Annotated in this window: 50 protein-coding genes and 1 pseudogene; 32 read left to right on the top strand and 19 right to left on the bottom strand. The window is 69.5% G+C overall.

Annotation, left to right across the window (positions count from 1 at the left end; translation table 11 throughout):
- The first annotated feature begins 703 nt into the window (after positions 1 to 703).
- The 3 genes from ACF073_RS32325 (at position 704) to ACF073_RS32315 (ending at position 3,212) form a co-directional block, all read left to right on the top strand.
- Positions 704 to 1,300, top strand: coding sequence for a DUF5998 family protein (locus ACF073_RS32325; RefSeq protein WP_392074986.1), 597 nt, complete (start codon positions 704 to 706; stop codon positions 1,298 to 1,300).
- Positions 1,300 to 2,490, top strand: coding sequence for an alkaline phosphatase family protein (locus ACF073_RS32320; protein ID WP_392074985.1), 1,191 nt, complete (start codon positions 1,300 to 1,302; stop codon positions 2,488 to 2,490). The genes ACF073_RS32325 and ACF073_RS32320 overlap by 1 nt, the downstream gene beginning before the upstream one ends.
- A gap of 71 nt (positions 2,491 to 2,561) precedes the next feature.
- Positions 2,562 to 3,212 (top strand): thymidine kinase, encoded by a 651-nt coding sequence (locus ACF073_RS32315; RefSeq protein WP_392074984.1) that lies wholly within the window; start codon positions 2,562 to 2,564, stop codon positions 3,210 to 3,212.
- Positions 3,213 to 3,216: 4 nt separating this feature from the next.
- Here ACF073_RS32315 and ACF073_RS32310 read toward each other — a convergent pair whose 3' ends face one another.
- On the bottom strand, positions 3,217 to 4,008 hold the full coding sequence (locus ACF073_RS32310) for a VOC family protein (RefSeq protein WP_392074983.1): 792 nt from the start codon (positions 4,006 to 4,008) through the stop codon (positions 3,217 to 3,219).
- A gap of 318 nt (positions 4,009 to 4,326) precedes the next feature.
- Here ACF073_RS32310 and ACF073_RS32305 point away from each other — a divergent pair, with 318 nt between their 5' ends.
- Positions 4,327 to 5,178 carry a sulfurtransferase gene (locus ACF073_RS32305; RefSeq protein WP_392074982.1) on the top strand — a complete coding sequence of 284 codons (852 nt, stop codon included), beginning with the start codon at positions 4,327 to 4,329 and terminating at the stop codon, positions 5,176 to 5,178.
- 103 nt (positions 5,179 to 5,281) lie between these two features.
- On the opposite strand, the gene sepH is transcribed toward ACF073_RS32305, so the two are convergent.
- Complete coding sequence (gene sepH / locus ACF073_RS32300; protein WP_392074981.1) at positions 5,282 to 6,322, bottom strand: septation protein SepH; 1,041 nt, start codon at positions 6,320 to 6,322, stop codon at positions 5,282 to 5,284.
- 480 nt (positions 6,323 to 6,802) lie between these two features.
- On the opposite strand from sepH, the gene ACF073_RS32295 reads away from it, so the two are divergent.
- Positions 6,803 to 7,594, top strand: coding sequence for a hypothetical protein (locus ACF073_RS32295; protein WP_392074980.1), 792 nt, complete (start codon positions 6,803 to 6,805; stop codon positions 7,592 to 7,594).
- Here the strand turns inward: ACF073_RS32295 and ACF073_RS32290 are convergent.
- Together ACF073_RS32290 and ACF073_RS32285 are read right to left on the bottom strand one after the other, a co-directional pair.
- Complete coding sequence (locus ACF073_RS32290) at positions 7,518 to 8,837, bottom strand: D-arabinono-1,4-lactone oxidase (protein WP_392074979.1); 1,320 nt, start codon at positions 8,835 to 8,837, stop codon at positions 7,518 to 7,520. The genes ACF073_RS32295 and ACF073_RS32290 overlap by 77 nt on opposite strands.
- Positions 8,797 to 10,035, bottom strand: a complete 1,239-nt coding sequence (locus ACF073_RS32285; RefSeq protein WP_392074978.1) for an MFS transporter — start codon at positions 10,033 to 10,035, stop codon at positions 8,797 to 8,799. Before ACF073_RS32285 ends, ACF073_RS32290 begins: the two co-directional genes overlap by 41 nt.
- 194 nt (positions 10,036 to 10,229) lie before the next feature.
- On the opposite strand from ACF073_RS32285, the gene ACF073_RS32280 reads away from it, so the two are divergent.
- Both ACF073_RS32280 and ACF073_RS32275 read left to right on the top strand, forming a co-directional pair.
- Entirely contained in the window at positions 10,230 to 11,357 is a 1,128-nt protein-coding gene (locus ACF073_RS32280) for a ferrochelatase (RefSeq protein ID WP_392074977.1), read from the top strand.
- Positions 11,358 to 11,365: 8 nt separating this feature from the next.
- On the top strand, positions 11,366 to 12,181 hold the full coding sequence (locus ACF073_RS32275; protein ID WP_392074976.1) for an inositol monophosphatase family protein: 816 nt from the start codon (positions 11,366 to 11,368) through the stop codon (positions 12,179 to 12,181).
- Positions 12,182 to 12,266: 85 nt separating this feature from the next.
- Here the strand turns inward: ACF073_RS32275 and ACF073_RS32270 are convergent, their stop codons facing one another.
- The gene (locus ACF073_RS32270; RefSeq protein ID WP_173456694.1) at positions 12,267 to 12,440 is read right to left on the bottom strand and encodes a hypothetical protein; all 174 of its coding nucleotides are present in this window, start codon (positions 12,438 to 12,440) and stop codon (positions 12,267 to 12,269) included.
- Positions 12,441 to 12,852: 412 nt separating this feature from the next.
- Between ACF073_RS32270 and ACF073_RS32265 the strand changes: the two genes are divergently transcribed.
- The 4 genes from ACF073_RS32265 to ACF073_RS32250 all read left to right on the top strand — a co-directional run bounded on the left by ACF073_RS32265 (position 12,853) and on the right by ACF073_RS32250 (position 16,370).
- A complete protein-coding gene (locus tag ACF073_RS32265; protein ID WP_085566949.1) occupies positions 12,853 to 13,506 on the top strand; it encodes a response regulator transcription factor in 654 nt (217 codons plus the stop codon).
- Between the two features lie 6 nt (positions 13,507 to 13,512).
- Positions 13,513 to 14,760, top strand: coding sequence for a sensor histidine kinase (locus tag ACF073_RS32260; protein ID WP_392074975.1), 1,248 nt, complete (start codon positions 13,513 to 13,515; stop codon positions 14,758 to 14,760).
- A gap of 391 nt (positions 14,761 to 15,151) precedes the next feature.
- A complete protein-coding gene (locus ACF073_RS32255; RefSeq protein WP_003997302.1) occupies positions 15,152 to 15,448 on the top strand; it encodes a DUF4193 domain-containing protein in 297 nt (98 codons plus the stop codon).
- A gap of 13 nt (positions 15,449 to 15,461) precedes the next feature.
- The gene (locus ACF073_RS32250; RefSeq protein WP_392074974.1) at positions 15,462 to 16,370 is read left to right on the top strand and encodes a hypothetical protein; all 909 of its coding nucleotides are present in this window, start codon (positions 15,462 to 15,464) and stop codon (positions 16,368 to 16,370) included.
- 27 nt (positions 16,371 to 16,397) lie between these two features.
- On the opposite strand, the gene ACF073_RS32245 is transcribed toward ACF073_RS32250, so the two are convergent.
- A complete protein-coding gene (locus ACF073_RS32245) occupies positions 16,398 to 16,862 on the bottom strand; it encodes a DUF3093 domain-containing protein (RefSeq protein WP_392074973.1) in 465 nt (154 codons plus the stop codon).
- A 112-nt stretch (positions 16,863 to 16,974) separates the two neighbouring features.
- Here ACF073_RS32245 and ACF073_RS32240 point away from each other — a divergent pair, with 112 nt between their 5' ends.
- The 7 genes from ACF073_RS32240 (at position 16,975) to ACF073_RS32210 (ending at position 23,636) form a co-directional block, all read left to right on the top strand.
- Entirely contained in the window at positions 16,975 to 17,559 is a 585-nt protein-coding gene (locus ACF073_RS32240) for a PaaI family thioesterase (protein ID WP_392074972.1), read from the top strand.
- Positions 17,556 to 18,125 (top strand): dUTP diphosphatase, encoded by a 570-nt coding sequence (gene dut, locus ACF073_RS32235; RefSeq protein WP_392074971.1) that lies wholly within the window; start codon positions 17,556 to 17,558, stop codon positions 18,123 to 18,125. Before ACF073_RS32240 ends, dut begins: the two co-directional genes overlap by 4 nt.
- Position 18,126: 1 nt before the next feature.
- The gene (locus tag ACF073_RS32230; RefSeq protein ID WP_392074970.1) at positions 18,127 to 18,894 is read left to right on the top strand and encodes a DUF3710 domain-containing protein; all 768 of its coding nucleotides are present in this window, start codon (positions 18,127 to 18,129) and stop codon (positions 18,892 to 18,894) included.
- 235 nt (positions 18,895 to 19,129) lie between these two features.
- Complete coding sequence (locus tag ACF073_RS32225; RefSeq protein ID WP_392074969.1) at positions 19,130 to 21,712, top strand: ATP-binding protein; 2,583 nt, start codon at positions 19,130 to 19,132, stop codon at positions 21,710 to 21,712.
- Positions 21,709 to 22,395: a response regulator gene (locus ACF073_RS32220; protein ID WP_392074968.1), complete on the top strand. Its 687-nt coding sequence runs from the start codon at positions 21,709 to 21,711 to the stop codon at positions 22,393 to 22,395. Before ACF073_RS32225 ends, ACF073_RS32220 begins: the two co-directional genes overlap by 4 nt.
- Positions 22,396 to 22,448: 53 nt before the next feature.
- Positions 22,449 to 22,847 carry an OB-fold nucleic acid binding domain-containing protein gene (locus tag ACF073_RS32215; RefSeq protein ID WP_208034873.1) on the top strand — a complete coding sequence of 133 codons (399 nt, stop codon included), beginning with the start codon at positions 22,449 to 22,451 and terminating at the stop codon, positions 22,845 to 22,847.
- A 3-nt stretch (positions 22,848 to 22,850) separates the two neighbouring features.
- A complete protein-coding gene (locus ACF073_RS32210) occupies positions 22,851 to 23,636 on the top strand; it encodes a DUF3159 domain-containing protein (protein ID WP_392074967.1) in 786 nt (261 codons plus the stop codon).
- Between the two features lie 79 nt (positions 23,637 to 23,715).
- On the opposite strand, the gene ACF073_RS32205 is transcribed toward ACF073_RS32210, so the two are convergent.
- On the bottom strand, positions 23,716 to 24,387 hold the full coding sequence (locus tag ACF073_RS32205; RefSeq protein ID WP_392074966.1) for a potassium channel family protein: 672 nt from the start codon (positions 24,385 to 24,387) through the stop codon (positions 23,716 to 23,718).
- On the bottom strand, positions 24,387 to 25,058 hold the full coding sequence (locus ACF073_RS32200; RefSeq protein ID WP_392074965.1) for an NAD-binding protein: 672 nt from the start codon (positions 25,056 to 25,058) through the stop codon (positions 24,387 to 24,389). Before ACF073_RS32200 ends, ACF073_RS32205 begins: the two co-directional genes overlap by 1 nt.
- Before the next feature lie 374 nt (positions 25,059 to 25,432).
- On the opposite strand from ACF073_RS32200, the gene ACF073_RS32195 reads away from it, so the two are divergent.
- The 4 genes from ACF073_RS32195 (at position 25,433) to ACF073_RS32180 (ending at position 33,247) form a co-directional block, all read left to right on the top strand.
- A complete protein-coding gene (locus tag ACF073_RS32195; protein WP_392074964.1) occupies positions 25,433 to 27,484 on the top strand; it encodes an APC family permease in 2,052 nt (683 codons plus the stop codon).
- A gap of 121 nt (positions 27,485 to 27,605) precedes the next feature.
- Positions 27,606 to 28,934 (top strand): class I SAM-dependent RNA methyltransferase, encoded by a 1,329-nt coding sequence (locus ACF073_RS32190; RefSeq protein WP_392074963.1) that lies wholly within the window; start codon positions 27,606 to 27,608, stop codon positions 28,932 to 28,934.
- A 588-nt stretch (positions 28,935 to 29,522) separates the two neighbouring features.
- Positions 29,523 to 29,843 (top strand): hypothetical protein, encoded by a 321-nt coding sequence (locus tag ACF073_RS32185; protein ID WP_392075093.1) that lies wholly within the window; start codon positions 29,523 to 29,525, stop codon positions 29,841 to 29,843.
- Between the two features lie 95 nt (positions 29,844 to 29,938).
- On the top strand, positions 29,939 to 33,247 hold the full coding sequence (locus ACF073_RS32180; RefSeq protein ID WP_392074962.1) for a hypothetical protein: 3,309 nt from the start codon (positions 29,939 to 29,941) through the stop codon (positions 33,245 to 33,247).
- A gap of 478 nt (positions 33,248 to 33,725) precedes the next feature.
- Here the strand turns inward: ACF073_RS32180 and ACF073_RS32175 are convergent, their stop codons facing one another.
- From ACF073_RS32175 to ACF073_RS32160, 4 genes are read right to left on the bottom strand one after another with little or no spacing between them, the layout of a single operon-like run.
- Positions 33,726 to 34,040 carry a hypothetical protein gene (locus ACF073_RS32175; protein WP_166662079.1) on the bottom strand — a complete coding sequence of 105 codons (315 nt, stop codon included), beginning with the start codon at positions 34,038 to 34,040 and terminating at the stop codon, positions 33,726 to 33,728.
- Positions 34,037 to 34,468: a hypothetical protein gene (locus tag ACF073_RS32170; RefSeq protein ID WP_133890206.1), complete on the bottom strand. Its 432-nt coding sequence runs from the start codon at positions 34,466 to 34,468 to the stop codon at positions 34,037 to 34,039. The genes ACF073_RS32175 and ACF073_RS32170 overlap by 4 nt, the downstream gene beginning before the upstream one ends.
- A 38-nt stretch (positions 34,469 to 34,506) precedes the next feature.
- Positions 34,507 to 35,229 carry a hypothetical protein gene (locus ACF073_RS32165; protein ID WP_392074961.1) on the bottom strand — a complete coding sequence of 241 codons (723 nt, stop codon included), beginning with the start codon at positions 35,227 to 35,229 and terminating at the stop codon, positions 34,507 to 34,509.
- A gap of 6 nt (positions 35,230 to 35,235) precedes the next feature.
- Entirely contained in the window at positions 35,236 to 36,141 is a 906-nt protein-coding gene (locus tag ACF073_RS32160) for a hypothetical protein (RefSeq protein WP_392074960.1), read from the bottom strand.
- Positions 36,142 to 36,338: 197 nt separating this feature from the next.
- Here ACF073_RS32160 and ACF073_RS32155 point away from each other — a divergent pair, with 197 nt between their 5' ends.
- Positions 36,339 to 39,440 carry a Tn3 family transposase gene (locus ACF073_RS32155; protein ID WP_392074959.1) on the top strand — a complete coding sequence of 1,034 codons (3,102 nt, stop codon included), beginning with the start codon at positions 36,339 to 36,341 and terminating at the stop codon, positions 39,438 to 39,440.
- A 309-nt stretch (positions 39,441 to 39,749) separates the two neighbouring features.
- Here the strand turns inward: ACF073_RS32155 and ACF073_RS32150 are convergent, their stop codons facing one another.
- Genes ACF073_RS32150 through ACF073_RS32140 form a run of 3 tightly spaced genes read right to left on the bottom strand, consistent with a single transcriptional unit; the run spans position 39,750 to position 43,322 of the window.
- Positions 39,750 to 41,669, bottom strand: a complete 1,920-nt coding sequence (locus ACF073_RS32150; protein WP_392074958.1) for a hypothetical protein — start codon at positions 41,667 to 41,669, stop codon at positions 39,750 to 39,752.
- Positions 41,666 to 42,220: a hypothetical protein gene (locus ACF073_RS32145; RefSeq protein ID WP_392074957.1), complete on the bottom strand. Its 555-nt coding sequence runs from the start codon at positions 42,218 to 42,220 to the stop codon at positions 41,666 to 41,668. Before ACF073_RS32145 ends, ACF073_RS32150 begins: the two co-directional genes overlap by 4 nt.
- A 13-nt stretch (positions 42,221 to 42,233) precedes the next feature.
- Positions 42,234 to 43,322 (bottom strand): dsDNA nuclease domain-containing protein, encoded by a 1,089-nt coding sequence (locus ACF073_RS32140; RefSeq protein WP_392074956.1) that lies wholly within the window; start codon positions 43,320 to 43,322, stop codon positions 42,234 to 42,236.
- 607 nt (positions 43,323 to 43,929) lie between these two features.
- Between ACF073_RS32140 and ACF073_RS32135 the strand changes: the two genes are divergently transcribed.
- Both ACF073_RS32135 and ACF073_RS32130 read left to right on the top strand, forming a co-directional pair.
- Positions 43,930 to 44,826: a DUF5655 domain-containing protein gene (locus ACF073_RS32135; RefSeq protein ID WP_392075092.1), complete on the top strand. Its 897-nt coding sequence runs from the start codon at positions 43,930 to 43,932 to the stop codon at positions 44,824 to 44,826.
- Between the two features lie 787 nt (positions 44,827 to 45,613).
- Positions 45,614 to 46,786 carry a PP2C family protein-serine/threonine phosphatase gene (locus ACF073_RS32130; RefSeq protein WP_392074955.1) on the top strand — a complete coding sequence of 391 codons (1,173 nt, stop codon included), beginning with the start codon at positions 45,614 to 45,616 and terminating at the stop codon, positions 46,784 to 46,786.
- Between the two features lie 144 nt (positions 46,787 to 46,930).
- Here the strand turns inward: ACF073_RS32130 and ACF073_RS32125 are convergent, their stop codons facing one another.
- Positions 46,931 to 47,107: a CsbD family protein gene (locus tag ACF073_RS32125; protein WP_392075091.1), complete on the bottom strand. Its 177-nt coding sequence runs from the start codon at positions 47,105 to 47,107 to the stop codon at positions 46,931 to 46,933.
- A 184-nt stretch (positions 47,108 to 47,291) separates the two neighbouring features.
- Here ACF073_RS32125 and ACF073_RS32120 point away from each other — a divergent pair, with 184 nt between their 5' ends.
- Both ACF073_RS32120 and ACF073_RS32115 read left to right on the top strand, forming a co-directional pair.
- A complete protein-coding gene (locus ACF073_RS32120) occupies positions 47,292 to 47,459 on the top strand; it encodes a hydrophobic protein (RefSeq protein WP_392074954.1) in 168 nt (55 codons plus the stop codon).
- Between the two features lie 337 nt (positions 47,460 to 47,796).
- Complete coding sequence (locus tag ACF073_RS32115; protein WP_392074952.1) at positions 47,797 to 48,150, top strand: PRC-barrel domain-containing protein; 354 nt, start codon at positions 47,797 to 47,799, stop codon at positions 48,148 to 48,150.
- A 300-nt stretch (positions 48,151 to 48,450) separates the two neighbouring features.
- Here the strand turns inward: ACF073_RS32115 and ACF073_RS32110 are convergent, their stop codons facing one another.
- Positions 48,451 to 48,810 (bottom strand): ANTAR domain-containing protein, encoded by a 360-nt coding sequence (locus ACF073_RS32110; protein ID WP_392074951.1) that lies wholly within the window; start codon positions 48,808 to 48,810, stop codon positions 48,451 to 48,453.
- A gap of 643 nt (positions 48,811 to 49,453) precedes the next feature.
- Here ACF073_RS32110 and ACF073_RS32105 point away from each other — a divergent pair.
- The 3 genes from ACF073_RS32105 to ACF073_RS32095 all read left to right on the top strand — a co-directional run bounded on the left by ACF073_RS32105 (position 49,454) and on the right by ACF073_RS32095 (position 51,271).
- On the top strand, positions 49,454 to 49,657 hold the full coding sequence (locus ACF073_RS32105; RefSeq protein ID WP_392074950.1) for a hypothetical protein: 204 nt from the start codon (positions 49,454 to 49,456) through the stop codon (positions 49,655 to 49,657).
- Positions 49,658 to 49,776: 119 nt separating this feature from the next.
- Positions 49,777 to 50,283, top strand: coding sequence for a hypothetical protein (locus ACF073_RS32100; RefSeq protein WP_392074949.1), 507 nt, complete (start codon positions 49,777 to 49,779; stop codon positions 50,281 to 50,283).
- Positions 50,284 to 50,458: 175 nt separating this feature from the next.
- The gene (locus ACF073_RS32095) at positions 50,459 to 51,271 is read left to right on the top strand and encodes an SAM-dependent methyltransferase (RefSeq protein WP_392074948.1); all 813 of its coding nucleotides are present in this window, start codon (positions 50,459 to 50,461) and stop codon (positions 51,269 to 51,271) included.
- Positions 51,272 to 51,293: 22 nt separating this feature from the next.
- Here the strand turns inward: ACF073_RS32095 and ACF073_RS32090 are convergent, their stop codons facing one another.
- Together ACF073_RS32090 and ACF073_RS32085 are read right to left on the bottom strand one after the other, a co-directional pair.
- Positions 51,294 to 52,262, bottom strand: a complete 969-nt coding sequence (locus ACF073_RS32090) for a helix-turn-helix domain-containing protein (RefSeq protein WP_392074947.1) — start codon at positions 52,260 to 52,262, stop codon at positions 51,294 to 51,296.
- A gap of 80 nt (positions 52,263 to 52,342) precedes the next feature.
- On the bottom strand, positions 52,343 to 52,585 hold the full coding sequence (locus ACF073_RS32085) for a DUF397 domain-containing protein (RefSeq protein WP_392074946.1): 243 nt from the start codon (positions 52,583 to 52,585) through the stop codon (positions 52,343 to 52,345).
- Positions 52,586 to 53,351: 766 nt separating this feature from the next.
- Between ACF073_RS32085 and ACF073_RS32080 the strand changes: the two genes are divergently transcribed.
- Positions 53,352 to 54,197: an RNA polymerase sigma factor SigF gene (locus tag ACF073_RS32080; protein WP_392074945.1), complete on the top strand. Its 846-nt coding sequence runs from the start codon at positions 53,352 to 53,354 to the stop codon at positions 54,195 to 54,197.
- A gap of 402 nt (positions 54,198 to 54,599) precedes the next feature.
- A pseudogene (locus ACF073_RS32075) lies at positions 54,600 to 54,715 on the top strand (IS5/IS1182 family transposase); the annotation flags it as partial.

Below are 54,715 nucleotides of genomic sequence, written 5' to 3'. Positions count from 1 at the left end.
CGCCCCGCGCACGCCTCCCGGCTCCCGAGCCGTATCCCTCCGCGGTCCCGCGCATGCGTCCCGGCCTCCGAGCCGTATCCCTCCGCGGCCCCGCGCACGCCTCCCGGCCTCCGAGCCGAACCCCTCCGCGGCCCCGCGCACGCCTCCCGGCCTCCGAGCCGAACCCCTCCGCGGTCCCGCGCATGCGTCCCGGCCTCCGAGTCGAACCCCTCCGCGGTCCCGCGCATGCGTCCCGGCCTCCGAGCCGAACCTCACCGCGGTCCCGCGCACGCCTCCCGGGCCCCGAGCCGAACCTCACCGCGGTCCCGCGCACGCCTCCCGGGCCCCGAGTCGAACCCCTCCGCGGTCCCGCGCATGCGTCCCGGCTCCCGAGCCGAACCCCACCGCGGCCCCGCGCACGCCTCCCGGGCCCCGAGCCGAACCCCACCGCGGGCCCACGCACGCCTCCCGGCCCCCGAGCCGAACCCCGCCGCGGGCCGCCCTCCGCGGCCCTCCGCCGCCCTCCAGCGGGCGGCACTGCCGCCCTCCACCGCCCTCCTGCGGGCGGCACTGCCGCCCACCGACCGCCCTCCGCCGCCCGCCCGCTCCCGCCGCCCCGCCGGGGACGGCCTGCGGGCGGGTGTCCGGCCGCACCCTCGCGCACGTGCACGAGCCGTCTCGGGTCCCGGCGACTGGCCCGGACCCCCCTTGCCCACGGATTAGGATGGACGCCATGGCCAAGACCAGTACGACGACCCAGGGGCTGCGCGCGGCGATCGAGCGCAGCGGCTACTACCCGGCCCTCGTGGCCGAGGCGGTGGAGGCCGCTGTGGGCGGCGAGCCCATGCGGTCGTACCTGGTCCACCAGGAGACGACGTTCGACCAGAACGAGGTGCGCCGGCACGTCACCGTGCTGGTCCTCACCGACCACCGCTTCATCGTCAGCCACACCGACGAGCAGGCGGCCGACAGCACGTCCCCGACGCCGTACGCCACCACCTCCACCGAGTCCGTGAAGATCGGCCGGATCTCGTCGGTCGTGGTCAGCCGCGTGGTCGCGAACCCGGAGCAGTACACCCCGGGCACCCTGCCCCGCGAGGTGGTGCTGACCATCGGCTGGGGCGCGGTCAACCGCATCGACCTGGAGCCCGCCGCCTGCGGCGACCCGAACTGCGACGCCGACCACGGCTACACCGGCAGCTCCACGGCGGACGACCTCAGCCTGCGCGTCAGCGAGGCCGGGGACGGCCCGGAGACGGTGCGCCAGGCGCTCGCCTTCGCGCAGGCCATCTCCGAGGCGACCGCGGACCTCACGCGCTGATGTCCCAGCTCTCCGCCTGGGACCACCCGGAGCCACTCGCCCTCGACACCGCCCCGCTGCCCGAGTACGGCAGCGGCTCCCTCGCCGATCTGCTGCCCACCCTGGCCGCGGGCATGGGCGTGCCCGGCATGACCGCCGCGATCGGGGAACTGGCCCCCGCCGACCGGGTCTGCGTCTTCCTGGTCGACGGCCTCGGCTGGGAGCAGCTGAGGGCCCATCCGGACGAGGCCCCGTTCCTGACCTCCCTGCTCGGCAGCTCGCGCGGCGGCACCGGCCGCCCGCTGACCGCCGGGTACCCGGCGACCACCGCGACCTCCCTCGCCTCCGTCGGCACCGGTCTGCCGCCCGGCGCCCACGGCCTGCCCGGGTACGCCGTGCGCAACCCGGCCACCGGCGAGCTGATGAACCAGCTCCGCTGGCAGCCGTGGACCCCGCCGCAGCCCTGGCAGCCGTACCCCACCGTCTTCCAGCTGGCCCACGAGGCCGGGGTGCACGCCGCCCAGGTGTCCTCGCCCGCCTTCGAGCACACCCCGCTCACCAAGGTCGCGCTCAGCGGCGGCACCTTCCGCGGCCGGCTCAGCGGCGAGGAGCGCATGGACCTCGCCGCCGCGCAACTGGCCGCCGCCGACCGCGCGCTGGTGTACACGTACTACGCCGAGCTGGACGGCTCCGGGCATCGCTACGGCGTCGCCTCCGACACCTGGCGCGGCCAGCTCATGTACGTCGACCGGCTCGCCCAGCGGCTCGCGGAGCAGCTGCCGCCGCGCAGCGCCCTGTACGTCACCGCCGACCACGGCATGGTCGACGTGCCGTTCGACGAGCAGCACCGCATCGACTTCGACGAGGACTGGGAGCTGAGCGCCGGGGTCGCCCTGCTGGGCGGCGAGGGCCGGGCCCGGCACGTGTACGCGGTGCCCGGCGCCGGGAACGACGTCCTGACCTGCTGGCGCGAGGTGCTCGGCGAGCAGTTCTGGGTGGCCTCGCGGGACGAGGCGATCGCGGCCGGCTGGTTCGGACCGCAGGTGGACGAGCGGGTGTACGCGCGGATCGGGGACGTCGTCGCCGCCGCGCACGACGACGTCCTGCTGATCGCCTCCGAGCGGGAGCCGAAGGAGTCCGCGCTGGTCGGCAACCACGGCTCGATGACCCCCGCGGAACAGTTCGTGCCCCTCCTCGAAGTACGCTCCTGAGGCGCCCCCGGTCCCCGCGCGCCCCCCTCCGCACGTCTCCCTGCGATTCATCGAAAGGTGCTCAACTCCTCATGCCCGAGCTGGTGTTCTTCTCCGGAACGATGGACTGCGGGAAGTCGACGCTGGCTCTGCAGATCGAGCACAACCGCTCCGCACGCGGCCTGGCCGGCATGATCTTCACCCGGGACGACCGTGCGGGCGAGGGCAAGCTGTCCTCCCGGCTCGGCCTGGTCACCGACGCGGTCGAGGTCGAGGACGGCCAGGACCTGTACGCCTACCTGGTGGACCATCTCTCGCGGGGCGCCCGGGCCGACTACGTGATCGCGGACGAGGCGCAGTTCCTCGCGCCCGACCAGATCGACCAGCTCGCCCGTGTGGTGGACGACCTCGGCCTCGACGTGTTCGCCTTCGGTATCACCACCGACTTCCGCTCCAAGCTGTTCCCCGGCTCGCAGCGGCTGGTGGAACTGGCCGACCGGATCGAGGTGCTCCAGGTGGAGGCGCTGTGCTGGTGCGGCGCCCGCGCCACGCACAACGCCCGCACGATAGGCGGCGAGATGGTGGTCGAGGGCGCGCAGGTGGTCGTCGGCGACGTCAACCAGTCCGCGGGCGAGGTCGGCTACGAGGTGCTGTGCCGGCGCCACCACCGGCGCCGGATGACCGCCGCGTCGGCCCGCGCGGCGGCCCTGTCCCCGGACGTGCTGCCCGTCTCGGACTCCTGAGGGCTCAGCGCGGGTCCTGGACCACCGAGAACTCGGCGCCGTCCGGGTCCGCCACCCTCGCCACCCGCCCGTGGGGGCTGTCATGGGCCGGCCGCAGGATCCGGCCGCCCAGGTCGGTGACCTGCCGCAGTGTCAGACCGATGTCGCCGACCTCGAAGTACGTCTGCCAGTGCGGTCCGCGGTCCCTGGGCAGCCCGTGGCCCATGCCGTGCAGCCCGGCCACGGGACGGCCGGCCAGGCTCAGGGTCACATAGTCGAAGTCGGCGGAGACCACCGGCTCCTCCTCGTAGCCGAACACGCTCTTGTAGAACTTGGCGACGCTCTCCGTCTCGAAGGTGAGCAGTTCGTTCCAGACCGGTGCGCCCGGCACTCCGGTGACCGCCGTGCCCAGATGCGCGCCGCCCTGCCAGATCCCGAAGACCGCCCCCGCGGGGTCGGCGGCGATCGCCATCCGCCCGGCCTCGGCGGCGTCGAGCGGGCCCACGGCGACCGTGCCCCCGCACAGCCGCACCGTGTCGGCGGTCTGGTCCACATCGTCCGAGGCGAGGTACGGCGTCCAGGCGACCGGCAGCCGGTGGTCCGGCGACAGCTGGCCCATGCCCGCCACCTCCCGCCCGTCCAGCAGCGCCCGCACATACGGGCCGAGCTGCTGCGGCCCCGGCCGGAACTCCCAGCCGAACAGCTCACCGTAGAACTCCTCGGTGGCATCCAGCCCGTGCACCATCAGGCTCACCCAGCAGGGCGTGCCGGGCACGCGCCGCGCGTGCGGACCGGCCGAATCCCGTGCATCGGTCATCGATCACTCTCTCCTCGGCCCCTCGCGGTGGCCGTGTCGCTTCCGCTCCCCGGCAGGGGTGTCCGCGCCGCCGGCGCGACGCCCCTGCCGGTGCCCGCATCCTCCGCGGTGCCGCGGGGCCGTACCGCGCCGCTCGGCTCTGCCTCCGGGAGGATGCCCGATCTGCCGTCTTTCGCCGCTTCCTGACGATGGCCGGCGGATGTCCACCGGCTGTACACCACGTGCTCGATCCCGTACGCCCCGTGATCGAGCCTGTCCGGCCGAGCAGAGTAGCCGGACCTGGACGCCGCGGCCACCCCTGGCGTATGGATGGACTCCATGACAGCCATCATCACCGCAACCGAACTCGCAGAAGAGCTGACCGGCGGCAACCCGCCGGTGCTGCTGGACGTGCGCTGGCAGCTGAGCCTGGCGAAGGCCGCGGGTGCGCCGCCCTTCGACGGCGCGGCCGAGTACGCCGCCGGGCACATCCCCGGCGCGGCCTTCGTCGACCTGGACCGGGAACTGGCCTCCGCGCCCGGCGCGGCCGGCCGGCACCCGCTGCCCGACCTCGCCGAGTTCGGTGCCGCGATGCGCCGCGCGGGCGTGTCGGCGGGCCGTCCGGTCGTGGTCTACGACGGCGGACAGGGCTGGGCGGCGGCACGCGCGTGGTGGCTGCTGCGCCGGACGGGTCACCCGGACGTGCGGGTGCTCGACGGCGGGTTGCCGTCCTGGCGGGGCGCCCTGTCCAAGGAGGTGCGGGCCCCGGCCGAGGGCGACTTCGTGCCGGAGCCCGTGGCCGAGGGGCTGCTGGACGCGGACGGGGCCGCCGCGCTGGCCCGCACGGGCGTGCTGCTGGACGCGCGCGCGGGGGAGCGGTACCGCGGCGAGGTGGAGCCGGTCGACCGGGTCGGCGGCCACATCCCGGGCGCGGTGTCGGCGCCGACGACGGAGAACGTGGGCCCCGACGGCCTGTTCCTGCCCCCGGCGGAGCTGAGGGACCGCTTCAAGGCCCTGGGCGTGTCCCCGGACACCGAGGTGGGCGTCTACTGCGGTTCGGGTGTCTCCGGCGCCCACGAGGTCCTGGCGCTGGCGGTGGCGGGCATTCCGGCGGCCCTGTACGCCGGTTCCTGGTCCGAGTGGTCCGCGGATCCGTCCCGGCCGGTGGCGGTGGGAGCGGATCCGCAGTAGCGGGACAGCGGGAGGAGGGGTCACGCGCGCGTGACCCCTCCTCCCGTCAGTACGGAGACCGCTCGTACCGAGATTCCCGAGGGGGGACTCTCGGTACGGAGACCTACTCCTGCTTCTTGCGCCGCGTACCGAACACGATCTCGTCCCAGCTCGGCACGGCGGCACGGCGGCCCGGGCGGACGCCGTCGGCCTCGGCCTGACGGTCCGTCGCGCCGACGAGCCGGTCGCGGTGGCTGCCGACCGAGCGCGGCATGAGGACGTCCGCGTAGGCGGAGCCGGCCGACGCGGCGGGCGCGGGCGGTTCCTCGGCGGCGGGCTCGTCGTCGACGGGCTCGGCGGGATCCGCCGGGCGCTCCGGGACCACCAGGTCGCCCCGGAAACTCGGCACCGCCTCCAGCAGGCTGGTCAGCGAGTCGCGCTCGCTCGTGCTCTCCTCGTCGGGCTCGGACGGCTGCGCCGGCAGGCCGGGCCGCTCCCGGTCGAGCCGCTCGAGGGCGCGGTCCATCGAACGCTCGCGCGGCAGCCGGGCGATCCGCGGGACGAACGGGAAGCTGGGCTCCGGCACGGCGAGGTCGTCGGACTCGCCGATGAGCGAGCGCGCCTCGTCGTCGACGGCCTGGACCAGTCGGCGCGGCGGGTCGTACGTCCAGCTCGCCGAGTGCGGTTCGCCCGCGACCAGATAGACGAGGAGCACCTCCCAGGTGCCGTCGTCGCGGCGCCAGGAGTCCCACTGCACGGTGTCCTTGTCGGCGCCGCGCAGCAGCAGCCGCTCCTGCACGGCCTCGCCGAGCAGCGGGCCGGAGTTCTCGCCCGGACGGCGGACCGGGGTCTTGCGGGCCCGCTCGGCCATGAAGGCACGCTCCGCGAGCACGGGACCCTCGAAACGCCGGACCCGGTCGACGGGGATGCCCGCGAGCTGCGCGACCTCTTCCGCGGTGGCACCGGCACGTATCCGCGCCTGGATGTCTCGCGGGCGCAGATGGCTCTCGACCTCGATCTCGATCTGGCCGAGGCGGGGCCGGTCGCCGCGTACGGCGGCACGCAGCCGTTCGTCGATCGGAAGCGTGTACTCCGTAGAATCGGCAGCCTTGAGCACCAGCCGTGTGCCGTCATTCGAGACGGCCACGACACGCAGTTCGGGCATGGGGACCTCCCGGGTGGTGCCTGCCGACGTCACGTGCGTCGCTGCTTCCGCTAGTCGAGTGTGGCCTGCCCGGGTGCAGCCTGCCACAACCTTGCCGAGTTGCCCGGCGTGTCGGGCACGGGCCCGGGACCGCCGTTATGGCACGGTTACCTGTTCGCCACGCTAAGTGACCAAAGCAGTCACCCTGTGCAACTAGCCCCCTCCCGGCGGTCCTGCAAGGCCCCGGACACCCTGGTGGGAGGCCGGACCCAGGGCTCGCAACAGTACTCCATTTGGACCACGTGCGTGGATTGGCACGCCGCCCAACTTCTCGCAAGGACTCCGACTTGGCCGTCCGCAACCGGTTTTCCCGATCATGAACGTGGTGAACTTCACGCAATCACCAGAAACGGAACTAATGGTTTCGTTCGTACGTCCCTTTCTCGTGCAGTAGGTCGAGCAATGTCGATCAAGTACGGGAAAGGCAGGCAAGTTCCGGGTATGCGTGAGACGCCCGACGCGGGTCCCAGGCGGATCGATCTGAACGTCCCCCAGGTCGCGGGCAGTGCCCTCGCGGCGGTCGTGGCGGCCAAACTGGCCTCGTACTTCGGGGTGTACGGCACGATCCTCGGCGCCGGTGTGGTCAGCATCGTCGCCACCTGCGGAGGCTCGCTGTTCCAGCACTTCTTCAAGCGGACGGGGGAGCAGCTCAGGGAGAAGACCGGGGAGGCGGCCCGGCCCGGAGGGCAAGGGGCGCCGGGGCCGGGCGAGTTCACCGAGGGCACGGTCTACCGCGCGCGCGTGAAGAGCTGGCGCCGCCCGGTGGTCGCCGCCGCCCTGGTCTTCGGGGTCACCATGGCCGGCATCACCACGTACGAGCTGGTCTCGGGCAACAGCTTCAGCGGGGGCCGGGGCACGACCGTGAGCGACGCCGTCACCGGACACCGCTCGTCCTCCTCCCCGCCGGAGGACCCCTCGCCCTCGGACTCCGCGCCGCCCGGCTCCACGGCGCCCGACGCCCCGCCCGGCTCCTCGTCCCCCGGCGACCGCGACCCCTCGCCGGCGCCCTCGGCCACGCCCGGCGGCGGCACCCCGAGCGGCGACGGCGGTACGGGGCACGGCGCGACGCCCGAGCCGGGCGGCTCGGCGGGCACCGGGCCCGACGGCGGTTCGAGCGCGTCCCCGGCCCCCGCGCCGAGCGGCCCGGCCGGGACGGCTACGCCCCGAGAACCCTCCGCAAGTAGTCGTTCTGGAACAGCCGATCCGGGTCAAGGCGGTCCCGCAGCGCCGTGAACTCGCCGAAGCGCGGGTAGGCCGAGGCGAAGTACTCCGCGTCCCGCGTGTGCACCTTGCCCCAGTGCGGACGCCCCTCGTGCGCGGTGAGGATGCGCTCGGCCGCCGTGAAGTACCCCTGGTAGGGCGTGCCCCGGAACATGTGTACGGCGATGTAGGCGCTGTCCCGGCCGGAGGCGGTGGACAGGGTGATGTCGTCGGCCGGGGCGGTGCGCACCTCCACCGGGAAGCTGACCCGCAGGCCCGAGCGGTCGACCATGGTCCGCAGTTCGCGCAGCGTCTCCACGAGGGCCGCGCGCGGGACGGCGTACTCCATCTCCACGAACCGCACGCGGCGGGGCGAGGTGAAGACCTTGTACGGGATGTCCGTGTAGGTCCGCGCGGACAGGGCCTTGCTGGAGATCCGGGCGATGGCGGGGACCGAGGCGGGGGCGGTGCGGCCGGCCCACTGGATCGCCTGGAAGACCCCGTTGGAGAGGAACTCGTCCTCGAACCAGCCGGCCAGCCGTCCCACCGGCCGCTCGGGGCCGGCGCTGCGGTTGTTCCGCTTGGTGTTGGTGCTGCCGGTGTGCGGGAACCAGTAGAACTCGAAGTGTTCGTTCTCGGCCCACAGCTGATCGAACTCGGCGAGGACCCGGTCGAGGGGCATCGGTTCCTCGCGGGCGGTGAGCAGGAAGAGCGGTTCCACGGCGAACGTGATCGCGGTGACGACGCCCAGGGCGCCGAGGCCGATGCGGGCGGCCGCGAAGACCTCCGGGTTCTCCTTCGCGGAGCACGTGAGCACCGAGCCGTCGGCCGTGACGAGTTCGAGCCCCCGGATCTGGGCGGCGATGGAGCCGGACTCCCGGCCCGTGCCGTGGGTGCCGGTGCTGACGGCTCCGGAGACCGTCTGCTCCATGATGTCGCCCATGTTGGCGAGCGAGAGGCCCTCGCGCGCGAGAGCGGCGTTGAGCCGCTTGAGCGGGGTGCCCGCCTCCACCGTGACCGTCATGGATTCCCGGTCGACGCTGCGTATGCCGGTCAGGAGGTGAGGACGTATCAGGACGCCGTCCGTGGCGGCGATCGACGTGAAGGAGTGCCCGGTCCCGACCGGCTTCACCTTCAGGCCGTCCTCCCGGGCCCGGCGTATCGCGGCGGCCAGCTCCTCCACCGAGGCCGGTGCGACCTGCCGGGCGGGCCGGGCGCAGACGTTGCCGCCCCAGTTACGCCAGGTGCCGTTCTTCCCGCTCGCTGTGCTGCTCAACGGTGCCTCCCCGCCCCGCGGCCGGCCTGCGCAGCCGGCGGTACCCGAGGAAACCGACCGCGACCGCGACGGCCCCGGACACCACCGGGACCCCGTACCCGGCCCGTGCCCCGGCGGCGTCGATCACCCAGCCGGCCGCGGAGGAGCCGAGCGCGACGCCGACCGCGAGGCCGGTGCTCACCCAGGTCATGCCCTCGGTGAGCTGCGCGCGAGGTACGTGCTCTTCTATGAGGGACATCGTCGTGATCATCGTCGGTGCGATGGCCAGCCCCGCAACGAACAGCGCCACGGCCAGAAGCGGCAGGTTTCCGACCAGTAGGAGGGGGATCATACTCACGGCCATGGCCGCCACGCCCAGCAGCCAGCGGCGTTCCGGCGCACCGCTGAAGCGCAGCAGCCCGAAGACCACGCCCGCCGCACAGGAACCGGCCGCGTACAGCGCGAGGACCAGGCTCGCCGCGCCCTTGTGGCCGCGCTCGTCGGCGAAGGCGACGGTGACCACGTCCACGGCGCCGAAGATCGCGCCGGTCGCCACGAAGGTCGCCACCAGCACCTGGAGTCCCGCCGAGCGCAGGGCGCTGCCGCCGCCCTGCCGCGCGCGCGGGTGCGGTGCCGGCTCGGTGGCGTGCTGGGCGGTCAGCCAGAAGACGCCGGCCGCCAGGAAGCAGGCGGCCAGGAGCGGGCCCGCCTCCGGGAACCAGGCCGTGGACAGCCCGATGGAGATGATCGGCCCGAAGATGAAGCAGACCTCGTCGACGACCGACTCGAAGGAGTAGGCGGTGTGCAGCTTGGGCGTGCCCCGGTACAGGGCGGCCCAGCGGGCGCGGATCATCGCGCCCAGGCTCGGTACCGAGCCGATCCCGGCCGCGCAGACGAACAGCACCCAGTCCGGCCACCGGAAGTGGGCGGCGAGCAGCAGCCCGGCCGCCGCGGCCAGGGCCACCAGGGTCGCCGGGCGCAGCACCCGGCTCTGGCCGTGCCGGTCCACCAGCCGGGAGATCTGCGGCCCGATCGCGGCGGCGGACAGCGCGATGGCGGCGGAGAGGGCACCCGCGAGGCCGTACCGGCCGGTGAGCTGGGAGACCATCGTGACCACGCCGATGCCCATCATCGACAGCGGCATCCGGCCGAGGAATCCCGCGGCGGAGAAGCCCTTGGTGCCGGGCTCGGCGAACAGGGCGGTATAGGGGCTGGGCACGTGGTCTCCGGACGGATCAGTAAGGTGCCGGATCGGCAGGTACAGCTTACAAGTTAGGCATGCCTAACAAAACCCCGCATCGCGGCCGAATGAACCAGGTCGAACCGCCCGGAGAAACAGCACTAAAACAGTTGTAACCGGACTCTTCATCCGGCTGTTTCCCGGCTGTCGGTGCCGGGTGGCAGGATCGAGTCATGCCAGACGCGCTCGATGCCACCCCGTACGACGCCCTGCTCCTGCTCTCCTTCGGCGGCCCCGAAGGCCCGGACGACGTGGTTCCGTTCCTGGAGAACGTCACGCGCGGGCGCGGCATCCCCAAGGAACGCCTCAAGGAAGTCGGGCAGCACTACTTCCTGTTCGGCGGGGTCAGCCCCATCAACGACCAGAACCGCGCCCTGCTGGACGCCCTGCGCAAGGACTTCGCCGAGCACGGCCTCGACCTGCCGGTCTACTGGGGCAACCGCAACTGGGCGCCGTATCTCACGGACACCCTGCGCGAGATGGTCGCCGACGGCCGCCGCCGCATCCTGGTCCTGGCCACCAGCGCCTACGCCTCCTACTCGGGCTGCCGCCAGTACCGCGAGAACCTCGCCGACGCGCTGGCCGCCCTGGAGGCCGAGGGCCTGGAGCTGCCGAAGATCGACAAGCTGCGGCACTACTTCAACCACCCCGGCTTCGTCGAGCCCATGATCGACGGCGTGCTGCGCTCCCTCGCGGACCTCCCCGAGGACGTCCGCGCCGGCGCCCACATCGCCTTCACCACCCACTCCATCCCGACCTCCGCCGCCGACACCTCCGGTCCCGTCGAGGTCCACGGCGAGGGCGGCGCGTACGTCGAACAGCATCTGGACGTCGCCCAGCTGATCGCCGACGCCGTCCGCGAGCGCACCGGCGTCGACCACCCCTGGCGGCTCGTCTACCAGTCCCGCTCCGGCGCCCCGCACATCCCGTGGCTGGAGCCCGACATCTGCGACCACCTGGAGGAGCGGCACGCGGCCGGCATCCCGGCCGTGGTCATGGCCCCCATCGGCTTCGTCTCCGATCACATGGAGGTCCTCTACGACCTCGACACCGAGGCGAAGGCGAAGGCCGAGGAGCTGGGCCTGCCGGTGCGCCGCTCGGCCACCGTGGGCGCCGACCCCCGGTTCGCCGCGGCCGTCCGTGAGCTGATCCTGGAGCGGGCCGCCCTGGAGAGCGGCCGGGAGGCCACCCCCTGCGCCCTGGGCGCGCTCGGCCCCGGCCACCAGCTCTGCCCGGTCGGCTGCTGCCCGGCCCGCGCCCCCCGCCCGGCCGCCGCGGGCGCCGACAGCCCCTACGCGTGAGGAGCCCCGTGACCGACGCCCTGCACACGGACCTGCTCGCCCTCGCCCGGGAGGCCGCCCGCCGCGCCGGCGAGCTGCTGCGCGACGGCCGCCCCGCCGATCTGGCCGTGGCGAGGACCAAGTCGAGCCCCATCGATGTCGTCACCGAGATGGACATCGCGGCCGAGAAGCTGATCACCGATCTGATCTCCGGGCGGCGCCCCGACGACGGCTTCCTCGGCGAGGAGGGCGCCTCCGCCGAGGGCACCAGCGGCATCCGCTGGGTGATCGACCCGCTGGACGGCACCGTCAACTACCTGTACGGCCTGCCGACCTGGGCGGTGTCCATCGCGGCCGAGCAGGACGGCGAGACCGTCGCCGGGGTCGTCGCGGCGCCGATGCGCGGCGAGACGTACCACGCGGTGCGCGGCGGCGGGGCCTGGGCCACGGGCGCGTGGGAGGGCGAGCGGGCGCTGTCCTGCCGTCCCGCGCCCGAGCTGGACCAGGCGCTGGTCTCCACCGGTTTCAACTACGTCGCCGAGGTCCGCGCCCACCAGGCCGAGATCGCCGGGCGGCTGATCCCGCTGCTGCGCGACATCCGGCGCAGCGGCTCGGCGGCGGTCGACCTGTGCGACGTCGCCTGCGGCCGCCTCGACGGGTACTACGAGCGGGGGCTCCACGCCTGGGACGTCGCGGCCGGGGACCTGATCGCCCGGGAGGCGGGCGCGCTGACCGGCGGACGGCCCGGACAGCGGCCGTCGCGGGATCTGACCGTGGCGGGGACGCCGGGCGTCTTCGAGCCCCTCCAGCGGCTGCTGGAGGACTTCGGGGCCTGGCACGACTGACGGGCCGGCGACAGCGGGCCGTACAACGGCGGGACCCCCGGCGCTGGATTCGCCGGGGGTCCCACCGCGTGCGCTTACGGGCCGATCAGACGCGTGACGCGCCGACCTCCACACCGTGTTCGGCGGCGAGGCGTCGCAGGTCGTCGAGCTCTGCCTGCTCCACCTCGGCGAGGAAGTCGTCGCCTTCGTCACGAGCCCGCGACAGGTCGGACTCGGTCGCCTTTATGCGCTGCAGAAGTCCTGCGGTGAAAGCGTCCATGCTGCGCCCCCTCGTCCTGGGTCGTGGGTCGGTGGCACGGGGGTGTGCCGGAGGGAAGGGGCGATCACGTCTCTCGCAGGTGCCCAGCGCTGCCCTGCTGGGCGGCGGCGGTGCCGGACACCCGCGCCCGCTCTGCGAAGCGGATGGCGAGGTACCGCATGGTGCTGCGGCACATGCAGAGCGTGATCGCGGGGTGTAAAGCCGTCCTCCCCCCGCGCCCTTCCGCGGAAACCTCAACCGGAGGAGAAAATCTCGTATTCCCGCCCCGGGACCCCCGTCCCTGCGGCCCGGAGCCCGCCTTACAGCCGACTTATGGCCGAAAAGGGCAGGATGGGGGTCACACCCCACGGAGACCCCTGCTCGCGCGCGCCCACCATGCGCCGCGCGGGTGGACACAGGAAGGACAAGCGACGTGCGCGTACTCGTCGTCGAGGACGAGCAGCTGCTCGCCGATGCGGTGGCCACCGGACTGCGCCGGGAGGCCATGGCCGTCGACGTCGTGTACGACGGTGCGGCCGCCCTGGAGCGCATCGGCGTCAACGACTACGACGTGGTCGTCCTCGACCGCGACCTCCCGCTCGTGCACGGCGACGACGTCTGCCGCAGGATCGTCGAGCTGGGCATGCCCACGCGCGTCCTGATGCTCACCGCGTCCGGCGACGTCAGCGATCGCGTCGAGGGCCTGGAGATCGGCGCCGACGACTATCTGCCCAAGCCGTTCGCCTTCAGCGAGCTGATCGCGCGCGTGCGGGCCCTCGGACGCCGTACCAGCATGCCCCTGCCGCCGGTCCTGGAGCGCGCCGGCATCAAGCTCGACCCCAACCGCCGCGAGGTCTTCCGCGACGGCAAGGAGGTGCAGCTGGCGCCCAAGGAGTTCGCGGTGCTGGAGGTGCTGATGCGCAGCGAGGGAGCGGTCGTCTCGGCGGAGCAGCTGCTGGAGAAGGCCTGGGACGAGAACACCGACCCGTTCACCAACGTGGTCCGGGTGACGGTGATGACGCTGCGCCGCAAGCTCGGCGAGCCCCCCGTCATCGTCACCGTGCCCGGCTCCGGCTACCGGATCTGATCCCCCGTGGCAGCGACACCCGCGCCGCCGCAGGCGCCCCCGAAGCCCACCTGGGACCCCCGGCGGCCGCAGCCCCCCTTCCCGTGGCTGCGCCCCACCATCCGCATACGGCTGACCCTGCTGTACGGCGGCATGTTCCTGATCGCCGGCATCCTGCTGCTGTCGATCATCTACTTGCTCGCCGCGCAGGCGATCAGCAGCGGCAACCAGCCGCTGTTCAAGATCATCGGCGGTACGGACATCAAGGTCTCCAGCGACAACTGCCCGGCGATCACCACCAGGCTGCCGCTCTCGGAGTTCAACGAGGCGATCGCCCACTGCGTGGACCAGCAGCGCCAGGCGGCCCTGGACAACCTGCTCAGCCGCTCCCTGCTGGCACTGCTCGGCCTCGCCGTGATCGCCTTCGCGTTCGGCTACGCGATGGCCGGCCGCGTGCTGTCCCCGCTCGGCCGGATCACCCGCACCGCGCGCCAGGTGGCCGGCTCGGACCTGTCCCGCCGGATCGAGCTGGACGGCCCGGACGACGAGCTGAAGGAGCTGGCGGACACCTTCGACGACATGCTGGAACGCCTGCAGCGGGCCTTCACGGCGCAGCAGCGCTTCGTCGGCAACGCCTCGCACGAGCTGCGCACCCCGCTCGCGATCAACCGCACGCTCCTCGAAGTGCATCTGTCGGATCCGAACGCGCCGGTGGAACTCCAGCAGCTCGGCAAGACCCTGCTCGCCACCAATGAGCGCAGCGAACAGCTGGTCGAGGGGTTGCTGCTGCTCGCCCGCAGTGACAACCAGATCGTCGAGCGCAAACCGGTCGACCTGGCCGAGGTCGCCACCCAGGCCGTCGACCAGGTGCACGCCGAGGCGGAGGCCAAGGGCGTGGCCGTCCGCGGCGAGCGCAAGCAGGCGGTGGTGCAGGGCAACGGTGTGCTGCTGGAGCGGATCGCGCTGAACCTGGTGCAGAACGCCGTGCGGTACAACGTGCCGGAGGGCGGCTGGGTCGAGGTGACCACGGAGGTCCAGCACGGGCAGGCGGTGCTGACGGTGTCGAACACCGGGCCGGTGGTGCCGGCGTACGAGATCGACAATCTCTTCGAGCCGTTCCGGCGGTTGCGCACCGAGCGCACGGGCAGTGACAAGGGCGTAGGTCTCGGCCTTTCCATCGTCCGCTCCGTGGCCAGGGCGCACGGCGGTCACATCCTGGCAGAGCCCCGGGAAGGCGGTGGCTTGGTGATGCGTGTCACCCTGCCTGTGCGGTGAGAAATTGACACACGCGAGCGTTGTTCGCTTCGCGCGGAATTTTTCGACCGCCAGATGGGCTACTTCTTGTGTGATCAATCACATGGGCGGATTTCCGGCCATGTACGCACGGTGATCATGACAGAAGGTGGAAAGCCGGGAAAGTCCTGGTTTTCAGGGCTCTTGATCACGGGAAGTACACGGTGAGGCGCCTTTGAGGTGCGGCATTCGAACCGTGTACGGTCCTCACCGCCATCCAAGCCGATCACTCTCGAGGGGTCGGGTTGGGTGTCGATTGAGTAACAGACCTTGATGTGAGGCAAAATCTCCGCCTCAGGTCGGGCACAAGTCCGGCCTCTCACGCGTTACGTGCGCTGGAGACACCGCAGACACCCAGAGGGGGAGAGCGACTATGGCAACCGATTACGACACTCCACGCAAGACCGATGACGACGTCGACTCGGACAGCCTTGAAGAGCTGAAGGCCAGGCGGAACGACAAGTCCACCTCGTCCGTGGACGTCGACGAGTTCGAGGCCGCAGAGGGCCTGGAACTTCCCGGGGCCGACCTCTCGAACGAGGAACTGGCCGTCCGAGTACTGCCGAAGCAGCAGGACGAGTTCACCTGCATGAGCTGCTTCCTGGTACACCACCGCAGCCAGCTGGCCCGGGAGAAGAACGGTCAGCCGATCTGCCGCGACTGCGACTGAGGACTGGTCGGCCGTGACTGGCTCGACCTCTCCCCGGAAGCGCCGCTTCCCCCTGGGGAAAGCGGACCAAGGGCCGCTCGACGGCCCGCACGGCGCGCGTGACGACGAGCGGGGCTCACCCGGAACGGGAGCCTCGCTCGGACCGGCGGACGGTCCTGAGGGTCCGTCGGCGCGGCATCCCGCACCCGTCGCGCGGCGCCGGGCGGCGGCGATCCGCGACAAGGCCCGGGATCTGGTCGTGGAAGGCGCCCGCAAGGGCGGCAGCCGGGCCCGCACGGGGCTGGCGTACCTCGCGGACCGGATCATCGAGATCGCCCCGCGCGTCCCCGTACGCGACCTCGCGACCCTGCGCGGGCAGTTCCCCGGCCTCGGGCCCGAGGAGCTGGCCGACAGGCTGGTGGCGGGCGCGGCGGCCGGCACCTCCACCGTCGGAGCCGGGATCGGTGCGGCGGCCATGCTGCCGGTGCCGCCGGCCATGCCGACCGAACTGGCCGCGGAGATCACCGGTGTGGCCGCGATCGAGCTGAAGCTGATCGCCGAACTCCACGAGGTCTACGGCGTACGCCCGCCGGGCGGCCTCAAGACCCGCACCGCCGCGTATCTGTCCTCCTGGTCGGGGGAGCGCGGGGTCGACGTGATGAAGCCGTCGACGTACGACACGGCCCTCGGCGGCCGGATGAAACGCGAACTGCGGCAGCAGATCATGAAGCGGATGGTCCGCGACCTGCCGAATCTGATGCCGTTCATGGTCGGAGCCGCGGTCGGGGCGGTCATGAACCGCCGGGACACCAGAAGACTCGCGGCCCGCATCCGGGCCGATCTGCGCAAGATCCAGGTGCCCTGGGACGCGCTGCCGGAGCTGCCGCCCCTGGACGAGCCCGAGGATCCGCTGGCGCTGCGCGAGCTTCCCGAGGAACCGTAGGCCGAAGCCGCGGGCGCCCGGGGCGCGTCAGGCGTGTGCCGTGCGCGCCGCCTCGATCGCCGCCGCCAGCCGCTCCGGCTCCCGCGTCGACAGGTACAGGTACGGCGTCGGGTCCTGCGGGTCCGTGACCTCCACGCGCAGCGCCGTCGGGATGTAGGCGCGCAGCAGCAGGAAGGCCCGGGTGTCGGCCTTGTAGGTCCGCCAGGCGCGGGCCTCCTCGGCGTCCAGGATCTCGCTCGCGCCCAGCGCCGACACCGGGATCTTCGCCTCGCCCGCGATCAGGGAGTCGCCCACGATCCGGATCCGCTGCGAGCCGTAGGCGCTGGCCACGACCGCCGCGGCGGCCGTACCGCCGACCAGGCCGCCGAGCAGCGGCAGGGTGCCGAACGGGAGCAGGATCAGGGCGAGCGCGACGCCCACGAGAAAGCTGATCAGCCACCACGAGCGGGGGGTGGTGAGGCGTTCTTCGTAGGGGCTGGCGGAGAGCTGCATGGAGCCAAGCTTGGCACGGGATCCGGATCAGGCGGCGATGAGGGGTGCCGGTGCGGACCACCGGCAGGCAGGACGGTGGTGGGTGACGGGCGGGCGGGTAAGGTCTGCGGCTGTGAGTGGTAGTTCCGCAGCACTTCAGCCTCCCGCCGACGCCGTGAAACCGGCCCGGCACCCCGACGCGCCGGCGCCCGGGGAACTTCTCGGTGCCCACTACGAACACTGTTTCGGATGTGGTCCCGGACAGTCGCACGGACTGCACCTGGAGGCCCGCGCCGGCGAGGGCGTCTCGCTGACCGCCGAGTTCACCGTCCAGCCCGCCCACCAGGGCGCCCCGGGCCTCGCGCACGGCGGAGTGCTCGCCACGGCCCTGGACGAGACCCTCGGCTCGCTGAACTGGATGCTGCGGACCATCGCCGTCACCGGGCGGCTGGAGACGGACTTCGTACGGCCCGTGCCCGTCGGCACCACGCTGTACCTGGAGGCCGAGGTCACCGCCGTCGCCGGGCGGAAGATCTACTCCAGGGCCACCGGTCGCACAGGCGGACCCGACGGCCCCGTGGCCGTCCGCGCCGACGCCCTCTTCATCGAGGTCAAGGTGGACCACTTCATCGACCACGGCCGCCGGGCGGAGATCCAGGCGGCCATGAACGACCCGGACCAGATCCGGCGTGCCCGTGCCTTCGAGGTGAACCCGTGATTCCAGCAGACCCCGCCGGCCGCGCTCCCCTGGACGTGCTGATCCGGCGCGTCGATCCGGACGTACCGCTTCCGGAGTACGAGCACCCCGGGGACGCCGGCGCCGATCTGCGCACCACCGAGGAGTGCCTACTGGAGCCCGGCGAACGGGCCGTCCTGCCCACGGGGGTGTCGATCGCCCTGCCGGAGGGGTACGCGGCCTTTGTGCATCCGCGTTCCGGTCTCGCCGCCCGCTGCGGTGTCGCCCTCGTGAATGCCCCAGGGACGGTTGATGCCGGGTACCGTGGGGAGATCAAGGTGATCGTGGTGAATCTCGATCCGCGCGAGAGCGTGCGGTTCGAGCGCTTCGACCGGATTGCCCAACTGGTCGTCCAGCAGGTCGAGAGGGTCCGCTTCCAGGAGGTCGCGGAACTTCCCGGCTCGGTGCGGGCCGGCGGGGGCTTCGGGTCCACCGGTGGCCATGCCGCGGTGGGCGGCGAGAGCGGCGCAAGCGGTCAGGCCGCCGAGGGCGGTCCGACGGGTGGGAATCGATACGCTTCGGTCGTATCCGACCGGGAAGGACAGTGACGTGTTCGGACGTCGCAACAAGAAGGGTGCCGCCGAGGACGCGGCCGGCGAGACCGAGCAGGTCGTCGACAGCGTCGGCACCGAGGCGGACGAGGATGTGGAAGAGACCGGGCGCGAGCGCGTCCGGCTGGAGCCGGGGCCGCGGCCCGACGGGCCCTGGGACAGCACCGAGGTGAACGACCCGGCCGAGGGCCGGGTGGACCTCGGCGGTCTGTTCGTGCCGGGGGTCGACGGCATGGAGCTGCGCGTCGAGGTCGCCGGTGACGCCATCGTCGCCGCGACGGTCGTGCTGCGCGACAGCGCCGTCCAGCTCCAGGCGTTCGCTGCGCCCAAGCGCGAGGGCATCTGGGGCGAGGTCCGCGAGGAGATCGGTACCGGCATCACCCAGCAGGGTGGCATCGTCGACGAGGTCGAGGGCCCGCTCGGCTGGGAGCTGCGCGCCCAGGTTCCGGTGCAGCTGCCGGACGGCACCGGCGGCTTCCAGGTCGTACGGTTCGTCGGTGTGGACGGTCCGCGCTGGTTCCTGCGCGGCGTGATCTCCGGGCAGGGCGCGGTGCAGCCGCAGGCCGCCGGGCTGCTGGAGCAGATCTTCCGGGACACGGTCGTGGTCCGCGGCGAGGGCCCGATGGCCCCGCGCGATCCGATCGTCCTCAAGCTGCCCAACGACGCCCAGATGGTCCCCGAGGGCATCCAGCAGGAGGAGTCCTCGCGCTTCTCCGGCGGTATGGGACAGCTGCAGCGCGGGCCGGAGATCACCGAGGTGCGCTAGCCACCGGACCGATCAGCGATACAGGGGCCGTGCCTTCGAAGGCACGGCCCTCTTCGTGTTCCGGCGGGCCGGGGGCTCGTCAGCGGGGCTCGGGAGGCCCGTCGGCGCGCTCGGCCGCAGCTCATCAGGGTTGTGTCAAAGTTGCCCCGTGCTCGCACCCCCGTCCCGTTTGCCGTAATTGCTGGCCGTAAGGTCGACGCTGCGTAGGCAACAGGTACGGGAAGACAATAGGACCATGGCACGCGGCAAGCTTCGGATCTACCTCGGTGCGGCACCCGGCGTCGGCAAGACGTACGCGATGCTGTCGGAGGCGCACCGCCGTACCGAGCGGGGCACCGACTGCGTGGTCGCGTTCGTGGAGCACCACGCCCGGCCGCGCACCGAGGTGATGCTGCACGGCCTCGAACAGGTGCCGCGCCGCCGGCTGGAGTACCGCGACACCGCCTTCGACGAGATGGACGTCGACGCCGTGCTGCACCGGGCCCCCGCCGTCGCCCTGGTCGACGAGCTGGCCCACACCAACGTCCCCGGCTCGCGCAACGCCAAGCGCTGGCAGGACGTCGAGGAACTGCTCGCCGCCGGCATCGACGTCGTCTCCACGGTCAATATCCAGCACCTGGAGTCACTCGGCGACGTCGTGGAGTCGATCACGGGGGTGCGCCAGCGCGAGACCGTGCCGGACGAGGTCGTCCGGCGCGCGGACCAGATCGAGCTGGTCGACATGTCCCCGCAGGCCCTGCGCCGCCGCATGGCCCACGGCAACATCTACCAGCCGGACAAGGTCGACGCGGCCCTGTCCAACTACTTCCGCCCCGGCAACCTGACCGCCCTGCGCGAACTCGCCCTGCTGTGGGTGGCCGACCGGGTCGACGAGTACCTCAACGAGTACCGCAGCGAGCACCGGGTCTCGAAGATATGGGGTTCGCGGGAGCGGATCGTCGTCGGCCTGACCGGCGGCCCCGAGGGGCGCACCCTGATCCGCCGGGCCGCCCGGCTCGCGGAGAAGGGCGCCGGCGGCGAGGTCCTCGCCGTCTACATCGCCCGCAGCGACGGACTCACCGCGGCCTCCCCGAAGGAGCTGGCCGTCCAGCGCACCCTGGTCGAGGACCTCGGCGGCACCTTCCACCACGTCGTCGGCGACGACATACCGGCCGCGCTGCTGGACTTCGCGCGCGGTGTCAACGCCACCCAGATCGTGCTGGGCTCCTCCCGCCGCCGGACCTGGCAGTACGTCTTCGGGCCCGGCGTCGGCGCCACCGTCGCCCGCGAGTCGGGACCCGACCTCGACGTGCACATCGTCACGCACGAGGAGGTCGCCAAGGGCCGCGGACTGCCCGTGGCCCGGGGCGCCCGCCTCGGCCGGGCCCGGATCATCTGGGGCTGGATGACCGCGCTGGCCGGCCCCGCCCTGCTCGCGACGCTGCTGAACACCATCGACATCGGCCTCGCCAACGACATGCTGCTGTTCCTGGCGGTCACGGTCGCGGCGGCGCTGCTCGGCGGCCTGCTGCCCGCGCTGGCCTCGGTGGCCTTCGGATCGCTGCTGCTGAACTACTTCTACACCCCGCCCCTGCACCGGTGGACCATCGCCGACCCCAAGAACATCGTCGCCATCGCCATCTTCTTCGGCGTCGCGGTCTCGGTGGCCTCCGTGGTCGACCTGGCCGCCCGGCGCACCCACCAGGCGGCCCGGCTGCGCGCCGAGTCCGAGATCCTCTCCTTCCTCGCCGGCAACGTGCTGCGCGGCGAGACCAGCCTGGAGGCGCTGCTGGAACGGGTCCGCGAGACCTTCGCCATGGAGTCGGCCGCCCTGCTGGAGCGCGCGAGCGACGTCGCGCCCTGGACCTGCGCCGGCCGCGCCGGCTTCGGACCTCCGCTGGAGCGCCCTGAGGAGGCCGACGTCGACATGCCCGTCGGCGACCACATGGCACTCGCGCTCACCGGCCGGGTGCTGCCGGCCGCCGACCGCCGGGTGCTGGCCGCGTTCGCCGCCCAGGCCGCTGTCGTGCTCGACCGCAGGCGCCTGCGGGAGGAGGCCGACCAGGCCCGCGCGCTCGCCGAGGGCAACCGCATCCGCACCGCCCTGCTGGCCGCCGTCAGCCACGACCTGCGCACCCCGCTCGCCGGCATCAAGGCCGCCGTCACCTCACTGCGCTCCGACGACGTCGAGTGGTCCGAAGAGGACCGGGCCGAGCTGCTGAAGGGCATCGAGGAGGGCGCCGACCGGCTCGACCACCTCGTGGGCAACCTGCTGGACATGTCCCGCCTCCAGACCGGTACGGTCACGCCGCTGATCCGCGAGATCGACGTCGACGAGGTCGTACCGATGGCCCTCGGCGGAGTACCCGAGGACAGCGTGGAGCTGGACGTGCCCGAGACGCTGCCGATGGTCGCCGTCGACCCCGGGCTGCTGGAGCGGTCGGTGGCCAATCTGGTGGAGAACGCCGTCAAGTACAGCCCGCGCGGTCAGCGCGTCCTGGTCGCCGCCAGCGCCATCGCCGACCGGGTCGAGGTGCGGGTGGTGGACCGCGGGCCGGGCGTCCCGGATGACGCCAAGGACCGCATCTTCGAGCCCTTCCAGCGGTACGGTGACGCTCCGCGAGGTGCCGGGGTCGGGCTCGGCCTCGCGGTCGCCCGGGGCTTCGCCGAGGCCATGGGCGGCACCCTCACCGCAGAGGACACGCCCGGCGGCGGCCTCACCATGGTGCTCAGCCTCCGCGCGGCCGGCACCCGTGCCGGGACCGTTCCGTCCGCGGCGGACATCGCGGAACCCCCTGGCGGGGCAGGTATCGCAGAACCAGAAAGGCAGGCCCTATGACCCGGGTGCTCGTGGTCGACGACGAGCCGCAGATCGTGCGCGCCCTCGTGATCAACCTCAAGGCGCGCAAGTACGAGGTCGACGCGGCGCCCGACGGCAGGACCGCACTCGAACTCGCCGCCTCCCGCCACCCCGACGTGGTCGTCCTCGACCTGGGCCTGCCCGACATGGACGGCGTCGAGGTGATCAAGGGCCTGCGCGGCTGGACCCGGGTGCCCATCCTGGTCCTCTCCGCCCGCCACTCCTCCGACGAGAAGGTCGAGGCGCTGGACGCGGGCGCCGACGACTACGTGACCAAGCCCTTCGGCATGGACGAGCTGCTGGCCCGGCTGCGGGCCGCGGTGCGCCGCGCCGAGCCGTCCGGGCCCGGCGAGGACGACGTGACGACCGTGGAGACCGAGGGCTTCACCGTCGACCTCGCCGCCAAGAAGGTCAACCGCGACGGCAAGGACGTCCGGCTCACCCCCACCGAGTGGCATCTGCTGGAGGTGCTGGTCCGCAACACCGGCCGGCTCGTCAGCCAGAAGCAGCTGCTCCAGGAGGTGTGGGGGCCGTCGTACGGCACCGAGACCAACTACCTGCGGGTGTACATGGCCCAGCTGCGGCGCAAACTGGAGACGGACCCCTCGCACCCGGAGCACTTCATCACCGAGCCGGGGATGGGGTACCGCTTCGAGAAGTGAGGGCCCCTCGCGGTCCCTACAGTCCTGTCGGCGCTCCCCGGTACGCTTCACTCATGACTGCTGTTCCTCGTTCCGAAAAGCCGGCCGGCCGGTTCCGGCGCATGCTCGACCGGCTCTCCTCGTCCCAGGAGGACCTGGAGTCGGAGGAGCTGCGCGAGGACGCCGAGACGGCGGGCTGTACGAAGATCGGCGACTGTCAGGACCGGCAGATCGTCACCGTAACTGGTACCTTGCGCACGGTCACCCTGCGTCCGCGGGCCGGAGTCCCGGCCCTGGAGGCCGAGCTGTTCGACGGCTCGGCGGCGCTGGACGTGGTGTGGCTCGGCAGGCGCTCCATCGTGGGCATAGAACCGGGGCGCAAGCTGATCGCATCGGGCCGGATCTCGATGAGCCGGGGCCGCCGGGTGCTGTTCAATCCGAAATACGAACTGCGACCCCTCGGACGGGAGTAGCCGGTGACGTCCCTCGACAAGCCGACCGAAGACACCGACCAGACTCAGCCTCATGACGCCCGCGCGGTGACGGAGGCGGCGCTGTTCGAGGCGTTCGGCGGGGTCCGCGGCATGGTCGAGACGGTCCTTCCGGGCCTGCTCTTCGTCGCGATCTTCACGATCAACAAGGACCTGCACCTCTCCGCGATCGCCGCGCTCGCGGTGTCCGTGATCCTGGTCGTGGTCCGGCTGGTCATGAAGGACACCGTGAAGCACGCCTTCAGCGGTGTCTTCGGTGTGGCGTTCGGTGTCGTCTTCGCGATGTTCACCGGCAACGCCAAGGACTTCTACCTCCCCGGCATGATCTACACGCTGGGCCTGGCGCTCGCGTACATCGTCACGACCCTCGCCGGGGTGCCCCTGATCGGCCTGATCCTGGGCCCGGTCTTCAAGGAGAACCTCTCCTGGCGCACCCGTAACCCGGGCCGCAAGAAGGCCTACGCCAAGGCCAGCTGGGCCTGGGGCCTGATCCTGCTCGCCAAGTGCGCGATCCTCTTCCCGCTGTACTGGTGGGCCGACACCGCCCAGCTCGGCTGGGTCCTGATCGCCCTGAAGATCCCGCCGTTCCTGCTCGCCGTCTGGCTGACCTGGGTCTTCCTGGCCAAGGCTCCGGCGCCCATCGACGTCTTCGCCGAGATGGAGGCCGAGGAGAAGGCCGAGGAGGAGCGCAAGGCGGCGCGGACCGCCCGGGCCGCGCAGGCCGCCGAGAGCGGTGAGCCGGCCGGCCCCCGGCACCGCCGGGACGCGTAGCGCGGGACACGCGGAGCGCGGAGCGCTTACGGAAAAGGCAGGGCGCCCTTGACGTCAAGGGCGCCCTGCCTGTGTCCGGTCAGGCCTCTTCGCGGCGCACCGACAGCAGCTCCTCCAGCTGCTCCTCCCGGGCCTGCGCGGCCACGAACAGCAGCTCGTCGCCCGCCTCCAGAGAGTCCTCCTTGGAGGGCGTCAGCACGCGGTTGCCGCGGATGATCGTGACCAGCGAGGTGTCCTGCGGCCACTCCACGTCCCCGACCTGGGTGCCGGCCAGGGCCGACTCCTCGGGCAGGGTCAGCTCCACGAGGTTGGCGTCGCCGTGGCTGAAGCGGAGCAGGCGGACCAGGTCGCCGACGCTCACCGCCTCCTCGACCAGGGCGGACATCAGACGCGGCGTGGAGACGGCGACGTCGACGCCCCAGGCCTCGTTGAACAGCCACTCGTTCTTGGGGTTGTTGACGCGGGCCACGACGCGCGGGACGCCGTACTCCGTCTTGGCGAGCAGCGAGACGACCAGGTTCACCTTGTCGTCGCCGGTCGCGGCGATCACGACGCTGCAGCGCTGGAGCGCCGCCTCGTCCAGGGAGGTGATCTCACAGGCGTCGGCGAGCAGCCACTCCGCCTGCGGGACGCGCTCGACCGAGATGGCGGTCGGCGCCTTGTCGATCAGCAGCACCTCGTGGCCGTTCTCCAGCAGCTCGCCCGCGATCGAGCGGCCGACGGCGCCGGCTCCGGCAATGGCGACCCTCATCAGTGACCGCCCTCCTCTTCCGGGCCACCGGCGAAGGCCGCCTCGACCTTCTCCACGTCGTCCGTCCGCATCATCACATGCACGAGGTCGCCCTCCTGCAGCACCGTCTGCGAGGTGGGCAGGATCGCCTCGCCCAGGCGGGTCAGGAACGCCACCCGGACGCCCGTCTCCTCCTGCAGCGTGCTGATCTTGTGGCCCACCCACTTCGGGGAGGCGTGCACCTCGGCGAGCTGCACGCCTCCGGTGGGATCGCGCCACAGCGGCTCGGCCCCGGACGGCAGCAGACGGCGCAGCATCTGATCGGCGGTCCAGCGGACCGTGGCCACGGTGGGGATGCCCAGACGCTGGTAGACCTCGGCGCGGCGGGGGTCGTAGATGCGGGCGGCCACGTTCTCCACGCCGAACATCTCGCGGGCCACGCGGGCGGAGATGATGTTGGAGTTGTCGCCGCTGGAGACGGCGGCGAAGGCGCCGGCCTCCTCGATGCCCGCCTCGCGCAGGGTGTCCTGGTCGAAGCCGACGCCGGTGACCCGGCGGCCCCCGAATCCCGGGCCCAGCCGACGGAAGGCGGTGGGGTCCTGGTCGATCACTGCGACCGTGTGTCCCTGTTGCTCCAGGGTCTGGGCAAGAGCGGAACCCACTCTTCCGCAGCCCATGATGACGATGTGCACGACCGTCCTTCCGGTGTCCAAAAGTTACTGCTCAGCATCAGGGTCTCAGACCGACGCCCAAAGCTACACACGGGCGCCGGGCGGTGGGCACCCATGTGCCGCAGGCGGCGGCGGGAGCCGTCTGCGAGTGATGCTGCGCACGCTGCACAGGGTCAGGATTCCGAGGCAGGCCAGAGCGAGCACCGCCCCGATCAGCTCCGCGGTCGCGGGCATGGAACCTCCGAAGTGCGATGACGGGCGGGGTTTGCCATCTAGGCACGAGGGGCACACCATCCACGGATTCCGCAGTTCCGCGCGTCCCCGTTTTCACTCGGGAGGCATATCCAGCCCTCCGGGTGGGCGGCTGCCTGTTCGAAGGCTTACGATCCTCTCTCGTGTCCAAACTGACCGACGTGCCCAAACGGATCCTGATCGGGCGCGCTCTGCGCAGTGACCGGCTGGGCGAGACCCTCCTGCCGAAGCGCATCGCACTGCCCGTCTTCGCCTCCGACCCGCTGTCCTCCGTCGCCTACGCGCCGGGAGAGGTCCTGCTGGTCCTGTCCATCGCGGGCGTGTCGGCGTACCACTTCAGCCCCTGGATCGCCGTCGCGGTCGTCGTGCTGATGTTCACCGTGGTCGCCTCCTACCGGCAGAACGTGCACGCGTACCCGAGCGGCGGCGGCGACTACGAGGTCGCCACCACCAACCTGGGCCCCAAGGCCGGCCTGACCGTGGCCAGCGCCCTGCTCGTGGACTACGTCCTGACCGTCGCCGTCTCCATCGCCTCCGGAATCGAGAACCTCGGCTCCGCGATCCCGTTCGTGGTCGAGCACAAGGTGCTCTGCGCGACCGCCGTGATCGTCCTGCTGACGCTGATGAACCTGCGCGGCGTGAAGGAGTCGGGCAAGCTCTTCGCGATCCCGACGTTCGTCTTCGTCGGCGGCGTCTTCGTCATGATCCTGTGGGGCGCGTTCCGGGGCCTGGTCCTCGGCGACGCCATGCGCGCCCCGACCGCCGACTACCACATCAAGGCCGAGCACCAGGGGCTCGCGGGCTTCGCGCTCGTCTTCCTGCTGCTGCGCGCCTTCTCCTCCGGCTGTGCGGCCCTGACCGGCGTCGAGGCGATCTCCAACGGCGTCCCGGCCTTCCGCAAGCCCAAGTCGAAGAACGCGGCGACCACGCTCGCGATGATGGGCCTGCTGGCCGTCACCATGTTCTGCGGCATCATCGCCCTCGCGATGGCGACCAAGGTGCGCATGGCCGAGCACCCCGCCACCGATCTCCTCCACAACGGCTCCCCGGTCGGCTCCGGCTACGTCCAGAACCCGGTGATCTCGCAGGTCGCCGAGGCGGTCTTCGGCAAGGGCAGCTTCCTGTTCATCCTGCTGGCCGCCGCCACCGCCCTGGTGCTGTTCCTCGCGGCCAACACGGCGTACAACGGCTTCCCGCTGCTGGGCTCGATCCTCGCCCAGGACCGCTACCTCCCGCGCCAGCTGCACACCCGCGGTGACCGCCTCGCCTTCTCCAACGGCATCGTGCTGCTCGCCGGCGCGGCGGCCCTGCTGGTGGTCATCTACGGGGCCGACTCCACGCGCCTGATCCAGCTGTACATCGTCGGCGTGTTCGTGTCCTTCACGCTCAGCCAGACCGGCATGGTCCGGCACTGGAACCGCCACCTCGCGGTCGAGAAGGACCCGGCCAAGCGCCGCCACATGGTCCGCTCGCGCGCGATCAACACGTTCGGCGCCTTCTTCACCGGCCTGGTGCTCGTCGTCGTCCTGGTCACCAAGTTCACCCACGGTGCCTGGGTGGCCCTGCTCGGCATGTGCATCTTCTACGCGACGATGACCGCGATCCGGAAGCACTACGACCGGGTCGCCGAGGAGATCGCCGCGCCCGAGGGCCCCAGCGACGACCTGGTCCGCCCGTCCCGCGTGCACTCGGTGGTCCTGATCTCCAAGATCCACCGCCCCACGCTGCGCGCCATCGCCTACGCCAAGCTGATGCGCTCCGACACCCTGGAGGCGCTGACCGTCAACGTCGACCCGGCCGAGACGAAGGCGCTGCGCGAGGAGTGGGAGCGGCGCGGCATCGACGTGCCGCTGAAGGTCCTGGACTCGCCGTACCGGGAGGTCACCCGCCCGGTGATCGAGTACGTCAAGAGCCTGCGCAAGGAGTCCCCGCGCGACGCGGTCTCCGTGATCATCCCCGAGTACGTGGTGGGCCACTGGTACGAGCACCTGCTGCACAACCAGAGCGCCCTGCGCCTCAAGGGCCGCCTGCTCTTCACCCCCGGCGTCATGGTCACCTCGGTCCCCTACCAGCTGCAGTCCTCCGAGGCGGCCAAGCTGCGGGCCCGCAGGCGGCAGGAGTGGAACGCACCGGGCGCGGTCCGGCGCGGTCCGGCGGCGGAACGGCCGAAGGAGTCGTCGGCGGCCAAGGACTGAGCGCCCCTCGGGAAGGCCGTAGACTGGTGGGCTGTTGTCCGGCCCGGCCGGTACGCGGCCGTTCCCGCAGCGGCCCTTCCCGCACCCCGAGCCCCCTTCTTCGATCTGGAGTCACCCCACCATGCAGGCAGAACCGACGAAGTCTCTGGTGGGCGAGGAGTACGAGGTCGAGATCGGCCCCGTCGCCCACGGCGGCCACTGCATCGCCCGTACGTCCGAGGGGCAGGTGCTGTTCGTCCGGCACGCGCTGCCCGGCGAGCGGGTGGTCGCCCGGGTGACGGAGGGCGAGGAGGGCGCCCGCTTCCTGCGCGCCGACGCCGTGGAGATCCTGGAGGCGTCCAAGGACCGCATCGAGGCTCCCTGCCCCTTCGCCGGCCCCGGTCGCTGCGGCGGCTGCGACTGGCAGCACGCCAAGCCGGGCGCCCAGCGCCGGCTGAAGGCCGACGTCATCGCGGAGCAGCTCCAGCGGCTCGCCGGACTCACTCCGGAGGAGGCGGGCTGGGACGGCACCGTGCTCCCGGCCGAGGGCGACAAGCTGCCGGCCGGCCAGGTCCCGCAGTGGCGCACCCGCGTCCAGTACGCCGTCGACGCCGACGGCAACGCGGGCCTGCGCCGCCACCGCTCGCACGAGGTCGAGCCGATCGACCACTGCATGATCGCCGCGGCCGGAGTCAGCGAACTCGGCATCGAGGAGCGGGACTGGTCCGGCATGGCCTCCGTCGAGGCGATCGCCGCGACGGGCTCCCAGGACCGCATGGTGATCCTGGAGCCGCGTCCCGGCGCCCGGCTGCCGCTCGTCGAGCTGGACCGGCCCGTCTCCGTCATGCGCGTCGACGAGCGGGACGGCGGCATCCACCGCGTCCACGGCCGCGCGTTCGTGCGCGAGCGCGCCGACGACCACACCTACCGGGTCGGCAGCGGCGGCTTCTGGCAGGTCCACCCGAAGGCCGCCGACACCCTGGTCACGGCCGTCATGCAGGGCCTGCTGCCCCGCAAGGGCGACATGGCCCTGGACCTCTACTGCGGCGTCGGCCTCTTCGCCGGCGCCCTCGCCGACCGCCTCGGCGAGCAGGGCGCGGTCCTCGGCATCGAGTCCGGCAAGCGGGCGGTGGAGGACGCACGGCACAACCTGGCCGACTTCCCGCGGGTCCGCATCGAGCAGGGCAAGGTCGAGTCGGTCCTGCCGCGCACCGGCATCACCGAGGTCGACCTGATCGTCCTCGACCCGCCCCGCGCCGGCGCCGGCCGCAAGACGGTCACCCACCTCACCTCCCTGGGCGCCCGCCGCATCGCGTACGTCGCCTGCGATCCCGCCGCGCTGGCCCGGGACCTGGGGTACTTCCGGAAGGGCGGCTACCGGGTGCGGACGCTTCGGGCGTTCGATCTGTTTCCGATGACCCATCATGTGGAGTGTGTCGCCATCCTCGAACCGGCCGCGAAGGGCTCCTGACCTGCGGTTTTAAGCGTGCGCATTATGTGCGGTGTGGGCGTTACGGGCGATATCTTGACGGTGAAATGACGCTCGTGACGCTCATTTGACGCTCGTTCTGATGGTGCGTCAGGCACACGTTGGGCAGGTCAGGCGGAGTCAAGGCTGCGAGTGACGAGGCAACGCCGAGGGCTGATGACGCTCAAAGCGGAGTCGCCGGGTCCTACAGATCAGATGTCGCGGAAGAGACCGGCCAGCGTTTCGCCCTGCAGCAATGGACGGTGCGAGTCGATGACCTGCGCTAATGGTCTTTCGCTCGTTTCACGTTGGTGCCCCTTAATGCATTTGGAAGTCCCAGAAACGTCCCAGGGGGCTCCCAGCGCCGACCGACGCTCTCGGCCTTGTGGTGGGCCGTGCGGAACCTTGTTCGGGGCGCCATTGCCCTCCAGGGCTCTCCTCCAGAGCTTTCCCGCATGGCGATGTTGGCCTGGCCGTATGGTGGGGCTCGGCATGCGGCGTGGGCCATACCGGGCTCGGTGCGGTTCCGCCTCGACGGGGCGTAAGGGGGCAGAGAGGGTGGCTGTGCGGGGTGACCGGCGCGCCGTCTTGGTGACGACGGTTCTGGTCCTGGCGGTCGTCGCCGGTGCGCTGTCGCTGCTGAGCTGGGACCGGGCGAACCAGGTGGCTGGCGTGGTCTCCGCGGTGGTCGGTGTGGTCGCCTTGGGAGTCGGCGTCTGCGCGTTGCTGGCCCCGTCTGGGAGCACGTCCGTACAGGTGTCCAGGACCGGGAGTGCCACGGCCGCCGGCGGCGGGGACGCCAACACGGGTGCCGTCGCCTCCCCGTCCGACGGTGTGGTCTCCGTCGGCGAGACCGGTGACGCGCGGGCGGAGGGCGGCAGCGCGAATACCGGTTATCGGGGGCAGGGTTAGCGGCGCATCCGATGTTCTTCCGCAGTCGCGCCGCGGTACGCAAGTCGGGTGGATCCTCCGCCGAGGGAGCCGGGGCCTTCGCCAACAGTGGCGTGATGATTGACAGCTTCGTGCAGGTGGTCGCGGGGCGCGCCGCCGTCTCCGGCTATCTCCTGCAGGTGGAACAGGCCCTCGCCGCCGCCGATTTCCAGGGGCGTGAGAGGGAACTCGCCCAGCTGGCCGCCTTCTGCGCGCACGATGTCCCCGCGGACGGTCCCGGCGCCAACTACTGGCGCTGGGTGGCCCCGGCGTGGGCGGGAAAGTCCGCCCTGCTGGCGCACTTCGTCCTGCATCCTCCACCCGGCGTCGATGTCGTGTCGTTCTTCATCACCTCCCGCATGGTCTCGCAGAGCGACGCGGCGGCGTTCTGCGAGGTTGTACAGCGGCAGGTGTACGCCTTGCTGGGCGAGGAGGAGCCGCTGAGCACCCCCGCCACGCGCGACGAGCAGATGCTGCTCGCGCTGCACCGCGCCGCACAGGGGTGCGCGGCGCGCGGCCGACGACTCGTGCTCGTGGTGGACGGGCTGGACGAGGACCGCGGCGTGACCGCCGGTCCCGACGGCCACAGCATCGCGGCGCTGCTGCCACGCGTTCCCCCGCACGGCATGCGGATCCTCGTCGCCGGCCGTCCGCATCCGCCGGTACCGGGGGACGTACCCGCGGACCACCCCCTGCGGACCACGCGGATCGACCGTCGGCTGGAGCCGTCCCCACACGCCCGCGCGGCGCGCTGGGACGCAGAGCGGGATCTGCTGCGACTGCGAGACGGCGGCGGGCTGGGCTGGGACCTGGCCGCTCTGACCGTCGCGGCCGGAGGCGGTCTGAGCGCACCCGACTTCGCGGAGCTGACCGAGAGCCCGGCGCGGCTGGTCGAGCGCGAGCTGACCGCGGTGAACGGTCGCAGCTTCCGCCAGCGCTTCGGGCACTGGACGTCCGACGATCCGCCCGTTTTTCTCTTCGCGCACGAGGAGATCCGGCGCGGCGCGGCGGAACTGGTCACGGACCAGGAGCTGGCGGCCCATCGCAGCCGTCTGCACCGGTGGGCGGACTCCTACCGGAGCGCCGGATGGCCGGAGGGGACACCCGAGTACCTGCTGCGCGGCTACACCCAATTGCTGCGCGAACAGGGGGACGCTCCCAGGCTGGTGACGCTGGCCTGTGACACCGGGTGGCAAGAGCGGTTGTGGCGGGCGTCCGGGGCGGACCTGGAGGCGCTCAATACGGTGTCGTCCGCGTTCGACCTGGTGCTCGCGGACGGCCGGCGCCGCGGCGATCAGGACGTGTCCGTGGCCCTGCGGCTCGCCGCCGCGCGGGACGGGCTGCACGATCGGACGGCGCCTCTCCCGTCCGGCCTGATCGCCCTGTGGGCCCGACTCGGGCACCCGGCGCGCGCCGTTCATCTGGCCGAGTCGCGGCGCGACGCGTGGGACCGGGTGGCCGCTCTGAGCGCCATCGCCGGCGCCCTGGCCGCCGCCGGGCGCACGGATCAGGCGGCCGCTCTGCTCGACGGAGCGGACCGCACCGAGGACCGGGACCGCTTCCTGGAAGCGATCGCCAAGGGCCTGGCGGACTCCGGCCGGTCCGCCGAGGCCCTGCGGTCGGCCCGCCGCATCAGCGACCCGGAGCGCAGGGCGGACGCTCTCGTCGCCGCCGTCGGGGCCCTGGCCAGGGTGGCGAGGAACGCCATGGAAGCTCAGGAGGAGGCCGGGGCCCCGGGCCCCGATGCGGTTCCCTGGGCGCTGGAAGTCGTCGACGCGGTCATGGCGGTGCCCAACACCGTCTCCCGGAGCGCCTTGGGCGCCTCGCTGACCGCCGCGCTCTCCCGGCTCGGCGAGCAGCGCCGGGCCCTGGCGCTGGCGAAGCGTGTCGTGTCCCGATCGGCCGGCTCCGGTGACCCCGTCCGGCGTGCGCAGTACCTCGCCCTGTTCGCCCGGGGGATGTCCACGGCACCGGGGCTCGCCGAACAGGCTGCCGAGTTTGCCCTGACGTCGGCCCAGCTGGCAGCGGACATCGACGACCCCGACGGCGTGGACTGGGTCTACCCCCACGTCGCCGCGGGCCTGGAAGCGACCGGGCACCACCAGCAGGCGACCGACCTGGTCAGCCGTTTCCTGAACGATCCGGAGGACGGCCTGCTCGAGATCGGCATCGCGGCGGCGGAAACCGGTGACCTCGACCGGGCCCTGGAACTGGCCGAGCGGATCACCGAACCCATCTACCGGGCGCGCGTCCTCAACGCCGCCGGCAGGACGACGGCAGAGTCCCGTGACCCGGCACAGACGCTGCGCCTGGCCCGACAAGCCCGCGACGCCACCGACAAGGTGCCCTACCTCCACTGGCGGATGACGCTGTCGACTGACACCGCCGACTTCCTGCTGCGAGCGGGCCAGGAGGAACGCGCCCACGCCGTGGTCAAGCGGGCGACGAACATGGCGCGGAGGGCTCGGGGGCGCGGGGTGCACACCCTCATCAAGCTGGCCGTCGCAGCTGGCCGGTCCGGGCGGCCGGGCGACGCGGCCCGCCTCATCCACCGCGCCGAACGAGCCGCCGACACGTCCGCCGGTTACGCACGCGTCCTCGACCTCGCGGAGCTGGCCGAGAGCCTGCACCACACGGGTCGCCCCGCGGAGGGGTACGAACTCCTGCTCCGCGTACTCCACGAGAGCTGGGCCCTGGCAGATCCTGCCGAGCGCACCGAGGGCCTGCGACGGGTGGCCCAGGCATTCGGCCGCACCGGGAAACCGGACGGAGCGGCAGAGCTTGCTCAGGAGATCCTCGGCCTGGCAGGCACTGCTGACAGCCCCTCCCGCCGGCGCTGGGACACGTACGCCGCCGCCGATGCGCTCCTCGCGGCGGGCGAGATCGACGCGGTGCTCGGGCTGGAGGACGGCCTGCCGAAGGACGCGGTCGACGAGATCCTCACCGGTGTCGTGAAAAAGCTGGTGGACACCGGTGATCTGGCCGCAGCAGAGCTGATCGTCGACAGGCAAGGAGACGAGCACGCCCTCGGCCACCTTGCGACGGGCGCCGCAGCCACGGGGGACGTCACCCGTGCCGCCGCGGTGCTGGAGGAGATCAGCACCCCTGCCCTGCGCGAGGCGGCCACGCCGACCGTCGTCAAAGCGCTCTGCCGGGTGGGTGCCCGCACGGCGGCCCGCGCCCTGGCCGACGCCCTCGCCATACCCGAGCACCGTGGCAAAGCCCTCGCAGCGATCGCCCAGTCGCTCGGCCCATGCCCGCAGGGACGCCTCGTGCTGATCGAGGCGCTGTACTGGAGCCCGTGTGAGCGGGTGACTGAGGAGATCGCCGATGTGGTGCCGGAACACCTGCCCCTCCTGGCAGACCTCGTGTCGGCGGAAAGCTAGAGTCCGCCTACAAAGATCACCTTGTTGAGGGTCACGGGGGCTGTCATCTAGTCACTGACCGGGAGTGAGATCTTTTGGCTCTGCTGATACCGCAGGCCGTCACCGGGCGGCCCGGCGGGACAGACCACAACGTCACCAGGTGGATGTTCTGCGAGATCCGTGCTGGCCTCTCCTGGCGTGATCTGCGGAACGCTATGGGCACTCGCAGACGGTCTACACCCTGGTTGCGGGGTGGTGGATTGACGGAGTGTTCACCCGTGGCACCTGCATGGCAGACGGTTCTCGCGGAACATTTTGGTGGCGAAGCCCCTTGGTCGTCGGTGTGCCCCCGTCAACAGGCGCTGACGGGAGCACTGCGCGAGGCGGGCCTTGCTGCGGGGCGCTTGAGTCGGACGTAAATCGACCTCAGGGGCGTGCCTGGCACTCGGCGAGTGCTTCAGGGTGAGTGCGTCCGGTGGCTGCAAGGGCTGATGGGCTGCTACTTGGGGTAGAAGCCGGTGATGCGGTAGAGCTGTCCGTGGCGGTGGACGCTGAAACCCATAACCCACTGCTCGGACAGGTTGTCTACGACGATCAGCCGCCGGTCGGTGAGCGCAGTTGGGCGGTGCAGCGGCATAGAAACCGGCACGGGGCATTCGTCGAACAGGGAGCGGGCGTGAAAGGCGGGGGCGGTCACCATGCGCCCCACAAGCGGACCAGTTGGGTGGTACTCGGCTGGCAGCTGTTGTAGGACACCATCCAGTTCGATCGTGACTGTGCGGTGGCGCAGGCCCTGGGAGCGGAGCCGGCTCATAGTGCCACCGCCAGGTGTTCCTGCGGCGGGAGGCCGTAGCGCATCCAGAACCTGAGGGTGCGGGCTGTGTGGATCTGACCAGTACCCGTGGCCTGGCGGCTATCGAAGACCCAGCGGTTCACCTGCACGAAGGTGCCGTGGCCTGTGCGGAGATCGAGCTTAAGGTTGAGGAAAACCGGACGCTTGGCGACGGCGAAGCCTTGCCACGGACGTTCCCAGCGCAACAGTGTGCCGAACTGCGAGTCGTTCCAGACCATCAGGCGTTGCGAGCGGTGAGCGTCACGGCAGTCCAGGATCCACAAGTCGGCGTGTGCTTCCCGGCCGGCGACTTCGGCGGGTGGAAGTGGGCGGGCCTGGACCTCAGCCCGCTTCCCGCAGCGCAGTTGGCAGTCGGCGCGGCGGTTACCGAGGGAGATCTCGGTGGCCACGCCCCATCCTTTGATCTCCTTGTGCCACGCAGACTCGGTCATAGGGCGCCTGCGTAGAGAAGGAGTTCGGCGTCGTCCTCGTCCAGGCCGAGGGCCTGCGGCCCGACTTCGGTCAGCAAGTCGGCGACGGTGAAGATGCCAGGAAGGCTGTCGATGCCGGCGACTAGACGGTCGTAGCGTTTGACTAGGGCGAGGATGCGGTTTCCACGCGCCCGGTGCCTTTTTGCACCTTGGGTGGACTCTTTGGCCTGCTGGTCGAGCCGGTCGGCCTCCCTGAAGTCGCGTTCGGCGAGAGAGGGCGAGACGTCGATGATGCGGTCGAGGTCTTGCCGTACGAGTTGCCGAGCGGTCTTCTCCGTCAGTTCGCCCCCCTCGCCGAGTACAACCTTCGCGACGACTTGGTCGTCGGTGGCGCTGGCGCGTGGACCGGGAACGCTGGCGTCGTCCGGGGCGGTGGGGGTGGTGCCGCAGCCGGGGCCTTGGAGAGTGGGTTCGGTGCGCGAAGGGCCGGGCGGTCCGGCCAGGGCAGCGAGTCGGATCTCTTTGGTGACCTTGTTGAAGGAGGTGGTGCACATCGACTTCACCGCGCGGTCGAACACCGCGTGGTACTCGGCCGACAGCACTTTGATCTTCGATCGAACGATCCCCTGTAGCCGGGAGAACTGCTCACCCTCGCTCCCGCCGGCGAGAATGCAGCGGAGGGCTTCACGGTCGAGGACGTCATGTACGTTGTTGGAGTAGCGGCCTGCGGCGCTGGGCATGGGTTTCTACTTTCCTGCCAGGAGTCGGATGGTGCGGGGACGCTGCTGCAAGACCCGGTCGGCCCAGGAAGCGACCGAGTCGCGGATGGACTCGACGGACTCCCAGACCTCGGGGTCGTTGACGTCCACGAAGTCCTCAGGACCGAGCAGCAAGATTTCTCTGGCTTTGTGGACCAGTCCGAAGTAGCGGATGGTCCAGTCGGCGTGCGGATCGCGGTCCTCACTGCCGACGAGCTCATCGAGTAGGGCTTCGTCCGCGCTGGGAGCCGGTCGCATCTGTGCGCGGACGTAACGCGCGACGTCCTGGTCCTTCAGCACTTCCCGCACTGCGGGCTCCCGCAGCACGGCCAGCACTGCCGCCGGACTCTTGGTCAGCTCGGCCAGAACGGCCTCGCGGACTTCTTCTCGGTCGAGCTGCGCAACGATCTCTGCGGGAGGCTCGGCTCCGCCCGCCAGGCCCAATGTCAGGCGGTATTGTGCCGCATCCAGTGAAACGGGCCATCCCGCCCGCTCTGCACTGTCGAGTAGTTCGAGCAGCAACGTGATGCGTCGGGCCCGCTCTTGGGGATCGGTGACGCAGGCGGTGGTCACGCACTTCCACGGGACGTGGACGGCGGAGGCGAGCAGACGGTCGCGAAGTGCGGTTCCTGCGAGGCGCGTAACCCGAAGGTATTTCTCCAGTGTCTCCGTCGCGTACCCAAGCTGGTGGGCCAGCTGTTCCAAGGCGACGCTTGCGCCGGGTGCTGTCCCGTCGGCGATCTCGGCACAGACGTCACCGAGGCCAAAGCGTGCCGCCAACTGTGCCCGTGATGCCCGGATGTCCGTCTCGGTGAAGGTTCTCGCGCGTCTGAGCTGATCCTCGGTGTAGCCGGGACCGGTGGGCCCGCCCGGCTCGATCCATACGTTCTCCATGGCCGAGGACCGTAAGCGGCCCCAGCTGCCGTGGGCCCCACGTATCCCCGGATCGGACCAGCCGAAATTTCTTCGACGACGAATATTGCAGAACCGTGTGCTAGGCGCTGAACCGGTGGCGCAGCCGTTTGACTGACCGCGCCGCATGCCTTGAATCTGCTCGTCGTCGTAGTCGGATTTGCAGCGAGGCGTACAAGATGAGCACCAGCCCGAGCTATCCCCTGGGCCGGGATTACCCGTCGATTCCCGATGGAGACTTGCCAGCGGGCCTGTTGGCCTTCTTCGACCTCACCGAGTCCGAGGTCGAACTGATCCTGACCAAACGCGGGCCGCAGAACCGCTTGGGCTTCGCCATCCAGCTCACTTTCCTGCGGTCCCTGGGCCGACTCCCCAAACCGCAGGAGATCGCTTCCCTGCCACGGCCGGTCGTGGAACACGTGGCGGCCCAGCTCCACATCAGCGACGGCGTGGCCGTCCTGAGCACGTACGGTTCGCACGACGGGCTGACGCGGCGCCATGCAAAGGAGATCCGGTCGGCCTGTGGCTGGAAGCCATACAGCAAGGGCGAGACAGCGCTGAAAAGCATGCTGGTGTCGCGCGCCACGTACACGGAGGAAGGAGTCAAGGCCCTCCTGCGGCGCGCGGTCGCCTGGCTGCGGGAACAGCGCATCGAACTGCCCGGCGAGAGAACCCTCACCGATCTGGTCCGATCAGTACGAGGGGCGAGCGACCAAGAGATGTGGCAGGCACTCTTGGCCCCGTACGCGGACCGGCTGTCCGAGCTCGATCGACTGACCGCAGTCCCGGACAACGAGCGAAAGTCGCCGCTGGCTGAACTGCAGCGAGGGCCGGGCAAGCCCGCCTGGAGGAATCTCGCGGGCGCCTTCGCCCGGAACCACGAGGTCCAATCGCTGGGGCTGCCGCCCGCGGACACCCGCGTCTTCTCTGCCCGACGCCTGTCGCATCTCGCCCGGTTCGCCACAGAACATGAGGTGCAGAGGACGAAGCGGCGTGCCGCGACGGTGGCAGCAGTTGCCCGCTTGACCGAGACCGCTGCGGACGACGCAGTCGACATGCTGGTGCACCTGATCGCCAATGACCTGATCGGAAGAGCACGACGCAGGACCGAGAAGGAGCGATCCGCGATCTTTCCTGACCTGGCCCATTCTGCCGCCGTCATGAGGGAGGTAGGGAAAGACCTGCTTGACACGAGACACGAAAAGGTTGACGCCGAGACTGGAGAGATCATCCCTCCTGTGGCAGACACCATGACGGTGCGCGAATTCCTCGACAAACTTGAGGACATGCCCGCCTTCGAGGCAGCCGTCACGGTGGCGGGCGAACTGGCTCCCGCGATGGGATCCGATTCGGATGAGGCTCGCCGCGCCAAAATGATCAAGCGGATCGATCTCCTGAAGACGTACCTGCCGCACATCGTCGGAGGGCTGGCGTATCGGCACGGCACGCCGGAAGCCAGACACGTGCTGGACGCTCTGTGGTCGCTGACCGACCTGATCGACCGCCCCGCCATCAGCCGGGCCGAGGCCGATGAGCGTCTGTTGACCGGGTCGTGGAAAGAGCTGGCCCTCCGTGCGCCGCACCTATCGCCCGAGATGGTTGACACCGCCGCCTACGCCTTCTGCGTGGTGGAGCGGTTCTACTCCCGCCTCCTGCGGCGCGAGATCTTCGTCGAAGGTGCATCGAAGTGGGGTAACCCGGAAGCGGACTTGCCGTCGCCGAAGGAGTGGGCGGCGTCGCGGGCCTCTGTTTCGAAGAGCCTGGGGCTTCCATTGGACGCGGTCGCCCACCTGAAGCGACTGGGCCAAGAGCTCCATACCAAGACCCGCGCGATCGCGGAGCGCCTGCCGAAAGACCGACAGTTCCAAGTTAGTGACGGTGGCCGGCTTGTCCTGTCCACGGCACCTCTTCCCCCAGATCCTAGGGTTCGCAAGGTGACCGCGGAACTCGCGGGCTGGTTGCCCAAGGGGGACCTTCCTCAACTCATCCTGGAAGTTCTCACCTGGACCAAGGGCACCGAGGTCTTCACGACACCAAGCGGCGGGCCCCCGCGGCAATACGACTTCGATATCACCCTGTCCGCCGCACTGGTCGCTCTTGGCTGCAACGTTGGCGTCGAGGCGGTCGCCGGCAACTTCCCCGCACTGGACAGAAGGCACATCACCTACGTCATCGACAACTTCCTGCGACCGGATCATCTCGAAGCATTGAACAACCGCCTGCTGGCTCGGCAATCACAGCTCGCGGTCGCCGCATCGTGGAACGGCGGCCACATGGCATCCGTGGACGGCCAGCGCATGGTTGCACCTCCGAGTGCCATCCAGGCCCGCTTGTCGCCACACGGCACCGCCCACGTCACCCACCTCACCCTCCTGTCGGATCAGGCCATGGGACTCACGAACAAGGTCGTCGCCGGATCCGTCCACACCTGCTTGCACGTACTCGACGTCCTCAACGACCGTCGTACCAGCGCCCTCAAGGCCACCAGCACTCGGAGTCAGAACCGCCCGCAGGAACACCAGAAGATCGTCGCAGAGGCCAGCCCACACCAAGAAATCATCTTCGGCCTGCTCGCACTCTCCGGCTATACCTACACCCCTACAGCCGCCGATGTCACCGACATGACCCTCGCTCGTATGGACACGGCGGCTGACGAGGACTACGGCCCCCTGCAGCACGTCACCCGCAACAAGATCGACGCCGCTCTCATCGAACGACACTGGGACGACATGCTGCGTCTCGTCGGAGCGGTTCACCTCGGCCGTGTGCGGTCCGCAGACGCGATCCGCATGGTGATCCGAAACGGCAGCCCCACCCCCTTGGGCAAGGCACTCGCCCACTACGGGAAGATCTTCAAGACCGCACACATCCTGGATCTCATCGACAATCCCGATTACCGCCGTCAGATCGAAACACAGAGCAGCCGCCACGGCCAACGCCACGAGCTGGCCGCGAAGATCTATCACGGCACCGAAGACCGCATCCATCGCTACCAGACCGGGATGGAGGAACAGCTTGGTGCACTCGGGCTGGTCGTCAATATGGTGGTGCTGTTCAATACCGCCTACATCGACTTGTTCCTCCAGAAGAAGGCCAGCCACCTGCGGCCCGTTCCCGACGAAGTCGTCCGGAGCCTGTCCCCCTTCCTCTATCGGCACATCCACATGAAGGGCCGATACGCCTTCGAGATGCCCGAACTCTCCGACACCTCCATGCGGGCCGTCGAGGACCTGGACGAAGGCCCTTACGACGTGACGGACGACAACCTTGTCGCCAACTGACCTGCGGCGGGTCCGCATGTCTCCCGCAACACGGCGTCACCTCCACGAACGACACGGCGGAGGAGCGGCGAATGCGTCACCTTTCGTCCGCTCCGCACTATCTCTTCTTTGCGCGTTCGGTCACAGCAACCAGGGACCCCCTCTGATCTGCACCGATGGGGGCTATCACACGGTTCAGCAATCTTCGGCGTCGCACGGCTCGCCAGAGCATCCTGCCCGGACTCGCGGTCAACGCAGCCGGAGGCGTCGCAGGACCCGGGAGTATCCGGCAGGTCGACCGCGAAGACATCAACACTGCTGCAAGTCTGCCTACGGCGCTTCATACTCCGTGGGCATGCGGATTACCTGAATGGTCGCCGGATCCCGCGGTACCGGAACGGCCTGAGTGCTGATGACCTGGGTGCCCGTGGCCTGAGCTGCGTTTGCCAGATCTCGCAGGACGTCGTCGACCACGGTGTTGCCGATGCCCTGCTGGTATGGGTTGTCCAGGAGCAGCAGACCGGGGAAAGCGGCTTCTTCGTCGAGGTCAGATGCCAGGAAGAGAGTGGCGTAGCTGTAGGCCAAGAAGAAGAGCACCTTTGTCTCTGCCCCAAGGGCTTGATCCCAGGGGCGGGTGCCGACGTAAAAGGTGAGGTCACTGTCATTGATGGTGATGGCGCCCTTGACCCAGCCACGTTCACGGTAGCGGTGAAGGAATTCGTTCATGCGCTCGGCGAACACGGCGCATCGTTCGACAGAGGTGAGCGAAGCCGCGGCAACGGCGGCTGGCTCTTGGTCGAGCGCGTCGACGGCCTGTTGTGCAGCGGTAACGGCCTGACTGGCTACCAAGCGGCGTTGGAGGATTTCTTCGATAGCGGGAAAGGCTGTCATCTTCTGTTCGAGCTGGGCGATCTGGCCGGCCAGGTTCTCGAGAGTGGCCATGAAAGGAGCCAGCTGCGCGGCGCGTTGTTCATTGATGCGGTGCGCGAGCCGTGTCTGTTCGTCTTGAAGCTCTGCTCGGCGGGTGCGGGCCGTGTGCAGATCGAGGGCGGTGCGGGCGGTGACGTCTTCGAGGTCGGCGAGCTCCGACTTGAGCGACCGGATCTCCACTTGTGCCCGACGGCGACGCTGGTCGTCGCTGACCGGTTGGAAGCACAGGTAGCAGGCGCTCTCGTCGTGTTCTCGGTGTGGGTCGACCCGTTGCTCGCACGCCGGGCAGAGCCGTACGGGGAGGGCGTCGAAGATCTCCACGGAGGCGATAAGGCGTTCCATGCGGGTTACCTCGGAGGTGACCGTCTGGGCGGAGTAGGCGTGTTCGCTGGCGAGTTGTTCGAGCGCGACGACTTCGTCCACCGCGAGTCGCAGTCGCCTTGATACGTCTTCATACAAGCCCGTCAGGGACGAGCCGTATCCGGCTGCCGTCTCGGTAGTCGACGTTCCCTGCAAGAGGCTGTTGATCTCCTGCGTCAGTTCGTGACGTCGTTGGCGAACCCCGTCGAGTTGGGAAGTGACCTCTTCCCGTGCGGCAGCTACTTGGTCGAGGGTGCGGGCGACGGGGATACCGAGCCGTTCAGAGATGGCGGTGACGGCCTGCAAGGTGCTGTCCTGCACGTCGCGCTCCACTGCCTGGGCTACGGCAAGGCGCCGCTTGGCCTGGGCGACGGCGAAGTCCTTGGTGTCGTAGCGGGAGGGGGCAAAGCCGAGGAGCATGCTGATGACGCCGCGTCGGATGAATTCCTGTTCCTTGTTGGCGAAGGTCGTCCAGGATTCCTCGTTGCGGTAGAAGTGGCGCAGCAGATTCCGGAAGGACAGGGGCGTCAGTTCACTGGCTGTGGCCGGGTGGAGGCCCTTGGGTATGCGCAGGTTGGGCCAGCCCAGTTCGCGCAGAATCCAGTCGGAGAAGTCGGCGTCGGTCAGCTCGTCTCCGTCGACGTACACCTTGTTCATGCGCCCGTGCTGGAGGAGACGGGTCAGGACGCGAGGGTGGCCGTTGAGCCGTATCGCGGTGGAGACCTCGATGTACTCGTCGGATACGGCGGCACCGAGAGCATCGATCATCCCGCCACGGTCGCCGAAGCAGTAGTCGATGACCTTCAGCGTGGTGGTCTTGGAGCTGTTGCGTGGCCCGCTGAGAATGTTCAACACGCCGGTTCCGAAGGCGTACTCGTCGATCTCTGCGGTGTTGTGGACGAGCTTGACGGAGTCGATCCTGATCCCGCGGTCGGGATGAGCGGTCACGGGCTTTGTCATGGCCGGATCTCCTGCCGGAAGGGCGCGTTGCCGACCTCGTCTGGGAACAGGTCGTAGATCAGGTTTTTCAGGTCAGTACCCGACATCGCAGCGAGGTTTCCTCGCATGGCCTCACAGCGCCGCACCAGCGGCTGGAACTGGGTTGCCTCGGTGAGGCGTTGTGCGGTCCTCTTGCCGGCGGCTTTCAGTTTCAGTCGTTCAACCCGGTGGCTTGTGATGGTCACGAGATCCCTGGCCACGAGGAAGGCGAGGAACTGCCGGTAGCGCTGGTCCCAGGGCCCGTAGCGGTAGCGGATCATCGGTGCCTCGACCTCGGACGAGTCGGGGGCGAGAAACGCGGTTTCGGCATCTACGGCTTCCGGCAGCGCGGTGTGGGCCCGCTCCAGGAATCCTGGGTAGCGCACGAAGAAATCAAGCTTGGCGAACTTCGTCCGTCCCTCGATGTAGGGACCGGGCTCCTCACCACAGAGGTAGATGAGCAGCAGGAGCCGTGTTGCGTGAAAGTCAGGGGAGTCGTCCGGGTCCCAGGCGCGATACAGCGGGGGCACCACGCTACTGCCGATCTTATGAGGCATCGGCGTACCTGTTCTGGCAGCGTGCCGTGATGTCGGAAAGCACTGCGTGGGCCTCAGCGAGGGTGAACTGCCGACTGGTCACCTCGGGCAGCTCGCTCACCGCCACGAGCGTCTCGAAGTACGCCGCTGAGCCGGCGTCGAGACGTCCGGCGCGTCGTTTCGCCATCGTGAGCGTGCAGATGGCGTTGATCTGATCGGCCAAATCGTCGTACGCGCGGCGCCGGGTACCGACACTGGCGCGGTAGGTCCGGCGGTAGGCGAGCATGGCATCGTGCTGGGCTTCCGCCTCGGGCTCCGGTATTTCGGCAGTCTGCAGCTTGAACTTCAGTTTCATCAACAGTTCGGTGGAACCGTCTCGCCGTCGCCCAGTTGCTCTGCGCACGCTGTCGTCCAGGGCGCGGCCGAAGTCGTCCACAGTGAAGGTTCTCGGTCGCAGCTCAAGTGCGCTGCGGGCTATGTACCGGGAGATCAGCCAGATCATGACCTCCTCGACTTCCTCGTACAGCGGTTTCTCGCCCAGGCATGCTTCTACCAGTGGCGCCAGTCTCGTCATGGCCTCGGCCTCGACCTGGTCGATGGTGCGCGCCTCTACCAGAACATCCAGACGGTCGACACACCATCCGATGTCCCTGCCGTCCGGCAGTTGTACGCCTCCGAGTCTCCTGACGATGTCCGCGCGGGCGTCCGCGCTCACTGGGCCGCGAGGACGATCACGTTCCACGACGAACTCATGAAGGTCCCGCTGAGGCGTCTCGTTGACGATGAAGGTGAACCGAGTGCCGTCCGGCAGCGGCTTGCCCAGAAACAGCTTGCCCAGGTAGCTACTGTCTGCGGCCTTCTTCTCCTCCGGTCGGCAAACATTGGCGATACTGTGGCGCGTCCCGGCTTCCTCGATCGTCTTGACCTGCCGGTATACAGGTGCGCCGTCTCGATGACACAGGATGTCCTCCAGGTCCTCCCACGAGACCGCCGTCCACTGCCCTTCCAGCATGTCCAGGCAGTCCAGCAACGTGACGGCATCCTGATATGCGAACCCCCGCCTGCTCCGGCGGCCGCCGTCAGCAGGCGCGAGAGCCACGGCCGCCTCGTGTGCACTGACGCACGGCACTGGACCTTCGATTCACGGCAAAATGGCCTGCACGCACAGTTCCCCCCAGAAGCCACTTCGGAGCATGCAGTAGATCACCGCGTCACCCAGAACAGCAACGGTCGTGCAGATCATGAGCCTCGCTCCGCGTTCGTTCCGCTACAGACGCAGCTCGGCAGGAGAAGTGAAGGTGGCTGGCTCAGTCGTGGGCCAGGACGCTGCAAGAGAGCTGTCGGAGACGCGCGCTGGACTGCAGCTCGGAGCCGGCATGCCGATTATCTCGACGGCGAGGCGTTTGACTGCGAAGGCAGGGCGAAGGCGTAGTCCCGCTCAGGGGGATAGAGCAGGCGCTTAGAAGGCACGTGCTCTATCCACTGAGCTACGGGGGCTGACCTGGGGAAACGTAGTCACTCGGCGCTGTCTCCCGGAGCGTGGGGGACGCATGGGGGAATTGCTGGTTCCCGGTGACCGGGGGACGTGGGTGCTCTCCGGTCGTCTGTACTCAGGGTCTCACGTTACGGTCGTGGCTCTGGGGCTTCTCGCGGAAATAATCCCGCCCCGGCTTGGCGTTGGTGATCATCAAGCCGAGGAGGGGAAGGTGTCGGGCCTGAAACTGTTCCGTAGGGACGTGGCGCATACCGGCATGACCGAGGTCACGCCGCGTCTTGCTGAGGTCGAAGCCGATGTGCAGGGTCTCGTCGAGGCGCACATGGATACGTTGCTGGGCGTCCGGTTCCTGGCCAGCGAGTACAGCACCGGACCGGTGCACGGGGGCCGAATCGATTCGCTCGGGCTGGACGAGAACGGCTCGCCAGTCATCGTCGAGTACAAGCGTTCGACCGATGCGGGTGTGATCCACCAGGGCCTGTTCTATCTGGCGTGGCTGATGGACCATCGCGCTGAATTCGAGCGCCTGGTCCGCGACCGGCTCGGGGTGACGGCCGCGTCCCAGGTCCTGTGGAGCGGCCCGCGCCTGATCTGCGTCGCCGGCGACTTCACCCGCTACGACGTGCACGCTGTGCGCGAGCACCGGCGCTCGATCGACCTGGTCCGCTACCGACTCTTCGGCAGTGACCTGCTCGGCCTTGAGACGGTTGCCTCCGTGAGCGGTGGCATGGCGATGGGCCGCCGGGCGCGGCGCCATTCCGTTGCCCAGGCAGCGGTCGACGTCCAGGGCGCGGCGATGATGGAGTTGGCGGGCGCTGTCGACGAGGTCCTGCTCGGGCTCGGGGACGGCGTGAACCGCGTGGAACGCAAGCAGTACCGGGCGTATCAGCGGCTGCGGAACTTCGCCTGCCTGTGCCCGCCGCAGCGCAGCAAGCTGCTGGTCTACCTGAAGGTCGACCCGAAGGACGTCGACCTCGTTCCGGGTTTCACCCGGGACGTGTCGGGTCTCGGGCACCACGGGACGGGCGATCTGGAGGTCCAGCTCCGGACGCCGCGGGACGTGGAGCGGGCGCAGGATCTGTTCCGGGCGAGCTACGCGGAAGCGTGAACGGCTACGGCTGCGCATCTCACTCGACTGGCTGAGCTTGGTGTCGTGTTTGAGGGTGTGGGTGGCTTCTTTCGACGTCCGAGCAGGTAGTGGCGGTGGAGTATCTATGGTCCGCGGGATCGCCGGTTTGGCCAACCGGCGATCCTGGGCTATGTTGCCGCCGCGCCGGGATGAGGCGGCGCTCGTCCAGGCCGTGGGCCCGTGAGGTCCTGATGTGCATCGAGTCGTCCGGCATCTGCCGCACTGGCCTGGAAATCCTTGCCGCTGCGGCGCGGTGCCGCTGCCTCCGGGGGTCCCGCGTTAGTGCCATGACTGTCGTGACTGGATTCCCGCCGGATGGCGGGCAGGCTTCGTGGCGCACATCAACCTGCCCAGCACTACGTCGGGCCACCGACGCCTGCTGTTTCCGCTGCAACGGCATCACTGGCGACCGCGCCGACCGGGGCAGTGCCGGTCTCAGCCTTGCAGTATCCCGACCTGTTGAGCGGCACCGCACGCGCCTCGTGCAGCGGCTGGGGGCGTCCCAGGCAGCGGGCAGGGCTGAGGACCTCCTGGGGCGGCGTTGGGCTCCCGTGGCACGATGTGCTGTCCGTGTCATCCTCGGCGCGGACCTGCCATGCCTGGGGTTGGTTGCCTGGGTGCCATCGTGGAGTGGGGTGCCGGAGTGACCCTGGGTGAATCGGACACGGACGCCGGGCGGCCTTCTCGCCGGGATGTGCGCGGAGGTCACGATGGCGCCGCGACGACGGCGGCGGAACTGTTGCAGGCGGCCGAGAGCGCGCCGCCGGTGGAATCACTTGATGTGGTCGCCAGGATCCTGCAGAAGCGGCTCGGGGCGCTCTCGGTGTCGTTCCTGATCACCGACTTCACCGGAAGCTCGGTGGTCCGTCTGGGAGCCGCCGGCACGATCGACACGGGTGGGCGGGCTCGGCGGATCCCGTTGGCGGGAACCGTCTACGACGACGTGATCCGCACCCAGCGTCCCACGGTGGAGCACACCGGCGGGCAAGCACGGGTCGTGGCACCGGTGACCAACCGCGGGGATGCCATCGGGCTGCTGGAGCTCTACCTGCCGGTGGCGCCGGATGCGCGGGTGTTGGAGGAGATCGGTGAGGCGGCGCACGCGCTGGCGTACATCGTCATCGCCAACCGGCCCTTCACCGACCTGTACCAGTGGGGCCGGCGCACCCTGCCGCTGAGTCTTGCCGCAGAGATCCAGCACCGCCTGCTTCCGTCGTCGCTGACGTGCGAGGCTGCCCAGTTCGCGGTCGCCGGAGCGCTCGAACCCGCGGACCACGTCGGAGGCGACACCTTCGACTACGTCCTGGACCGCGACACCGTGCAGTTGTCGATCACCGACGCCATGGGTCACGACGTGGCCGCCGCGATGCTGGCCACGCTGGCTGTCAGCGCCCTGCGCCGGGCCCGACGAGCAGGCGCCGACCTGGTGGAACAGGCGTTCCAGGCCGACAAGGCGCTGCGGGAGCACGAACAGACGGGATATGTGACCGGTCAGCTCCTGCGCATCAATCTGCGCGACGGCACAACCGAGTTCGTCAACGCGGGCCACCCCTGGCCGCTGCGGCTGCGCGACGGCCGGGTGGAAGAGATCACTCCCAAGGTCGACCTTCCCTTCGGCTTCCACCCGTTGCACGACTACCGGGTGCAGACACTGGACCTGCGGCCCGGCGACCGGCTGGTGCTGCTCAGCGACGGCATGCTCGAACGCCACGCCAAAGCCCTGGATCTCCCCGGCGCGATCGTCGGTACCCGGGACCTTCATCCGCGAGAGGCCGCCCGTGCCCTGATCGGCGCGGTCCTCGAAGCCGGCGAAGGCCACCTGACGGACGACGCGACCGTCATCTGCCTGGACTGGCACGGCACCGACACCTCCCGGCGCACCGCCGACACCGGCGCCAACCTCGCCGACGCCTCCGCAGCGTCCCCGCAACAACCCTGACCGCACTACTGCGGCTCCGCCCGGCAACCACATGGCCAGGCGGCAGCACCAGGAGGACGAACGTGGAGGGGCAGCGGTTGGAGCAGTGCGAGACAGCACAGATCCCGGGCGTCGTGTGATGCCCGGGATCTGTGGTGGTGCGGCCTACTTGGGCTTGATCGCGTCCTTGGCCTTCTCCTTGGCCGCGCGCAGGTCGCCCTTGGACTCCTCGGCCTTCCCTTCGGCCTTCAGGCGCTCGTTGCCGACAGCCCCGCCGACAGTCTTCTTGACCTTGCCCCTGGCCTGCTCGCCCTTGGCCTGAGCCTTCTCGTCCGCAGCCACAGCCACTCACTCCTGCCTCGCTCGGAATTCACGTACGCTCTCCGGATGACCCCCGGCGGCATTTCCAAACCTGAGGGCTTGCCGCACCGCCAGGTCGCTGCCGGCGGAGTTATTAAACCTTTATCGGATCCTTGGGAGTGGAGATCGTTCCGCGGGACACACGGTGGCTCGGAGGTTGATAACTATGGTTCCCGTTCTGCTTGTTCTTCTTCTTGCTCTGATTCTCTTCGGTGCCGGTTTCGCGCTCAAGGCCCTGTGGTGGATCGCGGTCATCGTGCTGATCGTGTGGGTCCTCGGGTTCGTGATCCGTCCCACCAGCGGCGGCAGGCGCGGCCGCTGGTACCGCTGGTAGGCGGCCCCCAACAGCCCATCCGCCAGGGGGGTCCCGACGCCAAGGCGTCGGGACCCCCCTGGCGGCGTTCTGGTGCTGCTGTCGTGAGGGGAGCGGTTTTCCTGTCGATCCGGGGTACAGGAAGTAAACGGCCGGAGACGGCCGTGACGCCGGGAACCACGGCCTCCAGCACGCCGTCTCCGGTCGTCCCGTCTTTTCAGGACGCGAAGGTGTGAGCCGCGAAAGCCGGGGCACCTGGCATTCTGAGGGAACGTCACCTATTGGAAGGCGTCCCGGAAAAGCGAACCCGCGGTATAGCTGTGGGGCGTAGCGAATCTCTGCAAGGGAGCCGTGTAATATGAGTGACAGCATCTGGGGCTACCAGCCGACCACCGGCTACACCGCGGGCACCGACCTGACCGGCTACAAGGTCGAGGCCACCGACGGCAGCATCGGCAAGGTCGACAAGCACTCCGACGACGTCGACTCCGCCTACCTCGTCGTCGACACCGGCGTGTGGATCTTCGGCAAGCACGTCCTGCTGCCCGCCGGCACCGTGCGCACGGTCGACCCGGACGAGCGCAAGATCTACGTCAACCTCACCAAGGACCAGATCAAGGACTCCCCGGAGTTCGACAAGGACAAGCACCTCGGCGACGCCGGCTACCACCAGCAGGTCGGCGGCTACTACGAGACCCACCGGGGCATCTGACCCCACGCCGCAGCACGGGAGGGGCCCGCCAGAGAACACACTGGCGGGCCCCTCCCGTGCTGCCCCTGACCTAGGACGGCGTGCAGTCGGGGTACCGGCCCCGGTATAGCTGACACGACTGCCTGGTGGAGGCCGTGTGCTTGCGGGTGTCGCTCAGTCTGTGTCCCCCATATGGCTGATGCGGCAGGGCCGTGTAACCGTCCGCCCAGGTCGCGAGCACGAACGGACCGGAACGGCCGTTGTGCGCCGCGCACTCACCCTGCCCGGCCTGCGTCCTTGACGGATGCGTTCACTCCCAGGTCACGCATGTCCGTTCAACTGGGACAGGCGGCAGGAGGTGCGGTGCCGCCAGCGTTGCAAGGCGGCCTCCAGTTCTCTGTGCACCGGCGCCGACATCGGTCGTGCGCCCAGGGCCCAGCCGGTGATCTCGTCGGCGACGGCATGAAGTTTGACGTTGGCGTGCTGCGAGACCTCGCGCAGCACGTGCCACCCGTCGGCCGGGGGTGTCCGGTGCACCGCCATGAGCACGCCGATCGCCTGGTCGATCACTGCGTGGGAATCGACCGCCTGCCGCAACTGCGCGTTCTCCTCTTGCAGTCGGGCCATCTTCTCCTCGTTCTGAGGATCGTCCGGGGCGGACGGTTCACGCGGTGGCTGCATGAAGGAGTCCTCTGAAACCGGGGACAGGGCCGTAGGAACAGTTGCCCCGCCAAAGCGACGCCAGCCCCCCGTATTCGCATTTTCGCGCTCGACGCAGGCGGTGTCCCCTCGCCGCCGCGGCGGCGAAGGGACACCAGGGGCTGCTGTCCCAACCCATGCCCGGCTGGCCACAGACACCTCCCTCACACGCACCCGCCGCAAGCTTTCGAGCGACTCCTCGTCGCCGAGGGCGACCGGCGCCGTGTGCGCATCGAACTGTACGAGCCTGAGCCCGAACTCGAGGTGTATGTCTGCGGCTGACCTCGCCACTGGCGACTCGGTCGCGCGGGACCTGGTCCTGTTCGCCGGAGAACGACCGCCACGTACGGTTAGGTTTCGCTTTGCGATCGATCGATGCCGATGTTCGAGCACATCCGACTGAACCGGCAAGTGCGACAAGAATGAGATTTCATGCGGGACGTAACGACCCTGAACCCCTTCTGCGGCGCGGTAGCTTTACTTCACGCCCCGAATCCAGGGCCCGCCCGGGAAAGTGCGTCACCACAATCCCGGGGACGATAAGTCCGAAGGAAACGAAAAAATGCTCGAACCATCTCGCCGAGGGCGCCTGCAGCTGCCCTCCGGGTACTTTCACGGTATCAGCTTGAATATCACTGGCGCGGAGCTTCACGATGCCCCCGGCGGCCTCGTCATGGTCCGGTTGAGTGCCCTCCTCGCCGCGTTCACCCTCGCGTGGACCCTCATCACGGACACCGTTGTCGACACGACCGAGTCCGCCTTCGTCGTCACCCTGCTCGGCTTCGCCTGGCATGCCGGCGTGCAGGTCACCTGGGGTCGGAGCAAGTAGCCCCCGTTTCCGCCCCGCGCCCGTCAGGTCGCGGGGCCCTCTCGCCGCTGGCCAGTCCAACGAGCGGCATCAAGCATCACGATCAAAGCAGAGACCCTGCACGCCTGAGGAGCGCCCTCATGCTCTCCACCCCTCGATCGAGTGTGCCGCCCATCGACGCATCGGCTCACCCCGCCACGTGGAAGAAGCCCTCTCCTGGCGCCGCGCTGCTCGGCTACAGCGCTTTCGCCGAACGAAACCAGCCACGTTACGACAGTTATGCCCAGGCCAGGCTTGTGCGGAAAGCGGACGTGACGGCTGTCGTACAGGCCACGCTGTCTTTCGCACTCAAGCGCTGGGAGTGGCTGTTGATTCAGCCCCGTCTCGCGGCGGTCGTCTGGGCGGAACTACGCTGCCAGGTCAGCCGTCAGGCCGATGAAGCCGAGCCCCAGGACGTCACCGGTGCAGCCGCCCTGTACAGCAGCCTGCCTGTGACCAGCGCTGACAGCGCGCTGCTGTGTTGGCGGGTCGGACTGACCGCCGGTGAGGCAGCCGAGCTCATGGGACTTGAGCAACCCGCCGTCGAGGCCGCCCTTCGAGTTGCCCGCCGGATTCACCCTCACCTGGCCACCAGGGGTGCCCTCTAACGCGCACCTCCGAATGCGCCCCGGACGCACACTCCATGGCGGGCGCGCCTCCCCGCTACCTTTCGCCACCACGCGCCACCTCTCACTCCTACAGGTGGTGGTGCGCTGGCGTCTGCCCTCCTAGGATGGGCAGTCACACATCGAACGCGGCGGGAACGGCGAGGGGACACGTCCGTTGGCGGAGCAGAACCGTGTGGTCGATCTGTCGGTGCCAAGCGCGGCCCGAATGTACGACTGGCTACTGGGCGGAAGTAACAACTTTGAAGTCGACCAGGAAGCATGCGAAATGCTTCTGGAAGTCGCGCCCACATCGCGCGAGATCGCGCTCATCAACCGCCGGTTTCTGCAACGCGTGGTGCACGTACTCGCCCACGAGCACGGCATAAGGCAGTTCATCGACTTCGGCTCGGGCCTGCCGACGCAACGCAACGTGCACCAGATCGCCCAGGAAGTCGACTCTGAGGCTCGCGTCGTCTACATCGACAACGATCCCGTCGTGCTGGCACTCGGCCAGTCACTGCTGGACGAGAACGACAACACCACGATTCTTCCTGTCGACATGACAGACACTCAGAGAATCTTCGCGCACAAGGACCTGAACCGGCTTATCGACTTCTCCGAGCCGGTGGCCGCCCTGTTCGTCTCCGTGCTGCACTGCCTGCCCGACAGCGCCGGCCCCAAGCAGCTCGTCGAGCGAGTCATCGACCGGCTCGCGCCCGGCAGCTTCGTCGTCGTGTGCCAGCTTGTCAGCGACGACCCGCAGGTCCGCGATGACGTCACCGAACTTATGCGAGCCCAGACTCACGACAACTGGGGGCGCGTACGCGAGAAAGCAGACGTCGAGGAGATGTTCGCAAACCTCGTCGCGCTGGAGCCAGGTCTCGTCGATGTGAGTGACTGGCGACCTGACTCCGAGCTTCACCAGCGCCAACGCAGCATTGAATGGACAGAGTACGGAGGGCTGGGCATGGTGCCGCCCCAGCGGTAGGCGGCAAGAGCAGGACGAAGCGTTACGAGTAGCGCTTGATGGCCTTGTCCAGCATGAGTCGGCTCTTCGCCGGTGACGCGCATCCCTCGCCCTGGATCCGCAAGAGCAGCTGAAGGTGCCGTTCGTAGTCGTTCTGCCTGGGTGTCGGAGGCTTGTTGGGGTCCCTGCGCTTCGGGGCCGGCCTCGTGAAGTAGTCGGCCTTCTCGTACTGCTCGGCGTAGACGAAGCCAGGCAGGCCGCCGCGGCCGAACTCCAGCTGCGCCATGGAACCCGCCATCGCCGCTGCGTTGCCCGCGATCATCCGGCTGGAGAGCACGAAACGGATCGTAATGTGCGGCAGATCTGACATCTCGCGCAAGTAGGTCATCTGCTCGCGCATGACGTTCTTGGTGCCGGCCTTCCGGACCAGGACCGACTGATCCATCACGACGACACATTGTGGTGGGTCGGGCTGCCCCAGGACCCGAAGCTGGCGCTCACGGCGTTGGGCAAGACGCAACTCCACCTCAGGACCGTCCCACTCGCTGAGGTGCAGACCCGTGCGGATGATGTGCTCGGTGTACCCCGGCGTCTGCAACAGTCCGGGGACCAGACGTACGTCGTACGTCGTGATGGTGATGGCCATCGACTCAAGGCCGAGGAGGCGGTGAAGGTACTCCGGCGTGCAGTCGCTGAACCGGTGCTGGAACCATTCTGGCTCCATGGCTCGTGAGAGCAGCACGCTGAGCGTGTCCCGGGTGTCTGTGTCAGGCTCCAAGACGTTGATCACCGCATCGACAGTGCGACGCATGGGTGTCGCCTCTGCAGTTTCCAGACGATTGATCGTCGAGACCGAGACATGAATGGCCTGCGCAAGACTCTTCTGCGTCAGGCCGGATTTTTCGCGTAGCTCCCTAACCGTGCGGCCCAACATGATGTTTGCCGCCGTCTTCGTCCAGTCTGGCCCGGTGGACCGGGCCAGACGGACAACCGGATTCAAGTCCGAGGACACGCTTGCTCCTTACCGAAGTGCCACATCCGCATGATGACACGCCGGACGCGGGGAGTGGTGCCCGAACTTGTATTCCCATGCTACTGGTTGAGGACGGCGAAGGAATCAAACTCGCCTTTCTTCGCACCGTCGAGGAAGGCGTCCATCTCGTCGGCGGTAAAGACCAGGGCAGGCCCGCCGGGGTCGGTCGAGTTCCGCAGCGCCACGCTGCCCTGCGGGAGCTTCAAGGCTTCGACGCACGTGCCGTTGGCTTCGCTCTTGCGGCTCTTCACCCACTGCCCCGGCATCAGGTTCGCAGGCGTCCCGTTTGTGAAGTTCTGCATCGAAAAAATTTCCCATCTGTTCGATGATCCTATTTCTGTTTCCGTTTCGCAGCCTGCTGGTCGGCCCAGGTGGGAGCCCCGTGAAAACCCGTCATGAAATTTCATAGGCGGCGTGCACGGAATGCTAGCCACTCAAAATCGAACAGCGCCGTCCCACGAAAGGGTGGGACGTCGTCTCCGCCGAGGTGGTGCGTCGCCGGGCTCAGCGGCATCGGCCAAGGAGAGGAAGCGGGCTCGGCGGTAGAGGGATTGCTGGAGGATCCTGATGCGGGCTCCCGGTTGCCCGTGAGGCTGTCCGAGGATCAGGCGTTCGCCGCCGATCCGGCGTGGTCCTGGACGCGCCCAAACGGATCGGTACGTCTACGAGCGGCATGCACGTCGACATCCTCAGCGGCGATCCCTGGGCCCGTTGACGGCAGGGCAGCGGGCCGGATGGGAGCGGCTGATGCCCGCCCGGCAGTGGCTCGTGGAATCGGTCGGGATCAAGTCCCCAGGGGAGGGCGAGCCGGTGCCGGGAGCGGCCCGGTCACGGGACGCACTGTGGGAGGCGAACCTCGCCGCGGCCCGGCAGATCCACGCGCGCGAGGGACACCTCCAGGTCCCCCGGCAGCACGTCGAAATCGCCGGGGACGCCACGGCCCGGTCCCGGAAGATTGTCTGTGCCGTCGTGGGTGTGAGCGCGGGGAGAAAGGGTAGACGCGCGTTCGGCGCCGGCCGGTTGCGGTTGGCCGTGGCGACGGGTGAGACCTTCTGGAGGGGACCCAGCATGGCGTCCATGAGCATGACGGCATTCGGTACGCGGACCACCAGCCTGCCCGAGGTCGCCGACCCCTCCAAGGTGGCGCCCAAGGATGCCCGCCAGCTCTCCCGGCTGTTCTTCGAACAGCTGGCAGTGCTGGAGGAGGGAACCCACGAGCACAGCTACGCCCGCAACACGCTGATCGAGATGAACATGTCCCTGGTGCGCTTCGCGGCCGGCCGCTACCGCAGCCGCGGCGCAGACGAGATGGAGGACATCGTCCAGGTCGGCATGATCGGCCTGATCAAGGCCATCGACCGCTTCGAGCTCTCCCGCGAGGCCGAGTTCACCTCCTTCGCCATCCCCTACATCGTCGGCGAGATCAAGCGCTTCTTCCGCGACACCACCTGGGCCGTCCACGTACCCCGCCGGCTCCAGGAAGCCCGCGTCCAGCTCGCCAAGGCGACGGAGGAACTCCGCAGCCTCCAGGACCGCGAACCGACGGTCAAGGAGCTGTCGGAGCTGATGAGCCTCTCCGAGAACGACGTTGTCGAGGCCCGGCTGGCCTCGAACGGCTACAACTCCGCCTCCCTGGACGCCGCGATCGGCGGCAGCGAAGACGGCGAGAGCGCCCTGCAGGACTTCATCGGCATGGACGACGCCGCTCTGGAACTGGTCGAGGACTTTCACGCCCTGGCCCCGCTAGTCGCCGAACTCGACGAACGCGCCCGGCAGATCATCCACATGCGGTTCGTCGAGGAACTCACCCAGGCCCAGATCGGCGAACGTCTCGGCGTCTCCCAGATGCACGTCTCCCGGCTCCTGTCCCGCTGCCTGGCTCGCCTCCGTGAAGGCATGCTCACCAGCCAGTAGGCACGGCGGGAGGGCTGCCAGGCCGACGGAGGCATGGCAGGTGCCCGGAGCGGCCCCGTGGGCGGCGTGACCGGCCTGCGCCAGGACCACGTCAGCGCGTGACGCGCAGCCGAGCGCGTGCCCTCGTTCCCTGCATGGAGCCGACCCGCGGGGGCAAGACCGGATCCGGGCTCCCGCGTCACGTCGACGGCACTGGCCTCCTGGCGCACCCGCAGTTCATCAGCGTCCTCGTCGGACGACGCCAGACCGAACCCGGCACGCACAAGCGTCCGCGGACATCCCTCAACAGCCCAGCCCGTCATCGTCATCCACAGTATTCTCTTCGACACCCCAGCCGGTGCGGGCCAGGGACGCCTAGGCAGTGTCTTCAAATGATCTTGCCTGGTGGATCATGGTGGCGTGATACGTCGTCATGAACTGTCTGATGCCGAGTGGGAGTTCGTCCGGCCGTTGCTGCCCGAGTCGTTGCGGGGGCGGAAGCGGCTGGACGACCGCAGGGTCCTGAACGGGATCGTGTG

The organism is Streptomyces sp. NPDC015171 (assembly GCF_043079545.1).
Lineage (GTDB): Bacteria > Actinomycetota > Actinomycetes > Streptomycetales > Streptomycetaceae > Streptomyces.
Note: the sequence above shows the minus strand (reverse complement) of the source record. Positions and strands in the feature narration are given on the sequence as shown.

Coding starts and splice junctions, on each gene's coding strand:
- ACF073_RS32325 (WP_392074986.1), top strand. CDS start 704: ATGGACGCCATGGCCAAGACCAGTACGACGACCCAGGGGCTGCGCGCG.
- ACF073_RS32320 (WP_392074985.1), top strand. CDS start 1,300: ATGTCCCAGCTCTCCGCCTGGGACCACCCGGAGCCACTCGCCCTCGAC.
- ACF073_RS32315 (WP_392074984.1), top strand. CDS start 2,562: ATGCCCGAGCTGGTGTTCTTCTCCGGAACGATGGACTGCGGGAAGTCG.
- ACF073_RS32310 (WP_392074983.1), bottom strand. CDS start 4,008: ATGACCGATGCACGGGATTCGGCCGGTCCGCACGCGCGGCGCGTGCCC.
- ACF073_RS32305 (WP_392074982.1), top strand. CDS start 4,327: ATGACAGCCATCATCACCGCAACCGAACTCGCAGAAGAGCTGACCGGC.
- sepH (WP_392074981.1), bottom strand. CDS start 6,322: ATGCCCGAACTGCGTGTCGTGGCCGTCTCGAATGACGGCACACGGCTG.
- ACF073_RS32295 (WP_392074980.1), top strand. CDS start 6,803: ATGCGTGAGACGCCCGACGCGGGTCCCAGGCGGATCGATCTGAACGTC.
- ACF073_RS32280 (WP_392074977.1), top strand. CDS start 10,230: ATGCCAGACGCGCTCGATGCCACCCCGTACGACGCCCTGCTCCTGCTC.
- ACF073_RS32270 (WP_173456694.1), bottom strand. CDS start 12,440: ATGGACGCTTTCACCGCAGGACTTCTGCAGCGCATAAAGGCGACCGAG.
- ACF073_RS32255 (WP_003997302.1), top strand. CDS start 15,152: ATGGCAACCGATTACGACACTCCACGCAAGACCGATGACGACGTCGAC.
- ACF073_RS32245 (WP_392074973.1), bottom strand. CDS start 16,862: ATGCAGCTCTCCGCCAGCCCCTACGAAGAACGCCTCACCACCCCCCGC.
- ACF073_RS32225 (WP_392074969.1), top strand. CDS start 19,130: ATGGCACGCGGCAAGCTTCGGATCTACCTCGGTGCGGCACCCGGCGTC.
- ACF073_RS32220 (WP_392074968.1), top strand. CDS start 21,709: ATGACCCGGGTGCTCGTGGTCGACGACGAGCCGCAGATCGTGCGCGCC.
- ACF073_RS32215 (WP_208034873.1), top strand. CDS start 22,449: ATGACTGCTGTTCCTCGTTCCGAAAAGCCGGCCGGCCGGTTCCGGCGC.
- ACF073_RS32205 (WP_392074966.1), bottom strand. CDS start 24,387: ATGAGGGTCGCCATTGCCGGAGCCGGCGCCGTCGGCCGCTCGATCGCG.
- ACF073_RS32190 (WP_392074963.1), top strand. CDS start 27,606: ATGCAGGCAGAACCGACGAAGTCTCTGGTGGGCGAGGAGTACGAGGTC.
- ACF073_RS32180 (WP_392074962.1), top strand. CDS start 29,939: ATGATTGACAGCTTCGTGCAGGTGGTCGCGGGGCGCGCCGCCGTCTCC.
- ACF073_RS32175 (WP_166662079.1), bottom strand. CDS start 34,040: ATGAGCCGGCTCCGCTCCCAGGGCCTGCGCCACCGCACAGTCACGATC.
- ACF073_RS32165 (WP_392074961.1), bottom strand. CDS start 35,229: ATGCCCAGCGCCGCAGGCCGCTACTCCAACAACGTACATGACGTCCTC.
- ACF073_RS32160 (WP_392074960.1), bottom strand. CDS start 36,141: ATGGAGAACGTATGGATCGAGCCGGGCGGGCCCACCGGTCCCGGCTAC.
- ACF073_RS32155 (WP_392074959.1), top strand. CDS start 36,339: ATGAGCACCAGCCCGAGCTATCCCCTGGGCCGGGATTACCCGTCGATT.
- ACF073_RS32150 (WP_392074958.1), bottom strand. CDS start 41,669: ATGACAAAGCCCGTGACCGCTCATCCCGACCGCGGGATCAGGATCGAC.
- ACF073_RS32120 (WP_392074954.1), top strand. CDS start 47,292: ATGGTTCCCGTTCTGCTTGTTCTTCTTCTTGCTCTGATTCTCTTCGGT.
- ACF073_RS32115 (WP_392074952.1), top strand. CDS start 47,797: ATGAGTGACAGCATCTGGGGCTACCAGCCGACCACCGGCTACACCGCG.
- ACF073_RS32110 (WP_392074951.1), bottom strand. CDS start 48,810: ATGCAGCCACCGCGTGAACCGTCCGCCCCGGACGATCCTCAGAACGAG.
- ACF073_RS32100 (WP_392074949.1), top strand. CDS start 49,777: ATGCTCTCCACCCCTCGATCGAGTGTGCCGCCCATCGACGCATCGGCT.
- ACF073_RS32085 (WP_392074946.1), bottom strand. CDS start 52,585: ATGCAGAACTTCACAAACGGGACGCCTGCGAACCTGATGCCGGGGCAG.
- ACF073_RS32080 (WP_392074945.1), top strand. CDS start 53,352: ATGGCGTCCATGAGCATGACGGCATTCGGTACGCGGACCACCAGCCTG.